The organism is Pseudoalteromonas sp. HM-SA03 (assembly GCF_002289345.1).
GTDB lineage: Bacteria > Pseudomonadota > Gammaproteobacteria > Enterobacterales > Alteromonadaceae > Pseudoalteromonas.
Window position 1 is genome coordinate 1 of record NZ_NSDG01000113.1, and the last position, 57,671, is coordinate 57,671.

Annotated in this window: 35 protein-coding genes (1 of these 35 running past the window's edge); 14 read left to right on the forward strand and 21 right to left on the reverse strand. The window is 42.8% G+C overall.

What is annotated here, in order from left to right; genetic code table 11:
- The first annotated feature begins 214 nt into the window (after window positions 1–214).
- Window positions 215–2,056: a methyl-accepting chemotaxis protein gene (locus tag CKO50_RS21675; RefSeq protein ID WP_095729857.1), complete on the forward strand. Its 1,842-nt coding sequence runs from the start codon at window positions 215–217 to the stop codon at window positions 2,054–2,056.
- Between the two features lie 42 nt (window positions 2,057–2,098).
- Here CKO50_RS21675 and mrcB read toward each other — a convergent pair whose 3' ends face one another.
- The 4 genes from mrcB to CKO50_RS21695 all read right to left on the reverse strand — a co-directional run bounded on the left by mrcB (window position 2,099) and on the right by CKO50_RS21695 (window position 7,582).
- A complete protein-coding gene (gene mrcB / locus CKO50_RS21680) occupies window positions 2,099–4,420 on the reverse strand; it encodes a penicillin-binding protein 1B (RefSeq protein ID WP_095729858.1) in 2,322 nt (773 codons plus the stop codon).
- A gap of 161 nt (window positions 4,421–4,581) precedes the next feature.
- Window positions 4,582–5,811, reverse strand: a complete 1,230-nt coding sequence (locus CKO50_RS21685; RefSeq protein WP_095729859.1) for an ammonium transporter — start codon at window positions 5,809–5,811, stop codon at window positions 4,582–4,584.
- A gap of 13 nt (window positions 5,812–5,824) precedes the next feature.
- Window positions 5,825–6,163 (reverse strand): P-II family nitrogen regulator, encoded by a 339-nt coding sequence (locus CKO50_RS21690; protein ID WP_010372259.1) that lies wholly within the window; start codon window positions 6,161–6,163, stop codon window positions 5,825–5,827.
- A gap of 189 nt (window positions 6,164–6,352) precedes the next feature.
- Window positions 6,353–7,582 (reverse strand): diguanylate cyclase, encoded by a 1,230-nt coding sequence (locus CKO50_RS21695; protein WP_095729860.1) that lies wholly within the window; start codon window positions 7,580–7,582, stop codon window positions 6,353–6,355.
- A gap of 276 nt (window positions 7,583–7,858) precedes the next feature.
- On the opposite strand from CKO50_RS21695, the gene CKO50_RS21700 reads away from it, so the two are divergent.
- The 5 genes from CKO50_RS21700 to serA all read left to right on the forward strand — a co-directional run bounded on the left by CKO50_RS21700 (window position 7,859) and on the right by serA (window position 12,668).
- Window positions 7,859–9,370, forward strand: coding sequence for a S10 family peptidase (locus CKO50_RS21700; protein ID WP_095729861.1), 1,512 nt, complete (start codon window positions 7,859–7,861; stop codon window positions 9,368–9,370).
- A 139-nt stretch (window positions 9,371–9,509) separates the two neighbouring features.
- A complete protein-coding gene (locus CKO50_RS21705) occupies window positions 9,510–10,043 on the forward strand; it encodes a hypothetical protein (RefSeq protein WP_095729862.1) in 534 nt (177 codons plus the stop codon).
- Entirely contained in the window at window positions 10,040–10,669 is a 630-nt protein-coding gene (locus CKO50_RS21710; RefSeq protein ID WP_095729863.1) for a 5-formyltetrahydrofolate cyclo-ligase, read from the forward strand. Before CKO50_RS21705 ends, CKO50_RS21710 begins: the two co-directional genes overlap by 4 nt.
- A gap of 104 nt (window positions 10,670–10,773) precedes the next feature.
- A complete protein-coding gene (rpiA, locus tag CKO50_RS21715; RefSeq protein WP_010372275.1) occupies window positions 10,774–11,427 on the forward strand; it encodes a ribose-5-phosphate isomerase RpiA in 654 nt (217 codons plus the stop codon).
- An 11-nt stretch (window positions 11,428–11,438) separates the two neighbouring features.
- A complete protein-coding gene (serA, locus tag CKO50_RS21720) occupies window positions 11,439–12,668 on the forward strand; it encodes a phosphoglycerate dehydrogenase (protein WP_095729864.1) in 1,230 nt (409 codons plus the stop codon).
- A 60-nt stretch (window positions 12,669–12,728) separates the two neighbouring features.
- Here serA and mdh read toward each other — a convergent pair whose 3' ends face one another.
- A complete protein-coding gene (mdh, locus tag CKO50_RS21725) occupies window positions 12,729–13,661 on the reverse strand; it encodes a malate dehydrogenase (protein ID WP_095729865.1) in 933 nt (310 codons plus the stop codon).
- 241 nt (window positions 13,662–13,902) lie between these two features.
- On the opposite strand from mdh, the gene argR reads away from it, so the two are divergent.
- The 5 genes from argR to CKO50_RS24970 all read left to right on the forward strand — a co-directional run bounded on the left by argR (window position 13,903) and on the right by CKO50_RS24970 (window position 23,207).
- Window positions 13,903–14,370 carry a transcriptional regulator ArgR gene (argR, locus tag CKO50_RS21730; RefSeq protein WP_095729866.1) on the forward strand — a complete coding sequence of 156 codons (468 nt, stop codon included), beginning with the start codon at window positions 13,903–13,905 and terminating at the stop codon, window positions 14,368–14,370.
- Between the two features lie 403 nt (window positions 14,371–14,773).
- Entirely contained in the window at window positions 14,774–15,385 is a 612-nt protein-coding gene (locus CKO50_RS21735; RefSeq protein ID WP_095729867.1) for an OB-fold-containig protein, read from the forward strand.
- An 83-nt stretch (window positions 15,386–15,468) separates the two neighbouring features.
- On the forward strand, window positions 15,469–17,646 hold the full coding sequence (locus tag CKO50_RS21740; protein WP_095729868.1) for an SPFH domain-containing protein: 2,178 nt from the start codon (window positions 15,469–15,471) through the stop codon (window positions 17,644–17,646).
- Window positions 17,647–17,716: 70 nt separating this feature from the next.
- Window positions 17,717–20,632 carry a DNA repair ATPase gene (locus tag CKO50_RS24965; RefSeq protein ID WP_255231012.1) on the forward strand — a complete coding sequence of 972 codons (2,916 nt, stop codon included), beginning with the start codon at window positions 17,717–17,719 and terminating at the stop codon, window positions 20,630–20,632.
- Window positions 20,568–23,207 (forward strand): AAA family ATPase, encoded by a 2,640-nt coding sequence (locus tag CKO50_RS24970; RefSeq protein ID WP_255231039.1) that lies wholly within the window; start codon window positions 20,568–20,570, stop codon window positions 23,205–23,207. The genes CKO50_RS24965 and CKO50_RS24970 overlap by 65 nt, the downstream gene beginning before the upstream one ends.
- Window positions 23,208–23,278: 71 nt before the next feature.
- Here CKO50_RS24970 and CKO50_RS21750 read toward each other — a convergent pair whose 3' ends face one another.
- The 5 genes from CKO50_RS21750 to CKO50_RS21775 all read right to left on the reverse strand — a co-directional run bounded on the left by CKO50_RS21750 (window position 23,279) and on the right by CKO50_RS21775 (window position 29,668).
- Window positions 23,279–24,193 (reverse strand): Dyp-type peroxidase, encoded by a 915-nt coding sequence (locus CKO50_RS21750; protein ID WP_095729869.1) that lies wholly within the window; start codon window positions 24,191–24,193, stop codon window positions 23,279–23,281.
- A gap of 30 nt (window positions 24,194–24,223) precedes the next feature.
- Entirely contained in the window at window positions 24,224–25,255 is a 1,032-nt protein-coding gene (locus tag CKO50_RS21755) for an ABC transporter ATP-binding protein (RefSeq protein ID WP_095729870.1), read from the reverse strand.
- Entirely contained in the window at window positions 25,255–26,886 is a 1,632-nt protein-coding gene (locus tag CKO50_RS21760) for an iron ABC transporter permease (protein ID WP_095729871.1), read from the reverse strand. Before CKO50_RS21760 ends, CKO50_RS21755 begins: the two co-directional genes overlap by 1 nt.
- Window positions 26,886–27,839, reverse strand: a complete 954-nt coding sequence (locus tag CKO50_RS21765; RefSeq protein ID WP_255231107.1) for a Fe(3+) ABC transporter substrate-binding protein — start codon at window positions 27,837–27,839, stop codon at window positions 26,886–26,888. The genes CKO50_RS21760 and CKO50_RS21765 overlap by 1 nt, the downstream gene beginning before the upstream one ends.
- Before the next feature lie 1,163 nt (window positions 27,840–29,002).
- Window positions 29,003–29,668, reverse strand: a complete 666-nt coding sequence (locus CKO50_RS21775) for a tRNA-uridine aminocarboxypropyltransferase (protein ID WP_095729874.1) — start codon at window positions 29,666–29,668, stop codon at window positions 29,003–29,005.
- Window positions 29,669–29,805: 137 nt separating this feature from the next.
- Here CKO50_RS21775 and CKO50_RS21780 point away from each other — a divergent pair, with 137 nt between their 5' ends.
- The gene (locus CKO50_RS21780) at window positions 29,806–30,348 is read left to right on the forward strand and encodes a GNAT family N-acetyltransferase (protein ID WP_095729875.1); all 543 of its coding nucleotides are present in this window, start codon (window positions 29,806–29,808) and stop codon (window positions 30,346–30,348) included.
- Between the two features lie 51 nt (window positions 30,349–30,399).
- Here the strand turns inward: CKO50_RS21780 and CKO50_RS21785 are convergent, their stop codons facing one another.
- The 3 genes from CKO50_RS21785 to zntR all read right to left on the reverse strand — a co-directional run bounded on the left by CKO50_RS21785 (window position 30,400) and on the right by zntR (window position 33,336).
- Window positions 30,400–31,494 (reverse strand): 1-acyl-sn-glycerol-3-phosphate acyltransferase, encoded by a 1,095-nt coding sequence (locus CKO50_RS21785; protein ID WP_095729876.1) that lies wholly within the window; start codon window positions 31,492–31,494, stop codon window positions 30,400–30,402.
- A gap of 167 nt (window positions 31,495–31,661) precedes the next feature.
- Window positions 31,662–32,936: an SO_0444 family Cu/Zn efflux transporter gene (locus CKO50_RS21790; RefSeq protein ID WP_095729877.1), complete on the reverse strand. Its 1,275-nt coding sequence runs from the start codon at window positions 32,934–32,936 to the stop codon at window positions 31,662–31,664.
- Window positions 32,929–33,336: a Zn(2+)-responsive transcriptional regulator gene (zntR, locus tag CKO50_RS21795; protein WP_010606066.1), complete on the reverse strand. Its 408-nt coding sequence runs from the start codon at window positions 33,334–33,336 to the stop codon at window positions 32,929–32,931. The genes CKO50_RS21790 and zntR overlap by 8 nt, the downstream gene beginning before the upstream one ends.
- A gap of 91 nt (window positions 33,337–33,427) precedes the next feature.
- Between zntR and CKO50_RS21800 the strand changes: the two genes are divergently transcribed.
- Together CKO50_RS21800 and CKO50_RS21805 are read left to right on the forward strand one after the other, a co-directional pair.
- Window positions 33,428–34,375: a D-2-hydroxyacid dehydrogenase gene (locus tag CKO50_RS21800; RefSeq protein WP_095729878.1), complete on the forward strand. Its 948-nt coding sequence runs from the start codon at window positions 33,428–33,430 to the stop codon at window positions 34,373–34,375.
- 198 nt (window positions 34,376–34,573) lie between these two features.
- Complete coding sequence (locus CKO50_RS21805; protein WP_095729879.1) at window positions 34,574–34,954, forward strand: DUF3192 domain-containing protein; 381 nt, start codon at window positions 34,574–34,576, stop codon at window positions 34,952–34,954.
- A 130-nt stretch (window positions 34,955–35,084) separates the two neighbouring features.
- Here CKO50_RS21805 and CKO50_RS21810 read toward each other — a convergent pair whose 3' ends face one another.
- From CKO50_RS21810 to CKO50_RS21845, 8 genes are all read right to left on the reverse strand, one after another.
- Entirely contained in the window at window positions 35,085–35,474 is a 390-nt protein-coding gene (locus tag CKO50_RS21810; protein WP_095729880.1) for a hypothetical protein, read from the reverse strand.
- 141 nt (window positions 35,475–35,615) lie between these two features.
- Entirely contained in the window at window positions 35,616–36,518 is a 903-nt protein-coding gene (locus CKO50_RS21815; protein ID WP_095729881.1) for a diguanylate cyclase, read from the reverse strand.
- 9 nt (window positions 36,519–36,527) lie between these two features.
- On the reverse strand, window positions 36,528–40,169 hold the full coding sequence (locus tag CKO50_RS21820) for a response regulator (RefSeq protein ID WP_255231063.1): 3,642 nt from the start codon (window positions 40,167–40,169) through the stop codon (window positions 36,528–36,530).
- A gap of 138 nt (window positions 40,170–40,307) precedes the next feature.
- Entirely contained in the window at window positions 40,308–41,936 is a 1,629-nt protein-coding gene (locus tag CKO50_RS21825) for a phosphoethanolamine transferase (protein WP_095729883.1), read from the reverse strand.
- A gap of 85 nt (window positions 41,937–42,021) precedes the next feature.
- Complete coding sequence (locus CKO50_RS21830; RefSeq protein ID WP_095729884.1) at window positions 42,022–42,816, reverse strand: phosphatase PAP2 family protein; 795 nt, start codon at window positions 42,814–42,816, stop codon at window positions 42,022–42,024.
- A gap of 175 nt (window positions 42,817–42,991) precedes the next feature.
- Window positions 42,992–43,399 (reverse strand): diacylglycerol kinase, encoded by a 408-nt coding sequence (locus tag CKO50_RS21835; protein ID WP_095729885.1) that lies wholly within the window; start codon window positions 43,397–43,399, stop codon window positions 42,992–42,994.
- 198 nt (window positions 43,400–43,597) lie between these two features.
- On the reverse strand, window positions 43,598–57,391 hold the full coding sequence (locus tag CKO50_RS21840; RefSeq protein ID WP_095729886.1) for a non-ribosomal peptide synthetase: 13,794 nt from the start codon (window positions 57,389–57,391) through the stop codon (window positions 43,598–43,600).
- 4 nt (window positions 57,392–57,395) lie between these two features.
- Window positions 57,396–57,671: the end of a non-ribosomal peptide synthetase gene (locus CKO50_RS21845; RefSeq protein ID WP_095729887.1), read on the reverse strand. 9,291 nt of this gene lie beyond the right edge of the window; only the last 276 of its 9,567 coding nucleotides appear in the window; the start codon falls outside the window, past its right edge; the stop codon is at window positions 57,396–57,398.

Sequence of the window (57,671 nt, forward strand, 5' to 3'; positions counted from 1 at the left end):
TAAACTCACTACGCTTATTAGATCAAAGGGCTAGATCTGTGTCCAGCCCTTTTTCAACAGTCTGAAAAGCCCGTTCAGGGCTTTTTTTGTTTTTTCAGCTACGCTTTGAATAAGCTTTTCAAAAGCTTCGGTCTATTTAACCTAGACTCAAGTTATTTAGGCGCATTTAGTTAATAACGCTGTGCAAAGTTAAAACTATCATACAGAGGAAGTGATGGCTGGATTTAATACACTAATTAATCCTGCAACCCGTTTGATGGCGCGGTTGCGATACAAAACCAAAATGGCAGTTGTCTTTGGTATTTTATTACTACCGCTAAGCCTCAGCTTGTTTTTTCTAAACAGCGTACTTAACCATTCCATTTCTGTCAGTGAGATGCAAAGGCAAGGGCTCACGCTTTACCCCAGTATGCTGGAAAATATATTAGCGGGTAAAGCTTCCGATAATTCAATTTTATTGCAACGCGCTAAGTTACCTAAAGTGAGCGCCACAGACGCAAGCGCCCTTGAGCAGCTCTCTATTGCCTCTCAACTTGCCGTCGACAATGACCTTGGGCGCAGTTACCTGAATCGCACGCTTGTTGAATCTGCGCCAAGACTGATATCGCAAATCAATCAAATTGAAGCGCAGGCACGCGATATCATCAGTAGAGGCAGTTTTACTCCAAATAGTTTTATTGCGCTGTCCAATTTAAACAAAGGATTGCCCGGCGTCACGACACAATTTTCAGGCAAACTTAACATTGCTATCAATGATAATCAGCAACTCAAAAAGCAGCTTAGTCAGCCATTAGCTGAGCTTGAGTCTAGCCTCTCTGATTACCAGCAAGCGGTAAAAACAGGCTTGTTAGACCCTGATGAACTAGCACTCTCACAAGCGCAATTTAACCGTTACTACCAAAGTGCAAGTGATGCTATCAAGCGGTTTGTTAATGTTGCCACACCCACGCTTGCCGCGCTTGTCGCTGAAAAACAAAACCAGCAACGGTGGATCAGAAACACCGTTGCCTTGGCTTCACTACTCGCACTGATCATCGCTATTTATCTTATGGTTGGCTTTTACTCCTCGGTCATGGGCACGATCACGACTTTCTCATATGCCGCGCAGAGCGCTTCTCGAGGGGATTTAAGCATCAAAGCGCAGACAACTGGCTCCGACGAGCTTAGCCAAATTATTGAACAATTTAATGCGGTACTATATGCCTTTATCTCTTTACTCGGTAATGTTCGATTAAGTAGTGACGAGCTACAGCAAGCAACAGGAACACTCAATAAGATAAGCCAAGATACTGAGAAGGATGTCGCCCAGCAGGAGAATAAAATCCAGTCTATCCACCATTCACTCGAGAATATGGCGCAGTCCGCTCGCTCGGTTGAGGATGCCGCATTTAGCGCCACAGAGCTGGCCTCCGTAGCAGCCAAACAAGTAAAGCAAAGTAGTGCCAATACCACAGCCCTTGCACAACAAATGACCGAACTACAAGCTGAGTTTCAACAAAGTCGTGCGGCCTTGGATAAGCTCGCGGAAGACACGCAAAACATTAGTCAGGTGAGTTCCGCGATTAGAGAGATTGCCGAGCAAACCAATTTACTCGCGCTCAATGCCGCAATTGAGGCTGCTCGTGCAGGTGAACAAGGTCGTGGATTTGCGGTGGTAGCAGATGAAGTTAGAACGCTTGCGCAAAGAACGCAGCAACAAACAGAAGAAATACACAATATTATTCAATCTCTACAAACTGCATCTAGAAATACGCAAGACAAAATGCGCAGCAGTGAAGACAATATGGCGCAAAGTGTTATCGCCGCGAATGATACTAATGAAGTCCTACAGCACGCAGAACAAAGCATGCGAGACATAGATAAACAGGGTAAACTGATCAGCCAGTTGGTACAGCAACAAACCCAAGCGACCGAACACGCATTGAATGAATCATCTGAGATCAGTAACTTAGCACAGCATACCCTGGACTCCGCAAGAGCGACTCAAAACGATGCACAAAAACTTGGCAAGCTCTCACAAATTTTAAATAAAGAAATCGATAAATTTAAAGCCTAAGGGCTGTGCTAGGGTTAACAAACCCTAGCAGCTAAGATTAACTCAACACCCAGGTCTTGGTTCAAACATGCTCTCTCTAATAGGTAACTGCAATACAGGGCCACAACTTGGAGGCGACTGTTTACCCGTTTTCGGATTGATAAACGCCCAGCGAATGGACTTTGGACGCTCATCAACAATCGCTTGTGGGTTCAGTGGTTTGAGATAGCGAATATAGAGCTCAAGCGCACCTTGGCTGCCCGTTAACCCCGTGGGTTTGTTATCATCGCGACCGATCCAAGCAACGGTGACCGTATTTTGATCAAAGCCTGCAAACCAGCTGTCTCTTAAATCATTACTCGTCCCTGTTTTCCCCGCAAGTTGAATAGAGGGGAAATGAAGATTAAGGCGCCTTGCCGTACCCCTCTTGGTTACACGTTTCATGCCATATTTCGTCATGTATACCGCATCGCTGTCAAGCATCTGGCTTTTTTGCACTGGATGTTCGTATACCAGCTTACCGAGTGAATCGGTGATCGCCATGACACTGGTCAACTCGCTTTGCTTTCCATCTGCAGCAAGTGTGGTGTACACCTGTGCAACTTCAAAACTGGATAGCTCTAACGCCCCCAATAATAAAGAAGGATAAAGTGGAATAGACTTAGAAACACCAAGGTCATTCAAAGTCTGTGCAACTCGATTAACACCCACATCCAAGCCAAGGTTTACCGCTGGAATATTGATACTATTGCTGAACGCTTCAAACATTGGCACTTGGCCTCTGAATTTATGATCAAAGTTCTCTGGAGACCAAACGTTACCTGAACCGTCGGTCACTTCGAGTGGACTGTCATCAAGTAGCATGCCCAAATGGTAGTTTGGATTCGACAAAGCACTCAAATAAATAGCGGGCTTGACCAGTGAACCTATATTACGCTCGGTGTCTAATACCCGATTAAAACCTGAAAACTTCAACTGACGACCAGCAACTAACGCCGATACGCCCGCCTTTTCAACATTAACTGACAGCATTGCGGTTTCTAGATCTTCCGTTTTAAAGCGGCGCTCTAAGTAAGGTAAGCCCTTTTTAACGGCATCTTCCATCGCCGTTTGCTTTTGTAAATCGAGATAGGTAAAAATCCGAATTCCAGAGTCTACGATGTCATCGTCAGGCACCAGTTTCTTTAACTCGCGATTCACCAACTCCAAATATCCAGGATAAGACTGCATGCGGCTCGCTTTTAAAGGCTGTACATCAATCGGCCTTGCCAGCGCCACGCGATACTCGGGCGTTGTGATAAGACCATTTTCCACCATTAATCTTAAGACTAAATCACGCCTTTCCATTACCCGCTCAGGATAGCGTCTTGGGTTATAAAAAGATGGCCCTTTAACCATCGCAACTAGCATAGCTACTTGGTCAAACTCAAGTTCGTCCACTGGCTTACCAAAATAAAAATCAGCAGCAAGCCCCATACCATGAACGCCTTGATTATAGGCTTGACCCAAAAACACTTCGTTCAAATAGGCTTCAAGGATTTCATCTTTGCTGTAACGGAAATCTAAAATCAATGCGATGAATGCTTCATTCACCTTGCGGACTAAGGTGCGATCTCTAGTGAGATAAAAGTTCTTTGCGAGCTGTTGCGTAAGCGTACTGCCACCTTGCACTGTTCGCCCTGCTTTGATATTGGCATACAGCGCACGTAAAATAGACAGCGCAGAAACACCATGATGTTCGTAAAAGTTTCTATCTTCTACCACCAGCAGTGTTTCTTTTAAAATATTAGGGAATTTATCGAACGGAACAAACTCTCTGTCTTGACGCGATTCATTGCCAATCCGAGCAATTTGCACCGGTTCTAAGCGAGCGCTAGCTATGCGTCGACCTTGATTATCAACAATATTAGCAAGCTTCTTACCAGCAAAATTAAGTGTAAAAATACGCGCTGTTTCTGGGCCATCGTAGAATTCGAACGCGCGACGATGGATGGTGATTGTGCGACCTTGAACGGTATATTGACCGGTACGGTTGAGACGATTTACACGAGAATAGTTAAGCCGCTTCAGCTCCCACAGCACTTCATCCTCATTAAGGAACTGATCAGGAAAGAACTGCATCGATCTGGCATAAACTTGAACAGGAAGTTCCCACTTATTGCCCTCAAACTGCCGGCTTATTTTCGCGTCTAAGTAGATGATATAGATTGCTACAAGGAATATCGCCGCAATGGTCCCCTTCCAAAAGAAAGACCACAATGAGCTCAGTACACGGCTTTTCACTCTTTGCATCTTAGAACCGTTTTGCTGGGTATTGTTTTTACGCGAAGTGTTCGCTTTGACGTTTGATTTTTTGGCAGGTGTTCTTTTCTTTTTATCCGTCATGACCCAAGTAAAACTTAAAAATGAATCGCAAGATGGTAGGGTAACCTAAATTAACAACTGCTGAAAGTAGAATAATATTTATAAAGAAAAGTGAGCCCAGCTGGACTCACTTTATTTAGACAACGAGAACTTTACAATATTGACCGAGAGCCAAATTGGTATTACTGTCCGCGAACTGTCACGAACTCGGGATAGGCATCTACGCCACAATCATGTTGATCCATGCCACTTAGCTCTTCTTCTTCGCCAACGCGGATCCCCATACTCGCTTTCAGTACACTCCAGACGATATATGAAGCAATGAAAACAAAACCTAAAATAGTGATGAGCCCGACGGACTGACCTTGGAAAGTAGCATCTGAGTTTGAAAATGGCACCATCATCACACCTAACGCACCACATATACCGTGAACAGAAATAGCACCAACAGGATCATCAATTTTTGCTTTATCTAGCGCAACGATACTAAACACTACCAATGCACCACCTAGCGCCCCAAGGATAAGTGCTAATACAGGTGTTGGAGAGGCAGGCTCAGCGGTAATGGTCACCAGACCTGCTAGTGCACCATTAAGCACCATAGTTAAATCTGCCTTGCCCCACATTAATTTACACACCAACAGTGCAGCAACCGCACCTGCTGCTGCCGCCGCATTGGTATTTAGCATGATTTGGCTGACCGCGATGGCATTTTCTTTGTCGGCAAGAAACAGTTGAGAGCCGCCGTTAAAACCAAACCACCCCATCCACAAAATAAAGGTGCCTAGTGTAGCCAGTGGCATGTTGGAGCCAGGAATTGGGTAGATCTCACCATTTTTGCCATATTTTCCTTTGCGTGCACCTAGTAACAGAACACCTGCTAGTGCCGCAGCAGCGCCTGCACCATGTACAATCGCAGAACCGGCAAAGTCAACGAAGCCAAGTTCAGATAAGAAACCACCGCCCCATGTCCAATAACCCTCTAGCGGGTAGATAAAGCCAGTTAATACTACGCAAAATGCTAAAAACGCCCACAATTTCATACGCTCAGCAACAGCGCCCGAGACAATTGACATCGCCGTTGCAACAAATACCACTTGAAAGAAAAAGTCGGATTGCAGTGCATGGTCGGCGTCTTTAGCAGCACTGCCAATGAGCGCACCAAGACTTGGTAAAACCCCACCTTCGACATTATCGACATACATGATATTGTAACCAATAAGCAGGTACATAGTACAAGCAATGGCGTACAGTGCGACGTTCTTGGTAAGGATTTCAGTGGTATTTTTTGAGCGTACTAATCCCGCTTCAAGCATAGCGAATCCGGCAGCCATCCACATAACTAAGACACCAGAGATCAAAAAGTAAAAGGTATTTAATGAAAATTTTAGTTCTATTATTGTATTTTCCATTGTTTGGCTCCCCTTAAATGGCTTCTTCATCAAGTTCGCCGGTACGGATCCGAACAACTTGGTCTAAGTCGTAAACAAAGATTTTTCCGTCACCAATTTTTCCAGTAAACGCAGCCTTTGTAACCGTTTCCACAACGCGCTCGGCGTTTTCGCTTAACGTCGCAATTTCTATTTTTATTTTTGGAATGAAATCGACTTGATATTCTGCACCGCGATATAGTTCGGTATGACCGCGCTGACGTCCAAACCCTTTAACGTCAACAACCGTCATACCTTCAATCCCCAGATCGGCTAACGCTTCACGTACCTCATCAAGCTTAAATGGTTTTATTATTGCACTTATCATTTTCATGCTGAGTCCCCTTAGGACAGTTGATCCTGTTGTATGCAGTAATCCAACCTTTATGCCAAATTTTTTATTCCTTAATTAACAATGAATTAAATTGAGATTTTGAATTTCACGCATAAAAAATGCACCATCGAGGTGCATTAATATTAAGACTGAACTGAGTTGGTGCATAAACACCCAAATAACGAAAAGCTAATGCGCGATAACGCAATTGCGCTGTTTGTCCTTCGCTTTGTAGAGCGCCTTATCTGCCTTGCGCATCACTTCGCTTAAACTTTTTGATTGGCAAGCTGCGAGGCCAATACTGATGGTGCAATAATGCTTACCAGCTGGGATATCAAATGCCTGCTGAGCAAGGCGCTCCCGGAAGTCTTCCAACATTTGCTGCGCCACCTTCATATCAGAGCTTGGAATAAGTAGCGCAAACTCTTCACCACCAATACGTGCCACAATATAGTGACCAAATGCACTACGCAGTAAATCAGCGACTTGTTTAAGTACATCATCACCGCTTTCATGGCCATATTGGTCATTAATAGATTTAAAGTGATCGAGGTCTAACAATGCCAATATATGCTGGCTCGGTTTGTTCTTGATTAAACGCTCTGCTTGCTGGCAGAAATAGCGGCGGTTATAAAGCCCTGTTAAATAGTCTCGGTGTGCATATTCTTTGATTTCCGCAATCAAATTGAGCTGCTCCATCGTCTGCATGATACGGCAATGAAACTCTTCACTCATAAAGGGCTTTGCCAAAAAGTCGTTGGCACCGTATTTGATAAACTTTGCTGACAAACCATGACTTCCTGCGCCAGACAGACCAATAATAGCCAACTCATCTCGCCCGCGGCTATTACGAACAGATTTCACCAACTCAAAACCATCCATCGTCGGCATCGCAAAGTCTGTCAGCAGCAGCTTAATTTCATGGTCAGATAGCAACATCTCCAATGCCTGTTCGCCATCTTGCGCCTCAAGCACTGTAAATAATTGCTTTTCAAGCATTTGCTTCATTACCGCTCGACTAATTACAGAATCATCGGCGATCAACGCCTTGCACCCTTGGTTTCTCAACAGTCTAGATGCTAACTTGACCGCGTATAGGTATGAATCACGGTTGTCTTTAATCACATAATCCACCACGCCCATTTCAAGCATTTGCTGGCGGCTATATTCATCTATTTTTGAGGTCAACACTACGGTGGGAATTTGGTGGCTGAGCGTGAGCTGCACGACCTCTGCGTCCATCGCATCGGGCAGCGTTAAATCTACCAGCGCCAATGTATATTGGTGCTGAGCTAAGAAGTCCTTACTTTCCTTGAGGGACCAAGCAAAATCGATTTCGACATCGAGATGCTGAGCAGCAAGGTGTCGCAATACCTGTTGTACGACTTTACTGTCTTCAACAATTAAAATTCTTTGCATGGATTGAGATCTCTTAAGTACAACGAGAAGTGCAGTGAAACAAGAATTTAACGAGGCTAAATACTTTATTACTACATAATTAAGTATTAAATATACGCGAATCCAGCATTAAAAAAAACCAAATCAGCTCAAATTCGTTACTTTTCGATAAACGAGGTTACATTAGCCTATTTTCCAAACCTGCCGTTTTTTTTGTTGAGTTTGTCTCAATGACTTTGAATTTCAGATGAAATACTTCTTTAATGCAAACAGACCTAATGCAATACCGAGGAAGCAATGAAAAAACTACTACCACTATTGCTCGTGAGTTGTGCCCTACTCTCAGCGCCAAGCATAGCTGAAGAGCACAACCGCGCAATTGAGATAGATCATAAAATAACAACTGAGCATAGAGCCGAAATAAAAGGTGAACGTATTAACTACACCGCGACAACAGGCACGCAGCCGGTGTGGAATGAAAACGGCGACGCAGTTGCAACGTTGCATTACACCTACTACAAGCGCACAAAAATTAAAGATATGAGCAAACGTCCGTTGCTGATCTCATTTAACGGTGGCCCAGGCTCTGCTTCCGTGTGGATGCACATTGCCTATACTGGCCCAAGAGTATTAAAAATTGATGACGAAGGGTATCCACTGCAACCTTACGGCTTGAAAGATAACCCATATTCAGTGCTAGATGTCGCCGATATTGTTTATGTAAACCCAGTCAACACAGGTTATTCTCGTGTACTCAAAAATGCTGAAGGTAAATATCCGAGTAAAGCCGAACAAACAAAGATGTTTTTTGGCGTTAACGCGGACGTGAAGTACTTAGCCGAATGGCTCAATACATTTATTCATCGCAATGAGCGTATGCTTTCCCCTAAGTACCTGATTGGTGAGAGCTACGGCACGACTCGAGTGTCAGGCCTTGCGCACGCGATGCAAAACAATCAGTGGCTTTACCTCAATGGTGTGGTGTTGGTATCTCCTACGGAAATCGGCATTAAGCGAGAAGGCCCTGTTGAAGTTGCAAACCGTTTACCGTATTACGCTGCTGCCGCTTGGTACCACAAGGCGCTGTCTTCTGAATTGCAAAATAAAGATTTACTCGAAGTACTTGCTGAGGTTGAACAATATACGGTTGATCAGTATCTTCCCGCACTCGCCAAAGGCGCATTTATCAGCCCCCAAGAAAAGCAAAGTGTGACACAGGCCGTTGCCAAATATAGTGGCTTAAGCGAGCGCTTTGTGGCTCAAAACAACCTAGATATTCCTACTGCGGCATTTTGGAAAGAACTGTTGCGTGAGCGTGGCTATACGCTAGGTCGATTAGACTCACGCTATCTTGGTATTGATAAAAGAGACGCTGGTTCTCGCCCTGATTATTGGCCTGAGCTAACCTCTTGGCTGCATTCATTTACCCCTGCGATTAACCATTACTTCACAACGGAACTCAACTATAAAACCGATGTAAAATACAATATGTTTGGCTCAGTTCACCCTTGGGATAACAGCGATAATAATGTCGGTGAGCAATTACGATTAGCGATGGCACAAAACCCTTACCTAAACGTGATGATCCAATCTGGGTACTACGATGGCGCAACAAATTACTTTGATGCCAAGTACAATATGTGGCAACTCGATCCGAGCGGAAAAATGCGTGATCGCTTAAGCTTTAAAGGTTACCGCTCCGGACACATGATGTACCTGCGTCATGAAGATTTACAAAAGTCGAATGAAGATCTTCGCGAATTTATCTTAAAAACAACACCAAAAGCGGATCAGTCAGCGCTTTACTAAATTCCCAACCCATTGTGGCCGCGTAAGCGGTCACTTATCTTAATGCTCACCTGATTGTAAAAATTTCCTTTTATCCTTCTACAGTTACCTATAATCTAGATATACTCAATACTATCTCTCTACAACTTAGGCACGCACCATGAACGAGCAGTTTAAAGTCGTCTTCGTTGGCATGGCCGACGGTAAGGATCAACAAAGCGCCGCTATCGCAATGGCAGACAGGTTGAAAACCTCACCCTCAAAGATCCAGCAGTTTTACGCTGGCAAAAACTTGTTTGCTCCTGCAGATAAAGCCAAAGCGCTAAAACAAGTAAAGCTACTTGCAAGTGTCGGGATCAATGCCAAGCTACAAAGCCAAGCAGCCGCCGCCCCAACTAACGCAGATCAAGAGCGCGTATTTGAAGCGCTGGATTACATTACAAGCAGTCTAATACGTATCGAAGAGCGATTAGAGGAACTTGAGCAACGCATAGCCCCTATCGCTCATACTAAAATTGAAGATACGACCGACGAAGAGTGGGAGACTAAGGAGCTATTCGATGAGCTAGACTTTGAACCTAGCCCTCCTGCTAAATCGAAGACTTGGCTTTATTATTTGCTCGCTGTATTAATTATTTTATTTATTCTGCTTGGTGTAAGTTTGTTTTTCCCTGAGTGGCTCGCGTTAGAATGAGTAAAACTAATAACAACATAAATAAATCTCAAGTTACTCGTGCTGACTTGAGAAAATTGATTAGAAACGCAAGAAACTCGCTATCAACAGAGCAACAGAAGGCAGCCGCGGCAGGCCTGAATATTAATTTCCTTCAACAAATAAAACTTCCTAAAAATGCCAATATAGGGGTCTATATTCAAAACGATGGCGAACTAGATACATCCCTTTTAATTCAATCACTTTGGGACAAAAAACACCAGGTTTTTTTACCCGTAATCCACCCCTTTAATCCTGCAAATTTACTCTTCCAGAAGTATGAAAAAAACTCACCCATGAAGGCAAATCGCTATGCTATCTTGGAGCCTAAGTTAGATTGTTCGGCAGTGGCACCGCTTGCGTCATTGGATTTACTTTTGATGCCTCTGGTTGCTTTTGATGAGCAAGGTAATCGCCTCGGTATGGGCGGTGGGTACTACGATAGAACATTAGCGTTACACTACGCTGAGCAGCGAGCTAAACCTGCACTTGTTGGCCTTGCTCATGATTGCCAGCAAGTTCCGAGCTTACCAACAGCAGCTTGGGATGTACCGCTCCCTACTATCCTCACTCCGACCAAACTGTACACTTGGCCAAAAAATAATTGAGCAGGCAAATAGTTAAGCGCATTTTGAGGCGCTTTTGACCATGACGCTGGCACTTTGATTGAGTTATACTCCATACAACTTCAATGACAACTAAGTGTAGCGTTATGACTCAAGATGAAATGAAAAAAGCCGCGGCATGGGCAGCTTTGAACTATGTAGAAGAAAACACCATTGTTGGGGTTGGTACAGGCTCAACGGTAAACCACTTTATTGATGCGCTTGGCAGTATCAAGGATCAAATCAAAGGGGCAGTATCAAGCTCTGAAGCTTCAACAGAGAAGCTAAAAGCACTTGGTATTGAAGTTTTCGAGTTAAACGATGTGTCAGAGCTTGCGGTATATGTTGATGGCGCAGATGAAATCAACAGCACCAATGAAATGATAAAGGGCGGTGGCGCAGCACTGACACGCGAGAAAATCGTTGCAGCCGTTGCCAAGAAATTTGTTTGTATCGTTGATAATACAAAGCATGTTGAGACGCTAGGCGCATTTCCACTACCTGTTGAAGTGATCCCAATGGCGCGTAGCTACGTGGCAAGAGAGTTACTAAAACTAGGTGGCGATCCGGTTTACCGCCAAGGCGTCATCACTGACAACGGCAATGTCATTCTTGATGTGCATGGCCTAGAAATTAGCGCAGCAAAAGCGCTTGAAGAAAAAATTAACCAGATTGTTGGCGTCGTGACTAATGGCTTATTTGCCGCGCGTGGCGCTGACGTTGTAATAACAGGCACTCCAGAAGGGCCTAAAATCAACTAGTGAGATTACAGATGAGCAAGGTTTCGTTATCAAAGGATAAAATTCGAATTTTGTTGTTAGAAGGCGTGCATCAAAGCGCCGTTGAGACGCTAAAGCGCAACGGTTATAGCAACATAGACTACGTTAAAACATCCTTACCGGAGCCTGAGCTGATCGAGCGGATCAAAGACGCTCACTTTGTCGGGATCCGCTCACGTACCCACCTTACAGAAGCAGTATTAGAGCAGGCTGAAAAGCTGGTCGCGATTGGCTGTTTCTGCATCGGCACCAACCAAGTGGATTTGAATGCCGCTAAAAAACGCGGTATCGCCGTATTCAACGCACCATTTTCTAATACCCGCTCTGTGGCTGAACTCGTATTAGGTGAAATTCTCTTGTTACTGCGCCGTGTTCCTGAACGCAACGCAAAGGCACATCGCGGTGAATGGGATAAATCTGCCGACGGTTCATACGAAGCCCGTGGTAAAACGCTGGGTATTATCGGTTATGGTCACATTGGCACCCAGCTTGGCATTATGGCTGAGAATATCGGGATGAACGTCGAGTTTTATGACATCGAAGATAAGCTCACACTTGGTAACGCAACGCAGTTACACACGCTTACGCAACTGCTACAAAGAGCGGATGTGGTCAGTTTGCATGTACCAGAAACGTCGCAGACCAAAAACCTTATCGGCATGGCCGAAATTGAAGTGATGAAGCAAGGCGCAATACTAATTAATGCATCACGCGGAACGGTTGTTGATATCGACGCCTTAGCTGAAGCATTAGCGGCAAAGAAACTTTCCGGCGCTGCTATTGATGTATTCCCCGTTGAGCCAAAATCTAATCATGAAGAATTCGTCTCACCACTACGCGAATTTGACAATGTACTGCTAACCCCACACGTTGGTGGTTCTACCCAAGAAGCACAAGAAAACATCGGTGTAGAAGTCGCGGGTAAGTTGGCGAAATATTCAGATAACGGTTCAACAGTCACGGCAGTTAACTTCCCTGAGGTCTCTTTACCTGAATTATCAAACCGAAGTCGTTTATTACACGTACACGTAAACCGCCCGGGCGTACTAACACAAATCAACCAAGCGTTCGCTCAGCACGGTATCAATATTGCGGCGCAATACCTACAAACGGATGAATCTATTGGTTACGTGGTTATCGACGTCGATAGCGACCACTCTGAAGTGGCGTTGAAAGAGTTAAGTGCAGTTGAAGGAACTATCAGAGCACGTATTCTTCACTAAGAATAATCACACATAAAAAAACCAGTCACTGTGAGGCGACTGGTTTTTTATCAATCTGGCTTACGCCATGAAATCAACACCTTCTTTGATGTCTTTTTCAAGTGTCGCTAGCATGTCGTCTTTTGCTTTTTGCTCAAACGCGCTTAACTCACCGTAAGGAAGTAACTGCTCTACACCGTTTTTACCAAGGATAACTGGCTGTGCAAAGAATGTTGCATCGCCTGTGTTACCTTCAACGTATGCGTACTCAAGTACTTCTTCACCTTGTAGGCCTTTCACTAGAGAGAAGCAGAAACGTGCTGCTGCTGCGCCCATTGAAAGTGTAGCTGAACCGCCACCCGCTTTAGCTTCAACCACTTCAGTACCCGCGTTTTGGATACGCGTTGTTAGTGCAGCAACTTCTTCGTCAGTGAACTCAACGCCTTCAACTTGAGAAAGTAGAGGTAGAATTGTAGTACCTGAGTGACCACCAATTACTGGGATCTTAACTTCAGCAACGTCCAGACCTTTAAGCTCTGCAATAAAGGTTTCAGCGCGGATAACGTCAAGCGTTGTTACACCGAATACGCGAGCTGGATCATAAGTACCTGCTTTTTTAAACACTTCAGCAACGATTGGTACTGTGCCATTTACTGGGTTTGTAATGATACCAACAAGTGCTTTAGGACAGCTTCTAACGATACCTTCAGCAAGTGTCTTGATGATACCTGCGTTAACGTTGAATAGGTCAGCACGGTCCATACCTGGCTTACGAGGCATACCAGCAGGGATAAGCACTACGTCAGCACCAGCTAGTGCAGGATCTAGGTCGTCTTTACCATAACCCGCTACTTTTACCGCAGTTGGGATGTGAGATAAGTCAACTGCAACACCAGGTACAACAGGTGCAACATCATAAAGCGCTAACTCAGAGCCAGCTGGAAGACCATTTTTAAGCAATAAAGATAGAGCTTGACCGATACCGCCAGCGGCACCTAATACAGCAACTTTCATTTGAATTCTCCATAATTTGAAGGTGGAATTGAGTGTGCAGTAAAGATAATGAAAAGCGCTGTTAAACACAAATTAATCACGGTTATTTTCGAGATTTTTTGACTAATGTCTTAAATAAAAGTGTAAAGATCCCGACACTTTGTACACTTATGCTTTACGACTATCATTTTGGTCGCGCAAATTTGGGAATCTCGATGGTTTTGTGTAGAATTTAAAGATTAGCCGTAAAAGAAGACAGACTATGCAGCCGCAAGAAAAACAAGAAGCACTGATCAAAGCATTTAAAGCCATTTTAAAAGAAGAAAACTTTGGCTCTCAAGGTGAAATTGTTGATGCTCTAAAACAACAAGGTTTTGACAACGTCAGTCAGAGTAAAGTATCGCGCATGCTGAGCAAGTTTGGTGCTGTACGTACACGTAATGCTAAACAAGAAATGGTTTACTGTTTACCCGCAGAAATGAGCGTACCGACAGCAAAAAGTCCTTTGCGTCAGTTAGTCGTTGATATTATGCACAACGAAATGATGATTATAATTCGAACCAGCCCGGGGGCTGCACAATTAATTGCAAGATTACTTGACTCTTTAGGTACCGCAGATGGCGTATTAGGTACCATTGCTGGCGATGACACGATTTTTATTGCGCCTGCAAAAGTCTCTGAAATCGACATTACTTTAGACAAAGTAAAAACCCTGTTCGATAACGTTTAGTCTATTATTTTTATCGGTGCTAACTCACAAGTTAGCACTTACTCTGGTACTTTCCTCCCAACAAATACGCTTTCTCACTATCACGATAAACAGAATAAACTGCTTATCTTTACAGCAAAAAATGTTTGACATAATATGTCTATCTGTGGCAGCTTTAGAAACGCAAGATGAGGTTTTTCTCACTACGCATGGATAGTTTTTAAGCTGATTGATTAGCTTCTATAGCTTATTTTCTGCGGCATGTAACCTTATTGGATCCACTCGCTATTCACTTTACTCAATCATCTTACTATCCTATGATACTGAACGGGGATTCAATCGCTCTGACAAATTAGAAACGTCTAATAACATTGATAGGCCCCCTGCCGCAAAAAATGGAAATACAAGGAACTAAGGAACAGCAATGGAATTTTTAAATACTGCATTTACGTTTCCCACTGTTATTTTTTCAACACTACTGCTGATAGTGTTGTTGTTCTGGTTAATTGCTTTACTCGGTTTTACTGATATCGATATCTTAGAAGGCGATGTTGATATTGAAGCCGAAGGCGCAAGCTCTGGTTCTTTTTGGGAGATCGCTTTTGGTGGCGTCCCAGTGAGTATTTCATTGAGTTTAATCATCGCGCTAGGCTGGATTATCAGTATTTATGTGCAACAGTTTTTTGCTTACCTGCTGGGTAACGGCATTTTTTACTACCTGATGGGCACGGTATTTATGCTTGCCAGCCTCATTGTTGCATTACCACTAACCGCCGTAATTGTAAGGCCACTACGACGCTTTTTTGAAAGCCAAGAAACCACGTCAAAGCAAGCGCTGGTTGGGCTCGAATGCGTTATTGCAACATCAAGAGTTAGTAACACGTTCGGTCAAGCCAGAGTATATATTCAAGGAACAGAGCAACTTGTCGAAGTGCGCTCGGATGAAGATAACACTTTCACACTAGGAGACAATGCCTTACTTATCGAACATGACCCCCTTACACATAGCTACACGATTGTGGCTAAACCTTGGTAATAGTACGGAAAATAACGGAATTTAGGAACGAGTTGGCATAGCTAGTACCAACTCAAACAACATAGCGCAACGCAGGAAAAAACATGGAATTTCTAAACAACCTCGGACCGGTGCTCGCAATCGTGGGCATATCCATCGTCATTATTTTTGCCATTCTACTTCTGATTGGAAAGTTCTACCGCAAGGTCGAACAGGGTCAGGCATTGATCATCAACAAGATGAAAAATGAGCCTGATGTCACAACAACGGGCGGCATTGTGCTACCTGTGATCCATAAAATGGAAGTCATGGATATTTCAACTAACCGCATGGTATTGGAGCGTCGTGATAATAGCGGCCTGATCTGTAAAGACAATATCCGTGCTGACATCGCCATCACTTTTTACATTCGCGTAAACGAAAACAAAGAAGACATCCTACGCGTTGCGAAACAAGTTGGCTGTGCCCGCGCATCGGCACCAGAAACCTTGCAAGCATTATTTGAAGCAAAATTCTCCGAAGCCTTGAAAACCGTTGGTAAGCGCATGAATTTTGAGGAGCTATTTACACATCGTAACGAGTTCCGAGATTCTATTAAAGAAGTGATTGGACAAGATTTATCGGGCTATACGTTAGAGGATGTGGCAATTGACTATCTTGAACAAACCTCAATCGACAAGTTAGATCCAAATAACATTCTTGATGCTGAGGGTATTCGCCGTATTACCGAAAAAACCTCACGCCAAAACGTGGAAACTAACCAGCTTAAATGCGATGAAAAAGCGCAAATCGACAACCAAAACCAAGCAGCCTTTGAAAAAGCCGCAGAAGTCGAGCGCCAACGAGAAGATGCCAGCGCGAGACAGCGCCGTGAAATCGAATCAGTGCGCGCTCGCGAAGCCGCAGAAGCTGAACGTGTTAAGCATGAAGAGCGCTTAAAAGCCGAAGAAGCACGCCTCAAAGCGGACGAAGCAATTGCAATTGCAGAACACAACAAACAGCGTGAAATCGATGTTGCAGAGCAAAATCGCCTTCGCTTACTCGGCATCGAAGAAGAAAAAGTCACGCGCTCTCGCCAAATTGAAATTATTGAGCGCGAACGCGAAACCGAAATTTTACGTATCCAAAAAGCCAAAGCACTGGAAGTCGAGCAAAAAGAAATCGCCGATGTCCAACGCGAACGTGTTGCCGTAGAGAAAACCGTTGCTGAGGAACAGGAGCGTATCAAAGACGTACAATGTATTGCTGAAGCCGAGCGTGAGAAGCAAGCGAAAATTATTCTTGCTCAAGCTGAGGCCGAAGAAGCGTTGGTTAAAGATATTGAAGCGGCTAAAGCTAAAGAGCAAGCTGCCGAATTTAAAGCCCGTGAAATGGAAAAAATGGCCGCAGCAGAACTACGTATTGCGAACCAAACCGCAGAGTCGAAGAAGATTCTTGCCGAAGCTGCCCAAGTTGAAGCGGCTGCGCCTGGTCTTGCAGAAGCAGATATCATCAAGGCAAAAGCAGCTGCTAGTGCGATACAAGGCGAAACAGACGCTAAAGTGCTACAGCAAAAACTAGAAGCCGAAGCACAAGGCAAACGTGATATTGGCCGCGCCGAAGCCGAAGTACAAGCAGCTATGGCTGAAGCAACTAAGAAGCAAAGTGAAGCCGAGGCACAAGGCAAACGTGAAATTGGTTTAGCAGAAGCTGAGGTTCAATCAGCAATGGCTGAGGCAATTGAAAAACAAGGTGAAGCAGAAGCTATCAACCTTGAGCGTAAGATGTCAGCAGAAGCCAAAGGTCTTACAGAGAAGCTGGAAGCACTTAATAAGATGGATAAAGACGCCCGTGAATACGAGGGCTTTACACTACAGCTAAATCAACAGAAAGAGCTGACGCTTGCTAGTATCGAGGCGAACAAGCAGGTTTCTGCGAGTCAGGCTGAAGTATTAGGTAAAGCACTGAGCGGTGCTGATATCAACTTTATGGGTGGCGACGGCCAGTTCTTCAACCAGTTTATGAATGCCATCACAGTGGGCAAGTCAATTGACGGCTTAGTCGGCGAAAGTAAGACGGTACAAACCGTATTTAAAGACCACCTAAACGGTGAGCGTAATTTGATGGACGACCTAAAAGGGGTATTGGCTGGTGCGAATGCGTCATCGGAAACGCTAAAAAACATCAACATGAGTAAGTTCTTCCAACAACTAAGCAATAGCTCAGATGCGGACAAACAGCAGCTACTCAAGTTACTTGGCGGCTCGTTAAATGGCAGTAAACAAAGCGAACCACTAGAGTAATTAACCCTGAGGAGTCAATCTGCTTGGCTCCTCTCCCCCACTTGCGACAGCGCACATAGGAAAGCAAAGAATGACGGAAGCAACGCAACAAGCGCCAGAGCGAACGCTCGAACAAGACTCTTATCAACTGATTAAACGCCGGCTTAGTAACTTTGGCGGTGAACTGAAAAGTCAGATAGATAAACTCAACCAACAGCGTGTTGACACTTTTGGCAGCACCGAGCTTAAAGTGAAAGGTCGAGCAAGAGTTCGTACTGAGCATAACTGCGTACCGCGCGACATCGTACTGATCGGCGACAAGCTTATCTTTGCTTATAATGTCTTTATGGGGCTTAAACAAAATACCCAAGTCAGCGATGTATTCACCGTACAAAAGCTACACTTGCAAGAAGACCATTACGAAATAGAACCTTACCCGCAAGAAACCAAATTCCTCACTGACCAACGTTTCTTACGGGACTTCGACGAACTATACACGTATTACAAAGACACCCGTCTACAACACCTGTTTGTTAAATCAAACAAGCTTTTTGCACTATTTCAGATTGGCGAAAAGCTCTCCGATGTCCGCGTGTTTCGCTGGCAAATCGCCAAAGACGAAACCTTAGATTACATTGATAATCGAGGAGAGCGTGACCTAGGCGAAGTGGAAAACTTTGACTTTGAATGGCAAAAAACCGATCGCGCCGATCACGTCGAAGGCCGTCACCCACACATTAATGTAAACGACAAAGTGTTTATTGAAGTATCGAGTGGCAAACTCACCGTAAAAATAGAAAACAATACCCAAAGCGGTGAAGGTATTTATCAAGAAGCCGTTGATGACGCCAGTCAATCACTCGCAGATTGCGATTTACGTTTTGCCGAAGTTGGCGAAATGGTGTTGTTAAAGTTACTTCCCTACCGAGAAAAACAATGGCGTTATTTTATTTATAATTGCCGTACCCAACAGGTATTGCGCCAAGATGCGCTGGGTGGTGCCTGTGTTCAATTACCTGAGAACCAAGGAATTATTTTTCCTGGTGGCTATTATTTACAATCTGGGCAAACACGCTATTTTGACGACCAACTGGACGATTTAATTTTCCATCGCCAGATCAAATCACCCAATGGTGAAGATGTACTGTATATCTTCTACGAACCAAACGAGGGGCGCTACGCACTTTTCTCTTACAATATTATTGAGAAAAACCTGCAAAATCCTATTTATTGTCATGGCTATGGAATTTATGACGATGGCTTAGCGCTAACCTTTAAAGCAGAGCCTGAGCCTGAGCGCGTGCACCCTATTCAAATCTGGCAAAGCCCATTTTGTGGCAGCGAGTTTGCCGCACAAGCCCCTCGCGCAACAGGTATATTTGGCCGGATCGGCAACCCGGATTTAGTACGCGCAATCTCTGATTTATACAGTGTGTTCAAGGCCATTAACGAACAGAGCCCCACAGTCTTTCATTATGAAGATTTAATTGCTCTCACCCGCAGTATTTTAGACCGCTATCATTGGCTTGCTGAAGCGGACTTTGCAGATGTCACAGCAAAACTACATGAGATTTTTGAAACCTCGGAGCAGGTACTAGATGAATTTGAAAAGGTAAGCCAAATTGAGGCCGACGCTCGGCGCGCAGAAACCGAAATAGAGCAAGCCATGCAAGATGTGCTTCGCGAGGTGAGACCTGATAGCTTTAAAACAGCAGAGCAATTCGTTCAGAGCTTAGAATCTCTCAAACGCTTAAAAGGCAAAGTGATAAGCCTTGAAGAAGTGAAGTATATCAATCTTGACGCGCTATCTGCCATGCAGCAGCAGGTTGATGAGCAAACCTTAAGCTTAAGCCATAAAACCGCGGAGTTTTTGCAGCAAGATAGTGCTTTGGCACCCTACTACGAGCAGCTAGACTCCTTAGAGCAAGCCAGAGCGCAAACAGAGAGTGTCACCGAGCTTAACGGCTTTTTGGCGACCTTGGAAACCTTAAGCGCCGAACTTGATTTGCTCAACCATACCATGCTGGATCTCGATATTGACGATAGCCGTGTGCGCACTAAAATTTTGGAAGATGTCAGCGCCATTTATGGTCAAGTAAACCGCGCCAAAGCAGCGTTAGAAATCCAGAAAAAGAGCGTGGGCAGTGTTGAAGCAAAAGCCGAATTTGCGGCTCGTTTTAAGCTTTTCAGCCAAAGTATTACCAGCGGTCTAAGCGCTGCCAAAACCCCTGAGCAATGTGACGACCAACTATCTCGCTTACTCATTCAATTAGAAGAGCTCGAGTCTCAATTTAGTCAGTATGATGAGTTTTTAACGGAGATCTTGTCTAAACGTGATGACGTTTATGAAAGCTTTGAGGCGCACAAACAGCAGCTCATTGACGAAAGACAGCGCCGCGCGCTGAGCCTAGCAAACGCAGCAGAGCGGATTTTACAGGGGGTGACGCGACGCTCGCAAAGTTTTAAAACCTTAGATGACATCAATAGCTATTTTGCCTCCGATCCTATGATTGGCAAGCTTCGCGATTTAACGCAAGAGCTAAAAAGCCTAAGCGATGAAGTGAAGGCGGATGATATTCAAGCCAAACTCAAGGCCTGCAAAGATCAAGCGATCCGCGCTTTGCGAGACAAGCAAGATATTTATATTGATGGTGGCAATACCGTTAAAGTCGGCAAACATGCGTTTAGTTTCAATAAACAAATCCTTGATTTGACTTTGCTGCCTCGTGGTGAACAGCTGATGTTACACCTCACTGGCACTGAGTATTTTGATACCATTCCTGACGCCAAGGTCAATCAACAACTCAATGACGCAAGCACATACTGGCAGCAAAACCTGATCTCAGAAAATCGTCACTTATATCGAGGCGAGTACCTTGCAGCTCAAGTATTAGCGGCTGCAGAGCAAGACGGTAACGACTTTAGCCAAGCAGATCTAGAACTTGNAGGGAAGTTTACTGCCCATCGTACAAAAATTTGCAGAACCCAGATATCAAGAAGGCTATGAAAAAGGCATTCATGATCAAGATGCCAGCCTGATCTTAGCAAATTTACTAAAACAAAAACGACAGCTTGAGTTACTCGTCTACCCTGCCAGCTGTCGAATTGCGGCACAGCTATTTTATACTCAACAAAGCAAGGCTGAGCTAGCTGAATTGGCGTTTCAGGCCACACAAGCAGAGCTGATGGCAACGAAGTTAGATGACCATAGTTTTAGCCAACAGCTAAGCAAAGAATTAAGTGAAAAAATCACGGCATTTTGCCAACAAAATTTATCGAGCTATTTAACCGAGCTACACCGCTTTTCAGGCGAGTTAAGCGCAACTTACTTAATTAAAGCCCTTGCCAAGCAAGTTAAGCCGAGACAATTTGATTTGGCTTCACCTGCAAAACACACCAGCGAGCAGTTTATCTCGATGGCAAAGGCCAAAGGCGTCTGGCAACAGCTTGAAGACTCATTAACACATTTGACTAAACTTGCGGACAAATGCCGCCTGTTAAGCAGCTGGCTGCGCGCCTATGGCAGTAAGCAAAATGAAAGTGCTGAGACCTTGCTTGAGGCAGCTAACTGCATTTTGCTTTCCACCCAGTTTGATATCACCTACCAAGTCAAAGAAGCCGAAATAAAAACCGAGATCTCAGGTTTAATGGGCCAACACCCACGGATCGAGAACCAAGTGCTACACCTAGATTACGCAGACTTTTTTGCCCGTAGTAACGAGTATCTCACGGTTCATGTTCCGGCCTACAAACAGTACCAACAGTTAAAAGCACAAGTGCTTGAGGCACAAAAGCAGCGCTTGCAATTGGATGAGTTTAAACCCAGACCACTAAGCTCATTTGTACGTAACCAGCTGATTGACAAAGTCTACTTCCCTATTATTGGCGATAACTTAGCAAAACAAATAGGGGCTGCAGGAAACAATAAACGCACCGACTTAATGGGCATGTTGCTGCTTATCTCCCCTCCGGGCTACGGTAAAACCACGTTAATAGAGTATGTGGCCAACCGCTTAGGACTCACCTTTGTTAAGGTCAACTGTCCATCCATTGGTCACGACCAAGTCTCTTTGGATCCAGTTCAAGCCATCAACGCGACTGCCGCAAAAGAAATTGAGAAGATCAACCAAAGCTTTGAGATGGGCAATAATGTGATGCTGTACCTTGACGATATTCAGCACACCAACCCCGAATTTTTACAAAAGTTCATCTCGTTATGTGACGGTTCAAGACGCATAGATGGGGTGTGGAATGGCCGCAGTAAAACCTATGATCTCAGAGGCAAAAAGTTTGCCGTTGTGATGGCAGGAAACCCCTACACCGAATCCGGTGAATCCTTTAAGATCCCAGATATGCTTGCCAACCGTGCGGATATTTACAACCTCGGTGACACCCTCAGTGGCTGCGAACAAGAATTTGCCATGAGCTTTATTGAAAATACGCTTACTTCCAATGCAGTGCTTGCGCCACTTGCCAATCGTGGTATGGAAGACTTGTACAAGCTAGTACGCATTGCCGACGGAGAAGACATCTCCATCAATGAATTGGAATTTAATTACTCTCAAGCGCAAGTGAATGAAATTGTCAGCGTACTGAAAAAGCTGCTCACCATTCGCAACACCGTGCTCAAAGTAAATGCCCAATATATAGCCTCAGCAGCGCAAGATGATAACTATCGAACCGAGCCGCCGTTTAAGCTACAAGGCAGTTACCGTAACATGAATAAGATGGCTGAAAAGGTGGTTGCTGCCATGAATGACAGTGAACTTGAAAACCTAATTCAAGATCACTATCGCGGTGAAGCACAAACACTTAGCAAAGGCAGCGAAGAAAACTTACTGAAACTGGCTGAATTACGCGGTACCTTAACGGCTGAAGAAGCTACGCGCTGGCATGAAATCAAGGCCGAATATGCCCGCCTGCACCGCAATAGCGACGAAGGAAGCCCTGCGCAATTGGCAGTTGAACAACTCAGCTTTGTCAATAAATCCCTTTCGCAAATCGCCGCTAAACTCGATAAAGAGCAGCTTAGCTTTGATTACAGTGCGCTGTTGCAACAATTGGCTCAAGTGCTTAACGAGCAAGAGTTTGCCACGCAGTTAACTGAGCTACGTGAGGCCTTAACGCAGCAACCTTACGCTACACCGCTAAAGCAATTGATAGCTTCACAGCAACAAGTCGCAGAAGAAATTGCGGGGCTGCAAAACGCTATCAAACGCACTGCGAACAACGAGCAGCTACTCACTAACCTTGGCAAACTCAATGACTTGCTCAGCACCCAAGCGCAGATACAACAAGCGTTGGGTCAACAAGGTCAGCAGCAAAATACGCTATTTGAAAACCTGTCTGAGCGCTTAGAAGCGGTGGCACAACCGCATATTCAAGTCGACAATCACGTTGATGATAGCAGTGCAAAAGCGCTTGAAGCCGTTACCACTTTGCTGACAAATACCTTAGCAAACTCAAGCGCTGAACAAGTCCAGCAGCAACAGCTAAAAGACATTTTACAAAAGCTGGAGGATATTCAATCAAGACCTGGTGTTAGTAACGCTTCACCTGCGAAAAACCCGTATATGCTGTAACGGCAAAAAAACGCTTGCGAAACAAGTCAAAGCCCATGGATGGGCTTTGGAGATGTAAAATAGCAGCGAACTTATTCCGGCATTTTTGCCATCACTGACAAGAACTCCAAAGATGGCGCAAAAAACGCGGAGCCCATATCAGCACTGGAATAATCCAATATGGGGTCGTATTCATCCCCTTCACCCAATCGGCTTCTTAGTACCTGCTCAAAAGCATCGCCTTTGGCGCTGCAACTTAGCGACAGGCTTCCTTGTTCAAATACATCACCAAATGGCATGCTTTGGTTAAGCAGTAGCGCATTACCATTTAGGTCTTTCAATTCGGTTAATGCTGCATGATTACAGGGTTCGCAATCTTCAATTAGGTCATTGTCTAGACGTGTACGCCCCATCAATTGCTCTTGCTCAGCGAGCGGCAACGCCTGCCAACGCAGTAAATCAAACTTCACCCGCTGTACGTGAATATAACTACCGAGATGGTCGGCTGCATTTGGGTTGTGCACAAGTGCAACTTCCCGTTTGTTGCGCCCTCTAGGGGTGTCTGCGCCATAAATAAAGCCATTAAAATCACGACCGTCTAAGAAACGGAAGGCGCGCACATGTGCCACCATTTCGACTAGACCGTTTAGCATGTGCAGCACACTTTGAGCAAAGATATGATTAACGTCTTCTCGGTCGGAGCGGATCACATAAAGCAAGTCAAAAGGCTGGGTATGCACGGTGTGCTCAGCCTCAACAATATGTGGAAAACTTTTTAACTCTTTAGGAATAAACTCAGGGTAAATGTGCGGCCAGTATTGCGCACCAACTGCGACAAAGCTCGATAACATAGACTCGGAGAATCTATCTTCCAACTCCTCTTGCAAGCGTCCACAATTGGCGAGCGCCGCTCTTAGCGCTTCGTCTTGTCCTTCAAGCACATTGAAGAACAAGTGTAAGCCGTGCAAATTGGCTTCAGCACACACACCTGATTGGGCAAGCGCCATGCTCTACTCCCTGCGTTTATTCATTTGCTATTAAGAAAAGAAATTTACAGCATGTGCCTTAATTTTTAAAGAGATTGGTTGATTTAAGTCGAGCGGTTCATGCGCTGGATGCGGTATTTCGAGCTCTTGACCCTCTAATGCAACACGGTAAATGTACTCTGTTCCCATAAAGCGCTGATTGAGTATTTTAACGCTGCCAAGCTCGGCGTTTTCTAACGTGATGTGCTGCGGTCTCACATACATTTCGCCCTTCGCGTCGAGATTACCGAGCTCAACGAGAGATTTTACGGCACCAAATTGGGTTTCTACCGAAGCGCCATTCACTCGCTGTGCAGGAATATAAATTCCCTGACCCAAAAACTCGGCAACCATTTTGCTCTTTGGTCGTTGGAATAACGTTCTCGGCTCGCCCACTTGTGCGATCTTCCCTTTATCCATAATTGCCAACCGATCGGCAAAAGCAAAAGCTTCTTCTTTCGAGTGACTAACAAAAATTGCGGAAACTTGCTGATCTTTGATTATACGGCGAATCTCGTTAATTAACTGAAACCGCACTTGAGCATCTATATTTGAAAACGGCTCATCAAGCAGCAACAGATTTGGCTTGTACGCCAGTGCGCGCGCAATTGCGACACGTTGTTGCTGGCCACCTGATAGCTCGTGTGGAAAGCGGTCGCTATAGTCTTGCAGCTGCACCAAATGGAGCATTTCAGCCACTCGGTCTTGACGTTCACGCTTGCTTTTTGAGGTTAAACCAAACGCCACATTTTGCGCCACAGTGAGGTGTGGGAATAGCGCATAGTCTTGAAACATCATGCCTATATTGCGTTTTTGTGGAGGTACAAAAGTGCCGTTACCATTCATGGCTTTGCCTAAAATACTCACCGAGCCTTGAAATGGTTCAATCAAGCCCGCTATCGCCTTCAGCGTGGTAGTTTTACCGCAGCCACTGGCACCAAGCAAACAAACAATCTCGTTTCGTTCTACAGTCAGATTTAGGCTATCCACAACGGCTTCACCGTCATAGCGATAAGAGAGATTTTCAAGCACTAAACTATGCATTAACTTCGCTGCTCCATAGAACGGTTTACAACATAAAGCGGGATTAAACCAACCAACACAATAAATAACGCAGAGACAGAGGCCAGCTCCAGCTGCTCATCACTCACATATTGGAAAACATGTGTTGCCAGTGTTTCATAATTAAAGGGTCGTAATAACAATGCCGCTGGAAGTTCTTTCATACACTCAATAAAAACCAACAGTGCTGCGGTTAAAATACCGCGACGCAGCAATGGCAGATGTATTGATAACATGGTTTTGAAACGATTGCGACCCAACGAAAAACTTGCCATATCTAGACTTGGACTGATCCGCTGATAACTCGATTCGACCGCGCCTTGCGCAATCGCATAAAATCGTACAACGTAAGCGAAAACCAGCGCAAAAATCGTCCCGCTGAACAGCAAGCCAGGCTCAAATGAAGTACCTTCAAGCCAAGTATTTAGCTTGTCGTCTAATAAAGTGAGTGGAATAAGTACCGCAATTGCCAGCACCGTGCCCGGTAGCGCATATCCGGTGCTTGCAAGCTTGCCCGGTAGCGTGACCCGTTTACCACTACTAACTCGCTGGTTAAACACCACCAGCATGCTCATGATAATTAATACCACACTCACCCAAAACGCTATTTTTAAGCTTTGCCACGCATACAAGAAAAAGTCGTCATTCCAAGCTTGTTCAAAATAGTCGATGGCGTAATCTGCAAGCACCCATGTAGGCACGATAAAAGCCGCAATAAGTATAAGCCAACAAAAAGCGCTAGCGAGCCAAGCCTGTAAGCCTTTAAGATGATAAAGCGTGGTACTGTTAACACTTGATTGGCGCTCATGCACTACCTGAGTTGGGCGGCTCACTCGCTCCAGTGTTAGGGCTAAAAATAAAAACAGTAGCATGATGCCTGAAATTTTAGCCGCTGCGGTAAGTGAATAATAGCCCAACCAAGTATCGTAAACGGCGGTGGTTAGTGTGCTCACAGCAAAGTAATGTACGGTTGCAAAATCTGCCATGCTTTCCATGGCGATCAGTGCCAGCCCCGCCACAATCGCCCCTCGCGACAAAGGTAAACTTACCTTAAAGAAGCTCTGTGAAGGCGACTTGCCCATCAATTGGCTGGCTTGCACCAGCTTAAACGACTGCTCTCTTAGCGCCGTTCTAAAAATCAAAAACAAATAAGGATAAAGCACCAGTGCAATCATCACGATAGCACCTGACAAAGTGCGAATATCAAAGAACCAATAATCGTCTGGAGATTGCCAACCAAACCACTCTCGCAGCGCTATTTGTACAGGCCCAGCGTAATCCAGCAAATCGGTATACACGTAAGCAATCAAATAGGTTGGCATCGCAAGAGGTAGCATCAACGACCATTCGAAAAAGCGCCGTCCAGGAAATTCACAATATGCAGTTAGCCAGCCAAGTGGTAGCGCGATTAAAGCGCAAAGGATGCATACACCCACAATCAGCAAAATCGTATTGCGGACATAATCCCACAAAACGGTATCCCAAAGGTGAGCAAAGACTTCGGAGTCAGGTTGTAGTGACTCAAAGATTAAAAACATCAGCGGGACTGATAGGCTAAACCCTATCAGCCACGCGAAACTCTGCCATTTAGACAGTGAAAATGATAATTGCATTAAAGGTCAAATTTTACCTCATCGATTAGCTTAAGCGCTAAAGGACGGTATTTACTGATCTCTGACAATGGTAGGCTGTCTTCCTTAAACTCCCCCCAAGATGCCACAAGTTTCGATAACTCGACGCCAGGTTTAACCGGGTATTCCATATTCATCGACGCATACATATTTTGCGCCTTATTGTCGGTCATAAACTCAATGAGTTTCAAGGCATTTTCAGTATTTTTAGCGTGCTTGGTCAAGACAACACCAGATACGTTGATATGTGAACCACGATCTTGTTGATTTGGGAAGTTGATATATACCGCTTCAGCCCAAGCTTTTTGCTTCTCATCTTCCATCATTTTACCAAAGTAATAGCTGTTTCCGATGGCCAAATCACACAGCCCTTCTTTTACTGCTTTGACTTGTGCACGGTCGTTACCTTGAGGCTTACGAGCTAAGTTTTTCTTAATGCCTTCAAGCCATTCTTTGGTTTTTGCTTCACCATGATGGGCAATCATAGACGCCACTAAACCAAGGTTATAGGGATGCTTACCTGAGCGTGTACAAATTTTACCGCGGTATTGTTCATCCGCCAGCGCTTCATACGTAAGCGCATCTAACTTGCCGACACGCTCTTTTGCTGAATATACATTGCGCACACGCTTAGTAAGCGCAACCCACTGACCTTCAGGATCTCTGAAGTTGGCTGGGATATTCTTAGTGACCGTTTCACTGTCAATTGTTTGTGTTAGGTTTTCGTCTTCAAGCTGAATTAGCGCACTGAAGTTTGAAGTGAGTACAAGATCGGCACGACTATGCTTGCCTTCACGCTTAACACGCTCAATTAAGCCTTTTTTTGCAAAAACCACATTGGTCTTGATACCGGTTTGCTTGGTGAAGTCATCCAAAATAGGTTGGATCAGAAAAGGTTGTCTAAACGAGTAGATATTTACTTCCTCTGCAGCCATTGCTGGTAGGCAAGTAAGCGTTGCCAGTATAGTAACAAGTGCTTTTTTCATAAAGACTCCATTAGGTAAACAATAATTATTATCAACTAATTCTACCTGTAATTGTGCCGTTTTACACCCTGAATATTTAAAACTACGCTCAAGATAAAATTAGCGTTGTAGAAAACGGGAGAATTACCTGTGAGATATATCTCACTTAACTACCAGAAATTGAGTAAAGGCGTGCTGAAATAACACTCAGAATTAAAGTAAGCAATTAAAAAATAAAAAGTTATTTATTATTACTAGAAAAAGATGCAAAAAAGATTGAATTTCACTGCTCCCGATTTTTTTTAGTCTGCTTATACTTAACAACATCTCAGGAAGAGAGATAAAGGATACACGGGAAACGCTCAGGGCAGGATTTGCTAATGGATAAGCACCCATTTAAAGGAATATAGGGAAAAGAGAGCGAGATGGTATATCACAAGGTGTGATTACATTTTAAGGGTAGGGATTAGAGGTTCATGATGAGCCTAAGGGTTGCTTCAGGGGAGAGGCTAAACGTTGAGGGATAACGTTACTGCATTGGATATGCAGGTGGTTAAGGATGAGGAAGGAAGGTACATTGGATGTACTGATAAAATGTGGCTTAGGAGATGCCAATTGTTGCAATTAACAGTGCAACACCTAGCTTGAAGCAACACGTTCAGGCTACCAAGTGCCAAGGTAAAACAAAGTGATGATTGGCACTGCTATTTTGGAAAGTAGCAAACAAGGACAGTTAGAACAAGGGCTTGTTCTTAGCAAGTGGATGGCAATGGATAAGACAGCGGACGTGTAAAAGGAAGATGGACACAGGGCAAGATGCCTTTATTCGCAAAACGAGAACACCAAGCGATACCATGGAAGAGGAAAGATTCAGGACGTTGAACTACTCAACTTTGCAGGATGCATTTAGAAGATTCCGTAAGCGCGACTCAGCAATGGGTCGCGCGCTTCTTATTGTCGAGATAAATCTCGACCTATCAATATTTGACTCACCGTACTGCGCAAACAACTCCGCTTTTTGTCGAGATAAATCTCGACCTACCAATATTTGGCTCACCGTACTGCGCAAACAACTCTGCTTTTTGTCGAGATAAATCTCGACCTACAAGTTACATTTTGTGAAAAGGCTCGCCCTACAGTTTGCTGCGCTTACCTTTTAAGTAGGCATCTCTGAAATCGATAAAGTGCGCGGTTAATTTATCTGCCGCATCCTGCTCGCCGCATTCGGCAAACAATACACACGCAACTTCCGCCGTACCGAGCTGATGTTCATGCGGCGCGACTCGAAGCTTGTAATCCGAGAGCTTTTCAGGGGCGATGGATAACACGGGTAAATTATCGAGGTAGGGGCTCTTTCTGAACATTTTCTTAGCTTCACGCCATGTGCCATCCAAAAAGATAAATAGTGGTGTTTTACTTTCAGTGCGAGTCACCTTAGTAATTACTCGTTCAGGCTTCACGCCCTGCTCTGGGAAAACGACTATTGGTGCATATTGCTCGTCCGAAAGAAGCGCTAATAACGCAGCGTCAGGCTCAGTTCTGTCCCAACGAAAGGCATGATTATCTGGGATCACATCGGCAATTAAGCGTCCAGTGTTAGAGGGCTTAAAGCTTTCATTATGATACATAAGCAAACACACTGCACAGTCAGCTTTGGCCATTTCGACTTTATCGCAAATACATAGCGTCGTGGCTAATAAACAGCATTCACAACGCGCAAGCTTTGATCCCCTTGCCTTATATTCCCGTTGAGCCGCAGCGATTTGACGCTGTCTAAGCGCTAGTACTGAATTATTCACTCTGTTCCCCATCTAAAAATGCCGGCGTATTTTAGTAAAGCGCTCGGCTGGCGTCTACGCAAACTTATGCAACATCTTTACTCATGACATAAGCTTTTGTACTCTAAAGTTTTATTGGGTTTAATTAGGAGTAAAGAATGCAAGTAAAGGACTCTACAAGACTGAGTTATCGCCTACTCACCCCACAAGATGCACAGCTGCTCGCCGATCTTGATAGCGACCCTGAGGTAATGAAATACATCACAGGCGGTCAGACTAACTCACTTGAAGAAGTAAAAGCCGTATATATTCCACGATTAACCGAGTTTACTGATGAGAGTAAGGGCTGGGGGCTTTGGGGCTGTTTCGAGCTGCCACACAAGACGTTTATTGGTTGGATTTTGGTTCGCCCTGCTAACTTCTTTTCAGAACAAAGAAACTATAAGGATTTAGAGCTCGGTTGGCGTTTTAAACAAGCCTCTTGGGGCAAAGGGTTTGCAACAGAGGCAGCACAACATCTTCTTCCAAACCTAATAGCAGCAAATCCTACCTTGACACACTTGAGCGCTATCGCTGAAGAAGAGAATCTTGGCTCCATCAATATTATGAAAAAACTTGGGATGAGTTATGTGAAAAAAGGGCTTCACAAAGATATTTTAGGAGATATGGAAGTCGTTTATTATCATAAAGTTATTAATTAACCGAACAAAAGCGCAACCACCTAACACCACGGTTGCGCATGTTCACTGCTATTAAATGCCTTTGCGACGCAGTGGTTCGGCATACATACTCAGCACCAGTTGCTTCAGCTCTTCCGGTACAGACTCAAGTGTTGAGATAAAGTCCTCTTTATCTTCTGGACTCACTTGCGCATCATCGCCAGCTGCTAGGTGATTGGTTGAATGCAGATAGTATAAATCTAAAATCTGTTTATCAATGACATTCGCCAGCTCATCTGGGTTTTCAACATCCGCTGTAATAGGGTCACCAAATGCGATATGCACATGGCCTTTATCTGAGCTAAAACCCTCAACAATACTAGCAATGTCTTCGCCTTGCGCTTTCACATATTGGCCAAACTGCTTTTTATGGTATAGCTCTTTAGCCTTAGCAACCGCACACGGCTCATACTGATAGGAAATAGCAACGGGCACAATCCTGAGCTGCTTTACATAATCTGAAAAATCTAGCTTCTGTTTGCGACCATTGAGCTGTAGCATTTTTAACAGTGCTGGATCGGTTTGATCCACTCCATCCTTCGCACGCCCCTCTTTTTGCGCAATCCAAATGGAGTTACCTTCACTTAATGAGTCAGAAATATAGGCTGAAAGCTGGGTTAATGCTTTTAGCATTTCTTTTGGCGCCTTTGCCGAGCGCTTTACAATAAAACTCTTATTAAGGCGCATAAGCTCAGTGATATAAGGTACTTGCAGTAAGTTATCACCAATAGCGATACGCACCGTGCGCATATCTTGCTGATGCAAGCCCCAGTTAACAAGTGCAGGGTCTAATACGATGTCACGGTGATTTGAAATAAATAAATACGAGGTATTCGAGTCTAATGTTTCAAGGCCAGAATAAGTCACCTTAGACGTCGTTTTATTGATTAAAATTTGCAGATAGTACGCCACTTCATCTTGTACTTGTTCAATCGTACAAAAATCTCCCCACTTCTTTTTTAGTTTCATTCTTACGAGTGGGCGTGCAATCGCTGGCCAAGCATTCAACCAAGCTGGCAGGTTATATTTGGCGATCACATCAATGAATTGATCATCACCTAGTAGACGTGCCAATGCTGGCACTACTTCATCATCATTATACGGTCTAATGTCAGCGTATTTATCCACTCTACTTCTCAAATTGTCGGATTAACGAATACTGAAACGCATTCTATCGTGTCAAATAAACAGACGCTAAGCATTTCATGTCTGACCACCAAAGCGATATGCCAAGTTGGAACATTAAATGCTTAAACGTCAGGTAATTGTAATACAGTAAAAAGTACCACAATAGTTTATCTTCTAACAACTTTACCTAATTTGAGTATAGCTAATCTTAGTAAGAGTGCTGCTAATAATGCCCCCATCGATACTGTTAACCAATGTGGTAGCACTTCATGTTCCTCACCTATCATCGGCGTTACCACAAAACCATAAGTATTAACTAAATAATCGGTTAAATAGCCAAAGATAAGTGCAACCCCGATGACACCACCCAAGTAGGCAAACACGGCACGACGCCCCAATTCTTTACCAACCACCCCAATTGTGGCGATGTTAGTTGCAGGACCTGCGAGCATAAATACCAATACTGCACCAGGTGACACACCTGCCATTAATAAACCCGCAGCAATTGGAGTTGAAGCCGTGGCACAAATATACATTGGGATACTGATTAAGATAACTACTAGCATGGCGATAATACCGTCACCCCACTGAGATAAGAAAGACTCAGGCACAAAGGTTTGTACTAAGGCTGCAAAGAATAAACCAATAAGTAGCCAAACCGCGGTGTCAGACAATAATTGATTACAGCTGAACTTAACAGCTTCTACAATTCTACCAAAAACCCCTTGGTTTTCAGGTACAGGGGCAGGCTCACAACAACTTGTCGTGGCTGATGCAGAATCGCAACAACTGGTTACGGTAGGCTCCGTAGTATCACAACAAGGCATATTCGCCCCTGCCATTGCTAATTGCGGGCCTGCAGGCTCACAGCAGCTTGAGCTTACTTTTACGGTTTCCACTTTAGTACTGGCGCAACAACTATCATGGCCGTGATGCTTTTCAGTAGGCTTTGGCTCTGGGTGATGATTAGCATCACAACAACCGCTAGTCGCGCTTGGTTTATCTGAGGTATTAGGATGCTTTAGTGGCACCGACTTATCGTCTTTTTCACTGCCAACGAGCAGCCCTGCAGCAATTGCGCTAACCACAGCCGCAATTGGCCTAATTACCGCCATAAAAGGACCCAGTAGCACATAAGAAACCGAGATAGAGTCCACTCCAGTTTCAGGCGTTGAGACTAAAAATGCGGTTGTCGCACTTTTTGAGCCCCCCGCTCTTCTCAGTCCCACCGCAGCAGGAATAACCCCGCAAGAGCACAGCGGCATAGGTGCCCCAATCAGCGCTGCCTTTATCGTTGTCCAAAACCCCTCCTTCCCTAAATGCTTTTGCAACAAATCTTTTGGAATAAATACATTAAGTAACCCGGCCAATATTAGGCCAAGCAGTAACCACGGGGCAGATACTAAAAATAGCTGCCAAAAATTTACTATCAGTTCATTCATCGATAGCCTCCAAAGCCGTTAAAATCGAGCAGCTCACTGCCGCTTCCTTACCGCCGCAGCATTGCTCTGCTAGCGTCGATAACGATTGTTCAAATTTTTGTAACTCAGCGATCCGCGCTCTCACTAAATCCCGTTTAGTGATAGTCAGCGTTTTCACTTCTTCGCAACTGTGCTGATGCTTTTCAAATTTTATCTTCAGCAAGTCTTGCACTTCTTTGAGGCTAAACCCCACTTCCTTCGCGCGAAGTATAAAGCGCATTTGCTTTTCGCTTTGCTCATCAAACAACCGATACCCGCCCTCGCTCCTTGTGCAAGGGTGTAGGAGATCGTTTGCTTCATAATACCTTAACGTGTCAGTTGATACGTTAAGCCGCTTTGCCAGCTCACCAATCTTTACCACTTTACACTCCTAAGTCCTGAAGATTATCCTAGTCGACATTATAAGTATAAACCTTAGAGTTAACTCCAAAGTCAAGAAAAGGATAAAAATAATGCAAATCGTGGTATTAGACGCTAAAACACTTGCAGGAACCGATCTTTCTCCCATTGCCAAGCTAGGCACATTAACGTCTTACGACACCACATCCAGTAATGACATCATCACACGCTGTAAAGATGCAGCAGTCATCATCACCAATAAAGTACAGTTGACTGAACAAACAATCGCGGCGTTACCGCAATTACAACTGATCTGTGTGGCGGCCACAGGCGTCAACAACATCGACTTAGCAGCAGCAAAAGTCCATCAAATTACGGTCGCTAATGTGGCCGGTTACTCAACTCCTTCAGTAGTACAACACACCTTTACTATGCTTGGTAACTTAATGACAAATATTCATCGTTATCAGCAAGACTGCCATGCAGGGCTTTGGCAACAAAGTGACATGTTTTGTCGTTTGGATTACAGCATCAACGAAATTGCAGGTAAAAACTTTGTGATCGTAGGCCATGGAACGTTAGGAGAAGCCGTTGCAAAAGTCGCGCAAGCATTTGGGGCTCAGGTAATTGTTGCTGAACGTAGAGGCGTAACTGAGATTAGAGCAGGACGAATGGCTTTTGAAGAAGCACTGCGAATTGCAGATATTGTATCGATTCACTGCCCGCTTACCGCTGAAACAGAGAACCTGATTGCGAGTGCTGAATTCGCCCTACTTCCAAATCATGCTTACCTTATCAACACTGCAAGAGGCGGAATAGTCAATGAGCAAGCGCTGGTGGATGCACTAACTAACAAGCAAATAGCTGGTGCTGCTGTGGATGTCCTCACTCAAGAACCGGCACAAGCAAATAATCCACTCGTTCAATACCAAGGTGAGAACTTGCTTTTAACACCGCATACGGCATGGGCAAGTAAAGAGGCCATCGAACGTTTAGTCGGCGAAATTGCGATTAATATTGAAAGTTTTGTGGCTGGGACAACGAGAAACCGAGTGGTCTAAATTATTGTTTTAGTGAGTGATATAGCTAAATGTTAGTGAAAATCATCAACTAAAAACTGATTAAAAACCAACAACAAACTGATATTTATAAATTTTATTAGTTGGCAAAGAGTTTGCAACTCTTGTGATAATTCAAGCAAAAAACAAATGGCTGTTTGCATTATTTGCTCAGCAAGAAAATGAAAAAGGAAAACAACAATGAAAAAATTAATGTTAGTGGCTGCGCTTAGCTCTACTCTATTATCAGGCTGTATCGTTGCTGTATCCGACGGTGAAGTAGAGCACGGTTGGGCTTCTGAATACAACTCGTCTAACTGGGAACATAAACAGCGTAAAAATCGTGAAAAGATTGCCAACCTTGAAATGGGCGCATCTTACTCATCAGTAAAAGACAGCTTTGCAACCCCTGACTTTAGCGAGTTGGTGTCAAAGGACGGCGACAACTATCAAGTGCTGTACTACGCAACCAACAGCAAACACTCGGACGGCAAAGTCACAAAAGATGAGTGCACGCCATTGGTATTCAAAAACAACCAGTTGGTTGGCTTTGGCGACAACGCTCTAAAACAAATTCAGTAAGATTTTATCGCACCAAGGATGGTGAATGATCTGAGTAAACTGACGCACAGTTGTGTGGCCAATTCCTTATTTTCTCGTCATCTTAATAAGTTAAAAACAAAACCGAGCCAAACTTTAATAACCCAGCCTATTAAGCTGAACCATCCTCTGATACAAGCTCATACCTATACTTCCATTCGAAATAGGCAAGCATGATGACAAACATAGCTTCACAAACAATAAAAACAATACCAATTAGACTTGCAACGTTAAAATACTGAACAACTACTCCAGCACAGACTAGCGCCCAAAAAAGATTGCCGTACACCAAAAGCTGCAAACGTTTTATGTTCCTCGCCTTTTGAATGGCAAGGCTAAATGAGTACGCGCCATACAACAGATTCGATAATGCGATAAAGATAATGGTTTGTTCTGGTATACGATAGATCACACCAATCATTGAGTGGAAAAGCAATACGATTAATCCCACGGATATAGCCGCTATAGAGTCCACCCAAATTATTTTACGTCGTATATCCATAGAATAAGCCCAACACCGCACCAAAAGGCACAAAATACTCAGTTAAAGATCTATAAAGCACGAGCATAGCCAAGCTTCATGCGACGCATTTATTGATTGAAATTCGGATACGCTCTTGTCCCTGCATATGGCTTTAGATATTTATAACACTTTAATAAAAACCGTACTTTGCTGCTTTTGTGCAATCGCAAGAGCACTATCTGCCATTTTTATCAGCTCACCAAGATCATTACTACAGTGATTTTCAATATGAACCGCACCGATACTAACGCTCACATGAGCACATATGGGTGAGGCAATATGGGGGATTTTCAACGCATTAACTGAGTCATGCAGCGCTTCCGCTATTTCATTAATTACGTCGATATTATGCTGAGTTAGCACTAACGCAAAACGAGTACCATCAAAACGGCCAATAAATAAAGAACGTTGGGTCGCGCCTTCTTCTAGCGCTTTGGCAACCCTGAATAAGCAATCATCACCGTGCATGTAGCCATAATGCTCATTAAACGTTTTAAAATAGTCCACCTCAACCAGCATAACGGTAAATGCACTGCCATCGGCTTTTGCGCTTTCTAATGCTGATTTCATGGCTTCATCTAGATACCTACGATTGGGCAACTCCGTTAAGCCATCAATAGAGGCTAGCTTTTCTAGCAGGTCATTTTTCTTTTTTATTGCTAAATGATTTTTGATTCTGGCTTTTACAATCAAAGGATTAAAGGGTTTAGTAATATAATCCACAGCTCCTAACTCCAACCCTCTTGCTTCATCTTTAAAGCTCACACTACCGGAGATCACGACAACGGGAATACCGTAAGTGCTCGCATCCTTTTTTAGACACTCTAAAACAGAAAATCCAGCGCCATCAGCCATTAACACGTCTAAAATAATAAGGTCTGGTTTGCTTGCTTTTAGTTCATCAATACATAAGTTAGTGTCAGTGCTATGGGATAACCGATGGCCGTCACCTAATGTATTACTTAGGACCATCTTATTTATTGGGTCATCATCAATAATAAAAATGTGCTCAGCTTGCTGCATCTTATGACGCTACCTTTTTAGCTCGATAAAGCACACCACCTGTGAAAGTGCATTTGTTAACACATCCAAGTCAGTGCGATTTGTTATTGTTGTGATCGTTTTACTTTGTGTTTCAAGGTCTTTTGCAACTTTCGCCAGTCGCTTAAAACCTAGGCCTGCAGCAGCGCCCTTAATTCCATGTGCTAACTCAAATAATGCTGAACCTTGCTCTATTTTAGCAACCTGTTCTAGGTAATCATGGCAAAGCTTAGCAAATTTATCTAACATTGTTTGCAAAAACATTTCATTTTGCATCATTTGTGATAATGCAAACTCATAATCAAAAAAGGCTTCTTCCATTTTATCTGACTGAGAAATATTGCTTGCCAGTGCCTTGCACGCCTGCGTGCTATTAATTGGTTTTACCAAATAATCATTCATACCAACGGCTGTGGCTTTCGCCCGCTCTTCTTTGCTTGCATTGGCGGTCAAGGCGATAACGGGCAGCTCAGTTTCAGACCACACAGCTCTGATCTGCTTGGTCGCTTGATAGCCATCAATGTTTGGCATATGGATATCCATCAAAATGATGTCGGGTTGCAGTGAGCGGCAAACCTCTTCAATATGTTCTGCGCTTTGTAGTCCTACGGAAGAAATACCATTTTGCTTCAACATATTTTCAGTAATATCTAAATTTAAATGGTTATCGTCAACCACCAAACAAAGTGCACCGGCAACCTGCATACAGACATTGTCGACGGTTTGCGTCATATGGGCAAATTCAGCAAGCCAAGTATAAGCTGATTGGTAAAACACACTTTGATTAAGCGCAATATGATTGCTTTGCTCAGAGAACTCTCCTTCACAATGCAATAGTAAGGCAGTATTGGCTGGCAACGAGAGAGAAGGGTTAAGCATCACTTCTGGTGGAATAGCAACAATAGACTTGTCGAGCTGAGCATGCATCGCGTACAACCGCTCAACAGATAGAGGTTCCGCGAGACCAGTAAAATAGCTTGGTAAGCTATGCGCTTCGGTGGTAAGGCAGTAAACTTCTTTGTGACTATCCACAACTGGGCATGCGCCTTTATCTAGCACCAATTCGAAGAAAAAGCAGCTTCCTTCGTTCGGGGCTGAGTTAACCGCAATATCGCCACCTAAGAGTGCAACTTCTTGCTTCACAATCGCAAGCCCTAAACCAATGCCTTCGTGACGACGTGTAAAACTTTCATCACCTTGGGTAAATGCATCAAAAAGGTGTTCAACCTCTTGCGATTTGATCCCAACCCCAGTATCCCAAACAGCAAATTTTATAGTTTGTTTTGCAGCTCTATCATTAAGTAACGTTACCTTCAAACCAACCTTACCATGATTGGTATACTTTACGGCGTTACCCAGCAGGTTTACTAAGATTTGCTTGACCTTATCTTCATCACTGTAAAGGTAAGGCCAAACTTGAGGGTCGACCTGTAATTCAAATTCCAAACCTTTTTGTATACATAAAGGCTTAATCAGCGATTCTATCGTGGTAAAGACATGGCAGGTTTGAAATGTTTCATATTGAATTGTGCCCTGGTGGCTTTCGACTTTGGCAAACTCTAAAATACTGTTGAGCATAGTAAGCAGCTCATTTGCAGCCCCTGAAAGCTGCTGTAATTTTTTATTCTGAACGCGAGTAAGCGTCTCACTTTTGATCATATCCGCCAAACCTAATATGGCATTAATTGGCGTTCTAATTTCATGGCTAATATTGGCAATAAAGCGGCTTTTGGCAAGCGTTGCGCGCTCAGCATCTTGCTTCGCTAACAACAGACCAGTGATATTTTGAATATGGATTACGTAATACTTAGGGCGCTTATTTTTATCCCAAACTAAAGAAATACTCAATTGTAACCAGCGGTGCTTACCCGACTGTGAAATCATGTGTTCAACGACTTTCTTTTGCTCTTTTAACAGCCCAGCTAAGACAGGCTTCAGCTCTTGCCAGTTTTGCTCATCAAACAAGCGTTCCAGCTGCTTTTCTCCCGTATTCTTATCAAGTGACAAGTAACGTTTGGCGGCCTTGTTCATCTCCAAAATTTTACCGCTGATAGCAGCCAAAATGACGCCATTAGGTGCAAACTCAGTCGCTGCCCTAAAGTTTTCTTCAGAGTCTCTTAGGGCATTATATGCCTCTTGTGCGGCGGTAATATCTCTCGCAACCCCCAAACAACCGATGAGATTTCCAGTTTCCGATTTTAATGGAGTGATAGTCAAAAAGTAGGTATTCGCCCCAAGAACAAAGTTGGTTGCTACTTGTTCTTGCGAGCGCTCCATCAACGCTTCTTGCTCAAGTAATATGGTTAATCCAGATGTCACTTCAGGTTGTGTTTTCGCAACTAAGTCCGACTTCTCAACCCCCATAAACTCTTCAAACGCGCGATTACAGCCTATGAATGAACCGTCGATATTTTTGAAATAGATAATATCGGGCACTGAGTCAAGCACAGCATTAAGTAAAGCCGCTTGACGCTCTTTTGCCTCAAAGCTTTGCTTTAATGCCTGTTGTTTACGCTTAATTTCGTCATCTAGTTCTTGATTATGTTGCTTAAGGGCGTGCATTAAGCGGGATTTTTGCTCCACCACCTGCTTGATTTGTATAAACCAAGGTTGCCATTCTGAGGGGATGGGATAATTTAAAGTAGCTTGCGGTGTATGCTCTTGCAAAGATAAATAATTCACAAAATGCTTTAAAGGTCGGACAAATATTTGCCCGCTCAACCACACAATAGTCACAAAGGTAAAAAGAATAAAAAACAGTAACAGTGCGAGTTCGAGCAAGATCTCCCGCTGTAGCGGAGCGGCAAACTGCTCATAGCTTTCATGATAGTTTAAACTGATAGGCTCTTTGGCGGGCTTTGCAATAAAGTGCAGTCCGTACTGCCAAGGTGCTGATGAATTTACAAGCCCATCGTGGTCGTGATCATAGCGTTTCCCCGCGATAATCTCATCACTTTGGTTTTTAAATTCCATCGTACCGTCTAAGGAGCCAATGTTTAACAACCACCTATCAATAATATTGCTATCGTAGATCATCAATACATGGCCGTTATCCACCGTTGATAGTTTCTTACCGAGCGCAAACATTTGTCTGTCGAAAAACTTCACAGGTGGACCAACGACTATATTACCCAAGTTGAAGTCGGGTTCGAACTTACCTTGAACTAACCGCGTTATGAAATGGCTGCTGGAGGCTTCTCGACGTTTAACATACGCAAAGCCGTCATTCTCTATGTATGCGACCGCGTACAATCCACCTTGCAACGCGAGCGCGGCATCAAAAGCGGTATTAAGCGACAACACGGTTTGCCATCGTTTAGTGGCAAAAAGTGCTTCACTGACTTGCCCACGACCAACAATTTCTCCACCATTGTTTGGTAACGCGTGATAGTAGTGTTCAGGATGCTGCTCTATATCTTCTAACCACTCAGGTGGCTTTTGAAATGAAATGGGCTGCGCTAGGTTGACGGCGATACTATCAAGGACTACATGTGCGGCATAAAACTCTTGTTTCAGCTGCTGAGAAACATATTGATATTGGCCAAAACGTACTTTGTATTGGCGCTCCAGTTTAATTTGATAGAGATGGTAGGCTAAGACGAGAACAAGTAGGATGGGTATTATTACAGCCACTAAAATTCCCTTTCGGTAACTTTTTAGTGGTAAAAACTCTTTTGTCGCATCCATTTACTGGCTCGTTCCCGTTTGCACGCAGTGTTAGCAAAAGAGTAACGAGCCAGTCGGCTCAAGGCAACACAAAATTCAACTAACTTAGCTTCTGCATCGCTTAAATAAATCTAATTTTTCAGTGTATTCAATAGATTGGACATTCATCAAGCCGAGTAAACTGTGGAATATATTGTCATGCGAATAAGTAAACTCTCTTGTAGCAGCGACTAAACAGTCAGGCTTCAACGAATTTTGTTCAGAAAATTGTTTATTCATCCAGAATAACATCGGCACCTTTACCTGCTCGCTAGGCGCAATAGAATATGGTATGCCATGTAAGTAAACACCATTTTCCCCCAAGGATTCCCCATGATCCGAAACATAAATCATAGATAAGTTATACTGCCCTTCAAGTGAAATTAACGTTTTAATAGTTTCACTCAATATGTAGTCTGTATACAATATAGTATTATCATACGTATTGACTAACTCATCGTTTGTGCAGTTTTGAATATCACTTTTTGGACAATCCGGCGTGAACTTTCTAAACTCCTCAGGATAACGTTTATAATATGTTGGTCCATGACTGCCAATCATATGCATCACTACAAGTTTGTCATTTTGCAAAGGTGAGCTCAACTCCGCTTCCAACTTTTCTAGCAGTGCAATATCTAAACAATAAAAACCATCACAGTACTTATTTTTTGAGCTCGTGGGTATTTTGATCGTTTTGACCCTATCACACACTCCTTTGCACCCAGAGTTATTTTCAATCCAAGTTACATCAATACCTGCTTTCTTCAGAATATCGATAACATTGTCCGAGCTTTTTGCCCGATTTCCTGAATAATTTGCGCGTTCCATGTGTGAAAACATACAAGGGACTGAGACAGCTGTAGTTGTTCCACATGATGATACGTTTTGAAACGGAATAATATCGTATTGAGATGTATAACGATTAGTATCTCTTGTATAACCATTATATTCGAAATTAGCAGCTCTTGCCGTTTCACCTAAAACAAAAACAACGAGATTAGGTTTATTTTTTGAGTTCGGTTCCTTTTTGACGGCATCATCACCAAGACTTAAATACACTAAAGGTTCAAAAAAGAATTCTGAATTTACGAATTTAACAAGGCTACTAATATAGTAAGTTGGAATAACTGAACGTTTAAACTGCTCATTATTCCTAACAAAAGATGCGTAGTTTTGATAAAGAGAAAAAACTATTCCAAATATGACAACAAGAGAAACCAAAATTATAATAACACGTTCTTTTAGCTCAACAAAGAAAGGCTTATAATTAACACTAACCAATAAGAATAAAACCGCAGGAATTACCCCTAAAACACTTACAGATATAAAAGAGTTAAGATTGAAATATGTTGAAGCCTCGGAAACATCAGTCTCATAAAAGTTTTGAAACATCGTGCTATCGAATATAATCCCATACTCTTTTGTTGCATAAAATACAATCGATGAAAATAAAATCAATACAGAAATAACAGGAGAAGTATATCGCGTAATAAATAAACTAAATACAACTACCATAAGAAAGAAGATAACTATCGGAAGTGTAATAAGTACAAAGTAATCAGGCTCCTCTAAAGCTAATATCTTATGACTGTATTCGAGCAACATATGCGAATTCAAAACGAGAGTAAAGTACAACGAGGTAATAAGAATAAGTGTCTTTGAGGACAAAGCATCAATAGCCTTAGGTAAATACACAACAAGTTCCTATAGCAAAAGTAATGGTTGGTAAGTATAAATTAACCGATAAAAAGAGCAATAAACTCTTTTTATCGGCTGCATGTCACCAAGCGAATTGAACACCAAGTCCTACTGTATCACCACCTATGATTGGATAAACGGAATAACTCAGCCTGTTGCTGTGACTAGAGTTGGTTTCTTGAACTGCATCCATGACTTCATAAGCAAAATACCAGCCTAGAATGGATTGTGATGTATAGTGAGCTCCATCATTAACTCTTGACCATGCTGCAAGGCCAGAAGCAAAATAAGCGAAGTACCTCATATACTCGTTATCTGTATTTCTTGCCATAGCAAGAAAAGGTATTGCACCTACAAAAGCGTGTCCACTTACACCATTATTGTCTTCAAAAGGTCGCCAGTCTGAACCATCTAATTCTATTGGCCTAGAGGCACCTGTAAGATATTGAGTGGACCATACAAATGGCAGCCCTAATGTATATGCCCTAGCAACATCATTCCCCCAAGCGCCTAACTTAGAGTCCGTATCAAAATTGATCGCTTGGCTCGCTATGAATGATAAAGGTAGTAAGTACTTACCCTCTCCTGCATATTTGGCTATTTTAGAAATATCATCGGTTCGCTCCGAACGAATATCTTCTTGATACCAATCATAAATTTCCCTGTCTATTGAAGTATTCGCTGCAATTCCCGCAACAGCCCCAACACTAGCTATTCGAGTAAAACGATTAAATTTGTAAAAGTTCTTATAGTCTTCTGACACTTTATCCTTAAATGGCAATATTTCATACGCCAGAGTACCAGATGAAAGAGTTAACAAACTAAGCGCTGATATTAACTTACCTTTCTTCGGTAAGTGCTTTAAAAAAAAATACATAACTTATCCTTAAATACCAATAAAAACAACATCAAACTAAAAATGCATTACTAGCAATACCACCCGAAACTAACAATACAAACAGGTACAAAAAAATAGCTCTATTAAAATATAAGAGTTATTTTCATAGAACTTTTAATTCATTGTACGATTCGTAACAATACAGCGGGTGTGTTTAAGTGATACGCTGATACCATCCAATTGCAGCTGCAGCCCATATCAATAGAGAAATTAATAATGTTAGTGTCACTGCGGCGGATGCCATATCCTTTGCACGCCCTGATAAAATGTGATGCTCTAAGCTTACTCTATCTGTCAGAGCTTCGATTGCAGAGTTTATAAGTTCAATTGTTAAAACTAAAAGAATACAACCAATTAATAGTGCCCATTGAGTAATATTTTGTGCGATTATAATGGATAAAGGTAAACTGAATACAAACAACCAGAATTCTTGTCTAAATGCAGACTCTTCTTTATAAGCAGACTTCATTCCTTGAATTGAACAGCGTGTTGCCTTAATTATTCTCGCAAAGCCAGTACCGTTTGGCTTATTAGTATGCACCCCATCTAACTTTTCAGGCATCGTTCTATTCCATTCTCAATTTATTTCACTGGCCATTATACTCAGAACGCTCTATAACAAAAGTATAAACTTGTAAAAGAGTTTAAGCTTCCTAGAAAAATAAGAGCAAATAACTTGTAATAGAATTACTACACAAACGACAAAAAACGCCCAATTTAGACAATCCTAGATTGGGCGTTCTATTTCACTTATAGAGTCTTATTCTCCAACCTCTAAGAAGACTTGAGCTATATGATTTGCAATATCAATAGCACCTTGCTCTAGAAGCATAGAATTATGATTACCCGAAGCTAATTTCGGGTAAATTCGCGCAGTAGTCAACAATGTAACATCTTCGCTCTCGACTCCATGATTTTCGTCACTTGCATAGATTAACACCACATCATCTTCAGAGCTTCCAGTAGGCAGGTAATTATCCGATAACATTTCATGTCTTTTACTAACTGCAATGAAACGACTGCTAAGTGCTTTATCCCCTAAAAATTGCTCAAGAATCTCCTTCCCTGCTTTATCACTAGAGAGATTGGCTTTATTGCCCCTATTTAAGAACATTTCAACAATCTCTGCTGTGGCTTCTTCCTCTTCCTCCCGAGTAAGTTCTGCGGAGCTCTGAAGAAGCGGAGATACTTCACTGATAGGACGAATATAACTATCTATCAGTATAGGAAGCGCTTTTTCACCGATTCTTTGTAGTTCTAAAGCGACTTCATAAGCGACCTGCCCGCCTGAAGAATGGCCTGCAATATAATAAGGTCCAGAAGCTTGTACTTTCCTTATCTCTGATACAAAGTCAGCTACCATTTCTGGTATAGATTGGTGGGGTTCTACATCTGTTAAAATCCCACGATGATCAAAAGCATTCACGCTAAACCTTTGACTCGCTGCCGATGCTATATCCATATATGCTACCGCTAACCCCCCAGCAGCAGGTATAAAGTAAACGGTCGGAGTATCAACTTTTCCTTGATGTAATCGAGTCAATAACGATTTTTCCTCCACATTTTCTTCATTCTTACTATCAATTAAACGCGCTAAACATGCCAAAGTGTTTACTTCAAAAATATCTCTAACACTTAAGTTGCGGTCAAAGTGTTGCGTGATTTTTGTCAATAGCTTCACAGTTAAAACTGAGTGACCACCACAGTTAAAGAAGTTTGCAGATGCACTTACCTTTTCGAGACCCAGCAAATCACACCAAATGTTAGCCAGCTTTCGTTCAGTAGGAGTGCTAGGTTGCACAAAGTCTTCTCGAGTTGAAAATGTAGGCTCAGGTAAGGCTTTACGATCAATTTTGTCGGCACCATTTAATGGCATTTCAACCATGAAAGTAAAACTAGCAGGTATCATATACTCTGGTAATGACAACCTTAACTCTTGACGTAACTGCATCTCATCAAGGTGTTCACTTTTATCAACTATATACGCAGCCAAATAGTTGCTACCATGTTTATCTTGTCTGATGGTTACGGCACATTCACCGACCCCCTTTACTTTAGCTAATGCAGCTTCAATTTCACCGATCTCAACCCTAAACCCTCTGACCTTTACCTGACTATCCATTCTGCCAATATACTCAAGAGTGCCATCCGGTAACCAGCGCCCTAAGTCCCCGGTTTTGTATAAGGTATTACCGTGCACCTCAACCCCTTGATATTCATGGTAAGGATTTGGGACAAAGCTTTGCGATGTTCTCTCTGGGTTGCCCCAATATCCTTTGCCCACTCCTATACCTGACACACATAACTCTCCGGGTACTCCTATTGGCTGGATCTGTAGTCCTTTATCCAATACATACATCGTCAAGTTTGGCAAAGGTCTACCTATTGGAATACTTGGAGTTGAAAGTGGCAGAGGCTCACGAATTACGTATTCCGTAATATCGTCCGAAGCTTCGCTGGGACCATAACCATTCATTACAGGAATTTCAGGATACAGCTTTAACCAGTGGTTAATAAGTGGCACTGGTGCGGCTTCACCAATTGACATCACCCACTCTAGCTCACCCAATTTTCTTTCCTGCACAGGCAGCATCTCCAAATAATCTACAAATAGCTGAAGCACAACGGGTGCCGTCTGTACTAAATGCACATTGTTGGATTGTAAAAGATCAAGTAACTTCGGCATGTTACTCATATCATCAAGAATAACTGTTTTACCTCCACACATTAGGGGAGCAAGAAATTGCCAAACAGAAATATCCGATGAAGAAGCCGCACTTTGTAAAAAGTTTTTCGGTAATAACTGGCGGCTGTCATCCATAAAGCCAAGTACATCAAACTCAGCATCTATGTGGTTCAATGCTCCAGCATGATGTACCAGAGCCCCTTTGGGGTGTCCTGTAGATCCTGAGGTATAAATCATATACGCTAAATCATCACTATCATTACACCAAACTGGGTTTTCATCGCTCCAACCAGCCAATTCTTCAAGACCATTATCCAACTCTAGTGTTTGTATTGACTCGTCTAAATTAATATTGTTGAGTAATTCTCTAGAGCTAATCAATAATGCCACTTTCGAATCCATAATCATATACTCAATCCTTTCTATCGGATTGACAGGATCTAATGGAACATATGCTCCTCCAGCCTTCATTATCGCCAAAATACTGATGAGAAATTCCGGCGAACGCTTAGCGTATATACCAACTAACGTATTTTTCCCGACACCTGATTCACGTAAGTAATGTGCAAGTTGATTTGCTCTTTTATTTAATTCCAAATAACTGAGGCTCGTATTATCTCCAACAACAGCAATACTATCGGCTGAAATATTGACTTGACGCTCGAACCGTTGATGTATACAAGGCTCCCCAAAATATTGAACCGTTTTACCATTAAACTTATTCAAAATATGACACTGTTCATCTAATGTCAGCATGGAGATTTTGCTTACTGGCTTATCTGGGTTCTTAATCAACGAACTCAATAACTGGTTGAAGTGTTCAGCCATATTTTCAATAGTAGTTGCATTAAATAGATCTACAGCATAGTCCCAAACCAATATCAGCCCTCCATCACTTTCACTGATATCTAAGCTAAGATCAAACTGGGCGGTTTTGTATGTTTGCTCAAGCGTCTGAATATCCAAACCAGAAAACTCAACCGTATCTGTCGAGCTGTTATCTAATGACAACATAATCTGGAACAACGGGTTGTAATTAATACTTCTCGCAGGTTGTAGCTTATCCACCAGCATTTCAAATGGTAATTGTTGATGTTCAAATGCCTCCAAAACTAACTCACGGCTTTGCTCTAAAAGCTCATTCATACTTGGATCATTAGATAGATCTGTCCGTAATACTAATGTATTGATAAAGCAACCAATTAGCGGCGCAATTTCAACCTGTTCTCGGTTAGCAATTGGCGCGCCAATTACGATATCCGATTCTCCACTATAACGGCTTAATAATACAGAGAACACCGCATTGAGGGCCATGAACAGGCTGGCATTATTGCGTTGTGCTAAAGCTTTTAAATCAGTGCAAAGATCTACATTCAATACACTTTTGTACTGAGCTGCACAATAACTTGACTGCTCTGGGCGTGCATTATCTAAAGGTAAGCTATGTACCTGAGGAAGGTCTTCTAAACGATTCAACCAATAATCTAAATCACGCTGTAAATTGTTTTGCAACCAGCTTCGCTGCCAATATGCATAATCTACATATTGAACCCCGAGCTTATCTAATGGGCTATCTTTGCGCTCTAGAATTGCAGTATATAAATCTGCCAGTTCAGATAACAGAATATCTTCTGACCACCCATCTGAGGCGATATGATGCATAGTTACTAGCAAAATGTGGCGCTTCTCACTTAAACGCAAGACCATACCTCGCAACATCAAATCACAGCTGAGATCAAATGTCGTCTCGGATTCTTTATCCACCCACTTTTTAACCACCTTTGATTGTTCGTTTTCAGAACAATCAGTGAGATCAATTAATGGTAATGAAAACTCAAAGTTAAGATTACGCACCACTGTAGGCTCACCATCTTGCAACACAAAACATGTGTGTAATACATGATGACGACTAATAATTTGAGAAAACGCTTGCTGCAATGATTCGATATCTAGAGAGCCATTGAGCTGATATGCTGCAGGCATGTTATATTCACAGCCATTCGGATCAGCCTGTTGAATAAACCACATTCTTTGTTGTGCAAAAGATAACGGTGCCTTTTCTTCTTTTGGCATGGCCATGATTGAGGGCACCGTTACTTTATGGGCTTGATCTACCTTTTGAGAAAGTGCCGCTAACGTTTGTACCTCAAATACAGCCCTAACAGGAATATCAACACAATAAGTCTCTCGGATCTGAGATACTAAACGTGCAGCAAGTAATGAGTGTCCTCCAAGTTCAAAGAAGTTGGCATCTGCACTTATTTGTTCAATTTGCAGTAATTCAGACCACATTTTAGCCAACGTAATTTCTGTTTGGCTGGTAGGCTCAAGATACTCCCTCTGAGCGTTAACATTAGGTTCAGGCAATGCATTTCGGTTTATCTTATCAGCTGCATTTAACGGCATCTTATCAAGAATAGTAAAACTTGATGGTACCATGTAATCAGGTACTTTTTCCGCGAGAGCATTACGCAACTGAGCAGTAGTAACGCTTGCTTCTCCCTTTACCACTAAATAAGCAGCAATGGTGTTCTGTCCTAGTTTATCTTTACGAATAATGACAGCACATTCACCTACATGCTCTAGTTTAGCTAAGTTGGCTTCAATTTCACCAAGTTCAACCCTAAATCCACGAACTTTAACTTGGTTATCGATTCGCCCCATAAATTCTAAATTGCCATCTGGTAACCAACGACCTAGATCTCCAGTGCGATACAATCTACTCCCATGTACTTCACTATCTTCTAATTCAAAATATGGATTTCGCACAAAACTTTGCGCTGTACGCTCTTCATTGTTCCAATATCCGGGGCCGACTCCAACTCCAGATACACATAATTCACCAGGCACTCCTACAGGCTGTAATTGAAGGTTTTGATCCAAAACATACATTGTTAAATTTGGCAATGGTTTCCCAATTGGAATATTAGGTAACGAATCAGGTAAACGCTCTCTAATAATGTATTCAGTAATATCATCTGAAGCTTCGCTTGGACCATAACCGTTCATTATCGGGGTTGCAGGACAAAGATTAAACCACTGGTTAATCAAAGGTACAGGTGCAGCTTCTGCAATAATCATCATCCACTGTAAATCTGGTAATAAAGATTGTGAAGGCATCAGCTTTTTCAGGTAATCGACAAACAGTTGTAATACAACTGGAGCCGCCTGCATGAGATGAACTTGCTGATCCCGCAACAAGTTAAACATTTTCTCGGTATTGGTCATGTCATCTAAAATAACCGTCTTACCACCACACATAAGTGGTGCTAAAAACTGCCAAACAGAAACATCAGAGGAAGAAGCCGCGCTCTGTAAAAAGTTTCGAGGTAATAAGTTCTTATGCTCATCCATAAACCCAAGCACATCAAACTCAGCTAGAATATGATTCATTGCCCCTGCATGATGGACTAAGGCACCTTTAGGCAGCCCCGTGGAGCCAGACGTATAAATCATATATGCCAAATCATCGGGTGTATTACACCAACTTGGATTATTACAATCATAACCATCTAATTGTTGTAATTCCCCATCTAGCAATAACGTCTGCTGCGTTAACTTTCCATCAATACTTTCTTCTAGTCCTTTAAGTAACCAGCCCTCAGTCAATAGGATATTAATACTTGAATCATCCAACATATAGCGAATACGGTCTCGCGGGTTTACCGTATCTAAGGGCACGTAAGCACCTCCAGCCTTGAGTATAGCCATGATTGCGACTAAAAATGAAGGCGAACGTTGTGCATATATACCAACGAGCTGACCAGAACACACTCCGTGATCACGTAAGTAATGCGCAAGCTGATTGGCCTTCATGTTTAGTTCTAAGTAAGTAAGGCTATAATTATCTCCAACGACTGCCGCTGCATTGGGGGTACGAGCAACTTGCTGTTCGAAGCGGTGATGTATACATTCCTCACCATGATAGTCAACTGACCTACCATTGAACTTATTCAGTATTTGTGCCTGCTCTTCACTACTTAGAATAGAGATCTCACGAAGTGGCACTTCAGGTTTGGCTACCAGCTCCCCAAGCAGTTGTGTAAAGTGCCTTGCCATACGCAAAATACTCTCGTGCTCGAACAATGATGTTGCATATTCCCAATTAAGCTGAATTTCATCGTCTAACTCAGCAACGTTTAAAGAAAGATCAAACTGAGAAAGGCAGCTATCCTGCTCTAGTGTGCTTATCTGCACCCCCTGTAGCTCTACCTCGTGATGGGTATTGTTTTCAACCGATAGCATAACTTGGAACAAAGGATTATAACTGAGACTTCGATTAGGCTGTAATCGCTCAACAATCGCTTCAAACGGTGTCTGCTGATGCGCCAATGCTTTCATCACATTGTCTCGACTTTGTGCCAATAGCGACATAAAACTTTGCTTGCTATCAACATGAGTACGTATAACCAAGGTATTAACAAAGAAACCAATAATAGGTTCTAGCGCAGATTGTTCACGATTAGCAACTGGCGAACCAATCACAATATCGGACTCACGGCTATAGCGATTCAACAATACTGAAAAAGCAGCATTCAAGAGTATAAACAAACTTGCATTACTTTCGCGCGCTAAGCGTTTGATTGACAGTGACAAATCTCGACCTAAAACGCTGTTGAATTGTGCCCCTTGATAACTTTGTTCAGATGGCCGAACCTTATCTAATGGCAAACTATGCACTGGCGGTAAATCTTGCAAATAGTCAACCCAGAAGTCTAACTGATTGGTTAGTTCATCATCTATCAGCCACTGACGCTGTGAATATGCATAGTCTGCATATTGGTATTGCAAAGGTGGTAGTGGATTACTATCCCCATTAACAAAAGCATTATATAAACTTCTTAATTCCGCAATCATCAGCTCTACAGACCAGCCATCGGAAGCAATATGATGCTGTGTTATCAATAACACATGTTTCTGTTGTGCTGCGTTATCAGGGGTGAGTTTAAGAAGCTTCACGCGCAACATCAAGCTCTGATTTAGCTTAAACGGAGTTTCCGCTTCTAGATTGATATATTTTTTAATCTGCTTTTGTTGTGTACTGTCTGTTAAATTACTTAAGTCACATACTTCGATTTCAAGGTTGGCATCTACTAACACAACCTGAACAACATCTTGCCCTTGCTCAACATAAATAGTACGAAGCACTTCATGTCGTTCCAGAATTGTATTCATTGCTCGTGTTAAAGCACCGACGTCTAACTCACCTACGAGTTCAAATGCCGAGGGCATATTGTACTCACAGCTGTCATTTTCTAGTTGATCAATAAACCAAAGGCGCTGTTGTGCAAAAGATAGTGGTAAGTTATTCTCCCTAGACCTCAGCATCAGTGGCATCACGGTTTCACTATCGGCCCCACCAGCAGCCAACACAGTGTCAATTTGCAATGCAAGTTGCTTTAAGGTTTGCGCTTCAAATATCGCTTTTATCGCAACTTCAACCTGCCATACGTCACGGATCTGAGCCGTTAACCTTGCAGCTAATAGCGAATGCCCACCTAGCGCAAAGAAATTACTCTCACGGCCAACTTTCGTCACAGATAGGAGCGATTGCCAAATCTGAGATAACTGCTTTTCGGTTTCAGTTTCCGGTTCAATGAATTCCACTAGCTGTTCTAGATCAACTTCAGGTAGTGCCCTTCTGTCGACTTTATCACTTGCAGTTAGCGGTAGTTCATCGAGCGGAACATAAATTGATGGAACCATATGTTCAGGTAATGAATTGCCCAGCCAAGAAGACATAGTTGAGCTAAGTTCTGATCCACACTCAGTAACAAGATAGGCAACAAGCTGTTCAGCTCCAGTGTTACTCTTTCTTATAACAACTACTGCTTGACTTACTTGCGGATGCCTAATTAGCGCGGTTTCAATCTCTCCAAGCTCAATACGGAATCCGCGCAGCTTAACTTGATCATCGACACGGCCTACAAACTCTAGCTGTCCATCACGTCTGAATCGAACAAGATCTCCCGTTCTATATACTTTTTGATCTGAGTCGAGGCTGAAAGGATCCTCAAAAAAACGTGCGTCAGTTAATGATTCATGTCCCAAATAACCATCAGCTAAACAGTTTCCTCCAATTAACAATTCACCCACGACACCAATTGGAAGGCGCTTAAGCTCAGGGTTAACAACATAAAGTCGACGGTCACCACATGCTTGACCAATAGGAAGGGTAGTTAAAGCCTCTAAATCGTTTTCAGTTATTGTACAGACTGTACTGGTAACCAAAGTTTCAGTCGGACCATAAGCGTTAATAAAACGCAGACAAAGATTACGGTGATAGCAATCTTCGACTAAAGCCTTTGGTATTACTTCACCGCCAACAATTAACAGCTTCAAAGTATAAGCTTTAGTATCACCTCCCTCTTTAACTCTCGGTACTTTAGAGTGCAAATAGTTCAGGTACTGACTTAAATATGCCAGAGGTAAATCCGCAATTGTCACCTCATGTTCGTGCAAATAAAGTTCAAATGCCTGAGCCGGCATTTTTTGTAACTCAAGAATGTGTAGTTCTGCACCATTTGTAAGCGGAACAAAGATTTGTTCAAACGCTGCATCGAAATTCACTGATGCTGACAATAAACATCTATCTTCGGGTTCTACCTGATAATGTTTGTTAATACTACTAATGTGTCTTGACGCCGCTCTCCGGCTCACACAAACGCCCTTAGGAGTCCCTGTAGAGCCTGAAGTATAGATGACATAGTTCAGTGCCAACTCCGATGCCTTAGGCGCTCTTAAAATCGATGACTCCTGTGCTAACTGTTCAGTAAATAGCTTGTCATCAAGTAGTAAAAGCTCAACACCTTTTGTAGGAATACTGGCTAAGTTAGCAGACTCAGAGATAACCAGACGTACTTCTGAGTCACTTATCATGTGTTCGAGTCGTGCAGTTGGGTAGGCAGGATCTAATGGTAAATATGCCCCCCCTGCTTTAATAACCGCTAAGATAGCGATGATTAGATTGCTGTTTCGAGGTAAACATAAACCGACCAACGCGCCGTTACTAACTCCTCTTTGCACTAGCTGATTTGCTAACTTATTAGCCTGTGTATTTAACTCTCCATACGTCAGACGAGTATCGCCAGCAACAACCGCCGTTTTTTGCGCATCGCGTTCTACGTGCTCATCAAACATCTCAATTAACGTTTGCTCTACTTCATTTCCCGCTTCAATATTACTCCAATTTTTAAGGTCCTGCTCTTCGCTTTCAGTCAGCAACTCTAACGACATCAACGGGATTTCTGGAGTTGCAATCACAACATCTACAAGCTGACGAAACAGCTGCATCATTGCAGTAATCGTTTCTGGTTTAAATAGCTCAGTATTATACTCCCAGAACAACTCCAAACCGCTTTCCGTCTCACTAGCATCAAGCGTCAGATCAAATTGCGCTGTATTATTCTCTATTTCTACTTGTGACAATACCACGTCATTCAAGCTTAATTCTTTCAACTCAGTGTTGTTGAGAGACAACATTATCTGAAATAATGGGTTGTGACTTAGACTACGTTCTGGCTGCAATTCATCTACAAGAGCTTCAAATGGCACATGTTGATGCTCCCATGCAGACAACAATGTTGTTCGACTGCGATTCAGTAATGTGTCAAAACTTGGGTTGTCAGATAAATCAAGTCTTAATACAACTGTATTAACAAAAAAGCCGATTAAGTTGCATGTATCTAGTTGATCGCGGTTCGCTACTGGCGCTCCCAATACAATATCTTTTTCCCCACTATACAAACCTAAAAGGTAAGAAAACAGAGCATGCAGACTCATAAATAAAGTCGCATTTCTTTGCTCTGATAAGGTTTGTAGCGACTTTAGTGTCTCTGCGTCTATAACCTGTTTAAGCTGAGCTCCATGAAATCTTTGCTCCGTAGGCCGTTGATAGTCAAGTGGTAAGCTGTGAACTTGAGGAAGCCCAGCCAACTGCTCAGTCCAGTATTCTAAGTGTGTTTTTAACACATCCCCTTGCAGACAATTTCGCTGCCAATGTGCATAATCACGGTATTGAATTGGTAATTGGGGAAGTGGATCTGGTAAACCTGATGTAAAGGCAGCATAAAGCTTTGACAACTCATCAATAAGCAACCCAATAGACCAACCATCCGAAGCTATATGATGTAAAGTCAACAGCAAAATATGCTCTTGCTCAGAAAGCACCAATAACTCACCTCGAATCATAAAATCCTTTTTTAAATCAAAAGCTCGCGATGCTTGCTCTTTGCCTTTCTGCAAAATAGCCTGAGCTTGTTGTTCAGAATTTAGTTCTGTTAAGTTAGTCCGTTGAATGGAAAACGGAATGTTATTAGGCAATAAGTATTGGAACTGTCGTAAGTCACTTTCTTCCTGTTCTAAATTATCCGATTCTAAATAGACTGTTTTTAATATTTCATGACGGTCAATAATTCGAACCAGTGCCGTTTCCAGCGCATCAACATCCAACTCCCCCTGCAATCTTATTGCCGCTGACATATTGTATTCACTGCCACCAGACTGCATTTGGTCTATAAACCATAGCCTTTGTTGAGAATATGATAGTGGCGCGCGAGCATTGTCCGGTAAACGTATAATCGGTGATATTTCGGTAGTAAGCGATATGTCGAGTGCTTCATCAATTTCATAAGCTTGCTCTTGCAGTGTTTGGGCATCAAAAACAAGCTTAATGTTCGGTTCAATTGACCATGTTGACTTAATAGAGGCGAGCAACTTAGTCGCCATCAAAGAATGCCCACCCAACGCAAAGAAGTTACTCTGTTTGCCAACCGACTCTACTTTAAGTAACTCACACCAAATCTCAGCTAGCGCACGCTCAGTTTCGGTTTCGGCAGCTTTGAACTCATTTATTTCGACGGTTTCCGGTGTTGGTAATGCTTTCTTGTTCACCTTACCATTCGCTGTTAAAGGTAATGCATCCAACAGCGAAAATGCGCTCGGAACCATATAATGGGGCAGATATTGCTTCACATGTGTGGCAAGCTCATTAGCTGTGATATCACCATCAAGCTTTTCACTATCTACTACCACCCATGCAAGTAATCGAGTTTCTCCATCGGTGGTTTGAGCCAAGACGACAGCATCCTTAATTCCGCTGTGTTTTGTCAGAACAGCTTCGATCTCTCCAAGCTCAATTCTAAATCCACGGATCTTAACCTGATCGTCAGCTCGACCCATAAATACTAAGCGGCCATCAGGTAACCAGCGGACTAAATCTCCTGTTTTGTACACTCGTTCAGTACGGTGGTGACCCAACTCTAACTGAAAAAAGTTTTCGCAAGTTAAGTCTTCACGGTTTAAATAACCCCTAGCGAGCCCGACACCTGAAACATATAACTCGCCAACAACTCCAATAGGTAAGACCTGTCTCTCATCATCTAATACGTATAGAGAAAGATTATTTAGCGGATGTCCTATAGTGACAATTTGGTTTGGTCGTACTTTGTCAATTGAAGCACACACCGTACTTTCTGAAGGCCCATAAGCATTATACAGAGGGAATTTTTCCGCCCATTTCCAAGCTAATGATTGTTCACAAGCTTCTCCACCAACAATCAACACTTCAAAACAATAATCTCTTTCAATATCTAGATGAGCAAGTAGAGATGGTGGCAAAAGCGCATGGGTGATTTGTTTTTCTAATATAAAATCCGACAATGCATCTGTATCTATACGCATATCGTCAGAACAGATGTGTAAACTCGCACCATTCGATAACGCCATCATCCATTCCCATGTTGCCGCATCAAACCCTAGTGAAGCGAACTGGAGAACCTGACTTCCTTCAGCGACCGAAAACATAGGTTCTCTATTTTGAATTAAGTTCACAGCACCAACATGCTGCAGCATAACTCCTTTTGGCATCCCCGTAGAACCTGACGTATAAATTACATAAGCAAGATTGGATGCAGTTAGAGGAACCTCATGTACTGGCTCTGTTACTGCAAAAGTGTTTAACCTTGCTAAGGTCTGACTATCATCAATCGCAATTACTTGTTGTGACGAAAACCGAGTACTAAATTCTTGCTGTGTAACGACAATTTCTACGCCACTGTTATCAAGCATATACTGCAAACGTTCATCTGGATTTTTAGCATCCATGGCAACATACGCGCCACCCGCTTTTAATATCCCCAAAATACTCACAAGCATATCTATTGAGCGGTTAAGAGATAAGCCAACTAATGTGTCTGGTTTAACACCTTGCTCCAATAAGCAATGCGCTAACTGGTTCGCTTTCTTGTTTAACTCACTATATGTCAACGACTGCTGCTCATGGGTAATAGCTATAACATCACCATTATGTGCCACTTGCTGTTCAAATAATTGATGAATACATAGCGTACTATCGAAAGGCTGAGGTTGATGATTAAATCCATTAAGAATAGCTTCTTCATCCAATTGCGTTAATAAAGGTAAACTCTGGATGTTCTGCTCTGGCTGACGGGCTATGCTATCTAACATCACATTAAAGCTATCAGCGAGTTGATTAATGCTTTTTTCAGTAAATAAGTCGGTTGCATACACCCAATTAAAGGTGAGTTCTTCTGCAGACTCTCTGGCCTCTAGCGTAATGTCAAATCGAGCATAATTATCATCTAACATGTCGACTTCAATATCCAAGCCAGAAAGCGCTAACCCTTCATAATCATTATTCTGTAACACAAACATGACCTGAAATATCGGATGAAAGCTAAGGCTTCGCTCTGGTTGCAGCTTTTCAACCAAAGCATCAAATGGCATTTGTTGGTGTTCAAGCGAAGCTAGCGATTGCTGCTTAGTTTGTATCAGCAGCTGTTCGAAGGATTGAGATTTAGAGACGTCTGTACGAAGTACAATATTGTTAATAAAGCTTCCGATCATTGCTTGCACGTCAACATTATCTCGATTGGCTACCGGTGTTCCAATAACAATATCCGTTTCACCACTGTAACGTGCAATAAGGCAACTAAATGCCGTATTTAGCACGTTAAACAGTGTTGTATTGTGCTTACGAGCAAGTTGATTTAAAACTGATAATGTCGACTTAGGCAACTTTCGATCCAGCTGCTTACCTCGATAGCTTTGCTGGGGAGGACGAGGAAAGTCTGTAGGTAAACCGTGAAGTACCGGTATATCTGCTAAAAGGTCAGTCCAATAAGCGCTTAATCGCTTTAATGCATCTCCTTTTAGCCACTCCTTCTGCCAATACGCATAGTCACTATATTGTAACTCAACGCTTGGCAGTGGATTATCCTTATTTTTACTAAAAGCTTCGTACAACTCAGCTAGCTCATTGATCATTACTCCTTGCGACCACCCATCTGATGCTATGTGATGCATAGCTAGAGTCAAAACGTGCTCATTATCTGCAACTTTTATCAGCACTCCTCGGATCATGAGATCCTGAGATAGGTCAAATGGCAACGCCAATAGCTGTTCTATTTGCCTGTCTATAGCTGCTTTCTGAGAATCATACGCCAAGTCAGAAATATCTTTACATGGCAAAGAAAAATCGAATTCCGTTTGAATAACTTGGTATGGCTTTCCATATTGTGCATGATACGTGGTCCGCAAAATGGAGTGTCTATCTACAATCGTCTTAAAACACAACGTCAATGCATCGTGATTTAAGTTACCCTTTAAATGCAAAACGATAGGCATATTGTATTCAACACTTCCCCCTTGCACCTGATCAATATTCCATAACCGTTGTTGAGAGAAGGACAGTGGTAAATTGCTGACTTCCACATCGAGCTTGACCAGCTTAGGGACAGCCAACTTTTCCTTCAATTTTTTCGCTGCCATAAATGCTTTTAATTTTGCGCGTTTCTCTTCAATTTTAGCTTCTTGATCTAGGTTCAAATTAGTTTCATTTGTCGTCATGTGATTATACCTCCACTCCTTGCTCAGACAGCATTTCCAAATAGTGATCTAGCTCTTCCTCAGATAAATTATCCAAATCAACTTCATTGCTAAGTGTTTCTAACTCTTTTGCACTTTCAATCATATTGGCAATATCTGAAATTGATCCTGCTTCAAAAACAGATTTTAGAGAAAGCTCTACTTCCCAGAGTGCTCGAATCTCATTAATCATCCTCGTAGCAAGAAGAGAGTGTCCACCGATATCAAAGAAGTTGTCATGACGGCCAATTTTCCTTCCTTT

Coding starts and splice junctions, on each gene's coding strand:
- argR (WP_095729866.1), top strand. CDS start 13,903: ATGCAGCCGCAAGAAAAACAAGAAGCACTGATCAAAGCATTTAAAGCC.
- CKO50_RS21690 (WP_010372259.1), bottom strand. CDS start 6,163: ATGAAAATGATAAGTGCAATAATAAAACCATTTAAGCTTGATGAGGTA.
- mdh (WP_095729865.1), bottom strand. CDS start 13,661: ATGAAAGTTGCTGTATTAGGTGCCGCTGGCGGTATCGGTCAAGCTCTA.
- CKO50_RS21740 (WP_095729868.1), top strand. CDS start 15,469: ATGGAATTTCTAAACAACCTCGGACCGGTGCTCGCAATCGTGGGCATA.
- CKO50_RS21755 (WP_095729870.1), bottom strand. CDS start 25,255: ATGCATAGTTTAGTGCTTGAAAATCTCTCTTATCGCTATGACGGTGAA.
- CKO50_RS21835 (WP_095729885.1), bottom strand. CDS start 43,399: ATGCCTGAAAAGTTAGATGGGGTGCATACTAATAAGCCAAACGGTACT.
- CKO50_RS21840 (WP_095729886.1), bottom strand. CDS start 57,391: ATGACGACAAATGAAACTAATTTGAACCTAGATCAAGAAGCTAAAATT.
- CKO50_RS21790 (WP_095729877.1), bottom strand. CDS start 32,936: ATGAATGAACTGATAGTAAATTTTTGGCAGCTATTTTTAGTATCTGCC.
- CKO50_RS21735 (WP_095729867.1), top strand. CDS start 14,774: ATGGAATTTTTAAATACTGCATTTACGTTTCCCACTGTTATTTTTTCA.
- serA (WP_095729864.1), top strand. CDS start 11,439: ATGAGCAAGGTTTCGTTATCAAAGGATAAAATTCGAATTTTGTTGTTA.
- CKO50_RS21750 (WP_095729869.1), bottom strand. CDS start 24,193: ATGGCGCTTGCCCAATCAGGTGTGTGTGCTGAAGCCAATTTGCACGGC.
- CKO50_RS21710 (WP_095729863.1), top strand. CDS start 10,040: ATGAGTAAAACTAATAACAACATAAATAAATCTCAAGTTACTCGTGCT.
- CKO50_RS21830 (WP_095729884.1), bottom strand. CDS start 42,816: ATGTATTTTTTTTTAAAGCACTTACCGAAGAAAGGTAAGTTAATATCA.
- CKO50_RS21805 (WP_095729879.1), top strand. CDS start 34,574: ATGAAAAAATTAATGTTAGTGGCTGCGCTTAGCTCTACTCTATTATCA.
- mrcB (WP_095729858.1), bottom strand. CDS start 4,420: ATGACGGATAAAAAGAAAAGAACACCTGCCAAAAAATCAAACGTCAAA.
- CKO50_RS21815 (WP_095729881.1), bottom strand. CDS start 36,518: ATGCAGCAAGCTGAGCACATTTTTATTATTGATGATGACCCAATAAAT.
- CKO50_RS21695 (WP_095729860.1), bottom strand. CDS start 7,582: ATGCAAAGAATTTTAATTGTTGAAGACAGTAAAGTCGTACAACAGGTA.
- CKO50_RS21780 (WP_095729875.1), top strand. CDS start 29,806: ATGCAAGTAAAGGACTCTACAAGACTGAGTTATCGCCTACTCACCCCA.
- CKO50_RS21760 (WP_095729871.1), bottom strand. CDS start 26,886: ATGCAATTATCATTTTCACTGTCTAAATGGCAGAGTTTCGCGTGGCTG.
- CKO50_RS21685 (WP_095729859.1), bottom strand. CDS start 5,811: ATGGAAAATACAATAATAGAACTAAAATTTTCATTAAATACCTTTTAC.
- CKO50_RS21765 (WP_255231107.1), bottom strand. CDS start 27,839: ATGGCTGCAGAGGAAGTAAATATCTACTCGTTTAGACAACCTTTTCTG.
- CKO50_RS21700 (WP_095729861.1), top strand. CDS start 7,859: ATGAAAAAACTACTACCACTATTGCTCGTGAGTTGTGCCCTACTCTCA.
- rpiA (WP_010372275.1), top strand. CDS start 10,774: ATGACTCAAGATGAAATGAAAAAAGCCGCGGCATGGGCAGCTTTGAAC.
- CKO50_RS21675 (WP_095729857.1), top strand. CDS start 215: ATGGCTGGATTTAATACACTAATTAATCCTGCAACCCGTTTGATGGCG.
- CKO50_RS21705 (WP_095729862.1), top strand. CDS start 9,510: ATGAACGAGCAGTTTAAAGTCGTCTTCGTTGGCATGGCCGACGGTAAG.
- CKO50_RS21810 (WP_095729880.1), bottom strand. CDS start 35,474: ATGGATATACGACGTAAAATAATTTGGGTGGACTCTATAGCGGCTATA.
- CKO50_RS21800 (WP_095729878.1), top strand. CDS start 33,428: ATGCAAATCGTGGTATTAGACGCTAAAACACTTGCAGGAACCGATCTT.